Raw genomic sequence first — 57,671 nt, 5'->3', positions numbered from 1 at the left:
GTTTTACTACGCATGCGGTGATCTGCGATGAATCCTATATCACCACGATAAGGACGGAAGCTGCCACCGGTACCTTCACCCGAAATTGAAAACACATCATACGTATAAGACGGTACAGCGATATGCGGAATAGCCGGTTTCTCGCGGTAAACCATTTCTTTCTCCCGGTTAAAGTCTGTTACGGCATCCCGGTTACCGACCATGTTCTGGTAATTGAGGTAACCAAAAACAGGGATCGAAACAGACGTATCAGCAGGCGCTATGTATTCCTGTCCCCAATACCCGCTTATATATGCAGAAGGATGAATTCCTTTTTCTTCAAAACCCACCTTTACCGTTACACTGGTATTGGAATTGGTCATGGGCATGGTGATACTGGGCGAATAGGTGGGCCAGGCAAAGGTGAGCCCCCCATCAAAACGCCCGCCTATCCCCATAATCTTTGGCGTTACATTGGCGCCTAACTGAATAGCCTGAAGTCCGGTGCGGGAATTATACGTAGCAGACAGCGAAACCCCGGCTCCGGCAGTGATGTATTCATTCTTGGTATGCAAAGAATATTGATACGACAAACTGGGTCTTATAGAAATCCCCTCCTGTGTATTATTTGTCAAAGAGAGGCCGCCGCTCAGATTGCCGAAAGATTTTGATCCGGCATTTATAGAGGCATTCAATGAACGTTCAAAACCCCAGCCTTTATAGGTGTTGTGAAATATGCCATAGCTGGCGCCAATAGATACACCGACTGAACCAGCTACTGTAGAATCCCCACCGCCAGTACTCTGTAATGTGGAACCATCGGAGCCTTTTACTGCTGACAACCCGAACAATTCTACATCCGCGCCCAATGTTACCCCCCAGTTCTTATTGGGTTTTATAGAGGATACTTTCTTCATGGTATCGGTACCGCCATTAAAATCATCGGGCACCCCACGCATATTACGGGTGATGGATCCCGGATTGATATTCCACCCCAGCCCTACCCAGCTGGCTTCCTCATCCATAGTGATACCGCTGTGGTAAGCAATATTCACCGGATAACCGCCCACATCGAGCAAAGGAATGTTGTAACTGAAGTCGCCGCTGAACAGGTCAACCATGTTGTTGGCATTAACCGAAGAAAACGACTGGCTCTCCGGTTGCGAAGGCCCCCCAATGAATGGGCGGTTAGCCTCCCCAACTTTGTCCAATCTGATTTCGGGGCGGTAACTATTATCGCCGCGTTGCGATTGCCGGGAAGGCAACCAGGCATTATTGTGGCCCGCTCCAAACAACAACGATGGGTAATGAGTATCCCGTTTATACGGATAATACCTTCGGCCTATCCGTTCTGCAATAGTTAACTGAACAAACGAAATGCTCAACAGGAACAAGGCTATTTGTTTCTGATACCTTAAAGCTAAACTCAATATCATAGTACTGGGGGTATATTAAGTGGTGGTACTGTTTTTATTCAAATCCTTTATATCAACATGCACGTTCCGTGCAATTATTTCGTCATGGTGAACTTTACGCTCCAGCTTTCATTACGGCTGCTGGTGAACCGGAACAGGTATACTTTATTCTCCACTATTTTTTTATTCTTCTTCAGTGGTACCTGCAACTGGTTTTGCCCGTATTTCACCGCCAGCTCACCTTCCTGCACCACGGGGTTGCCCGCTTCCTCTATGCTGGTAATGGTATATTTCACGGTTGAATCGGCAGCTGCATTATCGTAAGTGATGCGCAGCACGCTTCCAGCCGTGGCAATAACGGCATCCTGCGTACGCTTCACTTCTACATACGGCACTTCTTTTACCGGTTCGAAGCCAGGTTTAACTTTTGACACTTTAAATGTCCAGATATCGCTCAGCGCCACCGCTTTTCCACTGTTCATGGCCACTACCCGCCAGGCGTACACTTTGCCGGTATCGAGCGACCGGGTTGAAGCCGGATAATTCCAGAAAAGGTCTTTCGTATATACGGTTGCGTTCAGGGGTATATTCTGTTGAATGGCATCGGCTTTACCCTGGCCGGGCAATACCTCAACCACTACAATTGCATAACCCAGGTCATTGAATAAACCTAAGGGAGTTGGTGGCAGCCAGGTGAACTGCGGATAAGGCGTTAGCAGTTTATCTTCATTGGCGGGCGTATTCAACAATGGCGGGCTTAAGGGATCTACATTAACGGGAATGCAATTTTCCACGAACGTAACTCCTTTTTCAGCGCTCACTACCGAATAACAGGCCTGGTACCGGCCTGCGGGTAACATGCCGTTCGGGTCCATATCAACGCGCGCTGCCGGAATGCTATAGGTGTATTGAACAGGCGAAACATCGCGGGCCTGTAATTGCCGGGCGCCCTTGCTCAAGGAAAGCGGGGCCGACACGGCAGTGATCACCGGCTGGTTGGTTTGCACATCGAGCAACACCAGATTTACTTTTACCAGTGCATTGGAGTTACTGGCGTTTACCAGCACCAGGTTCCATAACTGATTTTTTAGCAATACGCCAGCGGGTGGCACTTGCAGCGTCATGCTAACCTGTGCATGAGCCGTGAGCACACCAGACAGCAGTAAACAAAACAGCATCCATTTCCTGTTCATAATATCCTGTTCAAAAAGTTTTAAAATAAGTTGCCCTGCCCGTATTGTTTGGCACGAGCTGTTTATTCATTCCAGGGATAAATCCCTTTTCGGCTGAAAATTGTATTTGTCCAAACTTCGGGATCTGCACCATTGTTTCCGCAGAATACCCCAGTTGCTCTATATTGAAAACCGTTTGCCGGTTGTATTTAAGCCCACCCCCTATCATCAGGTATTTGTTGAGGTTGTACAACGCCTTTCCTTCAAGTGTGTACAGCTTGTAATCCTGGTTGAAAGCCCCGGATGCATTGCCCTGCAGCGTAAACTGTTGCCAGAATACGGTATGGCTCAGCAACAGGTTCTTTGTATTGAAATAAACAAAACCCGAATCGGTTGACCGGTTGTAAAACTGGGTATACACCAGTGCTGAATTCATCATCAGGTTACTCACCCTGTACGAATGGGTAACGTTACCAGTCAGGGTATAAAAGAGGTTTTCCTGATATTGCCCATCGCCCAGTTTGGTGATCTGGCTGCTGGGAAAATATCCCACCGAAATAACCGGCCATCTATTGCGGCGCCAGGTGGCCTGCACACTTTTAAAAACGGTAGTGCTTTTATATTGGCTGCCAATAAGCGGATTACTGAAATCGTTGGTATTGGCGCCCAACGCCAGGGTCAGCTGCCGTTTAAAGAACAATTGCTGTATGTTGGCGCTCCAGGCGGTTTGGGCCGAGCCATCGGTAAACGTGCTGAACGATTGAAAATTAGCACCCAGCCGTTTCAACGTACCACGCACAGTGGTTTGTGTTTTTGGGAAGAACCCATCCGCTTTCAACGAGTACGCCTCATTATGGCGATTGCTCATTTCGAGCATCTGGGAAGGCAGACTGCTTTTGCCCGTTGAATCCTTCGCATAGGCCGGGTATGATGATTTGGCCACCTCAGCCGTCAGTATAATGTTTTTGGTAAGCCGGTATGTTCCTTCAATGGTAAAACCCATTAGGCCCGAAGACGGCGTTTGTGTTTGCACCTGTTGTGTGTCGACCGTAGCGGCATTGTATAGTTGCCGGCGGCCGCCGAACCAGGTGAATATAATATTGTTCCCGTCTTTCAATCCCCTTCCATAGCGCAATACAGTAAGATACTGCCCCGATTGCTTTGGCCCTTTTACAATAAAATCGCGGAAGCGGTAATCTACACTGCCCGTAGCGGCTGCATAATACGCGTCGGGATTGTATTCGGCCTGGAACCCGTTCACCGAAATATTTTTGGCCGACAGCTCGGAATAATTCACCACCGTTCTGCCAATACCGAATGAACGGATGGCCATTAAGGTTTTATACCCTTTTGGCAAGATGGAATCACCAATATGGTTTTCTTCCATGATCTGCTTCAGCCGGGCCGGGCTCTTTGCGCTTTCTATATCATTGCACACTTTGTCAACGGACTGTCTTGACCGCTGATTGGCAGTTTTCACCATTTGTTGCAATACAACTATCCGGTTACGCAGCGAATCGGCCTGCGCTTTCTTCTCTGTATATTGTTTATAGATGGAACTGGAATCCAGGTTCAGGCGGGCGATCAATGAATCTTTTATTTCACTTTTCTGCGGGGCCTGCATTCTGAAACTGGTGTCCAGACCTGCCTTTATAGAATCACGCATGGCCCGTTCTCTTTCTTCCACCATCTTTTGTATCAGTGCGGGATTTTTGATCCAGCCATCCAGCAACTTTAATTTCTTTATAGTCAGGCCCAGTTCATTCTTCAAACTATCGGGGGCAGTGGGTGAAGGCAATGAAGCCAGGAATTTCTCCCGCACCTGCGTTTTGATCTTTTGGGTGAACTGGGTATTATTATAGTTCATGTTGAGATCAGAAAAATTGCGGAACAGCTTTGAATTGCTGAACCGGTTGGTCAGGTACAGGCGCATGGGATATTTTCCCTTTACAGTAATATCCAGATAGGTTTGCACCGTATGCTGATAAACATTCTGCTCATTATAGGGCGTATCGATATTCGAATAATAATTTACGTTGTACATAATGTTGCCATGCACCTGTAGGAAGGGTATGCGCTTTGGCATCTCCGGCTCTTTTGGATTCACCGGTTCCTTTACAACCGGAACATAGATGTACGCATAGATGGGAATCCGTACCGTGCTTTTACAACCACGATGTTCGATGAACCAGGTAGTTGGCTCATCATCTTCCGGCTCAGTGACGGCATCCGTTGTCGGGGCCATTTTAGGCGCCGCCGTATCAACCGCAGAAGCCACTTCACCTGTTTTTGACTTAAGAGGTGAATTTTGTAATAACCTGTTGGTTGATGTACTAACGGAGTCTTTCACCTCGTTTAATTTATTCTTCGCAGATGACAAAAGTGATCTGGTAAACCTGCTGCCATCAGGTTTATTGATCTGGCAATAAGTTGTTACCCAATTGCCAAGTAATAGCAATATGATCCCTATCCACTTTTGCAAACGAAAAGTTTATTTAGTTTTACGATGTAATACAATATGTCATTGTTGCCGTCAGCAAAAAGGCATCACTTATTTAATCACCCGCACTTTATAAGTATCAGATGCAATTGTTACGGCGCTATTGCTGGCATTGTATGCCCGCAAGGTTACCGTGTTGGCTGTTGCCGCATATCCTGTAATAACTATAGAAGGGGGGTTTACTGATCCTGAATTTGCGCTTACGTTTACTACATCACCTGACTGAACTCCTGTAACCGTTAAAGTGACGGTTACAGCACTAAAGGCGCTTAATGATATTCCGCCGAAATCGGTAGTGATCTGTCCTTTCAATGTTTTTGACAATGCATACCGGCTTGAACCTGTAGTGAGGTATAGTTCGCTGCCATCATATTCAACAGTGCCATCTTCGGGTGTGGCCAGTACTGCACCGGCAGTTAATTTAACCGGGGCTGATCCGGCGCTTCCATCACTGGCAGCAATGTGCATTTTAGCCGACATAGCAGTAATACCGCCAACCCCCAAATTACCAGCAGTTGTTTGTGAGCCGTTCACCTGCAACCGGGCGCCATTATCTGTAGATGAATTGGTAACGCCAACAACTGTATTTTGGTCGGCTCTTCCTAAAATAACCAGGTTGCTAAGATCACAAGTTATTCCCTGCCCGATAACCGTAGCATTGGATGTGTTAGAAGTATACGAACCAGTGCCCAACAAAATATTATTTGAACCTCCGTAAATATTCGAATTAGCTCCAATTCCGATATTGTTATCACCAGCGGGGGCATCAAGATTTGCAAAAAATCCCATAAAAATATTATTAACACCGAATGTCCGGTTATTCGCACAACCATAACCAATCGCAACGTTCTGACTGCTACTTGTTTTACTTATACGGGACGCCAATGCAGAAGCGCCAATAGCAACATTATAATTTCCGGTTGTGTTATATAGCATAGGATTATCCCCAATAGCAACATTATAATTGCCAGTAACATTAAATTTTAAAGGATTAACGCCAATGCCGACGTTTCTATTTCCAATAGTATTCATGGCTAATGCATCTGTTCCTAATGCTATATTCCCAATACCTGTTGTATTGGATAACATCGCAGGACCGCCACCGCCCACGGCCATGTTATAACTGCCGGTTGTATTTGAGTAAAGGGTTCTTATTCCAGCTGCGAAATTGTATGCGCCAGTTGTATTATTTGCCAATGCTTCTTTTCCTATGGCAATGTTGGCATTTGAAGGGCTCGTACTATTGGCTCCGGCGCCTTTACCGAAAAATATACTGGTTGTATCAACCCGTACATCCATTAAAGAAGCACCTGTATTGTCCTGGACCTGAACAATAGGAGTGGTAATAGCCGGGGATGCAGGCAATTTAATGGCAAGCTGGGTAACGTCCTGAGTGCCATAAATTGTTTCCCTTCCGGTTACCTGCAATTTTGCGCCATTATCATTTACATCGCCAATTAAAAAATTTCCTGTACTACCTAACACTCTTGCCCGCTCTGTATTATTTGTTTTAAAAACAAGGCTTGCTCCATTTGTTGTACCAAGGAAATTTACGCCGTCATTTATATTGGAGTTCCCATTGGTTAACCAGGCCACTCCGGGTGGCAGCGCCTTGATTGTATCACAACCTACTAAATAGGTAGTATCATTTATTTTCACTGCAGCACGTCTAAACTCCGTGCGCCCTTTCCCTTTGTTAAATAAAAAACCACAAACGTCCTGTGTATGATTCTCTATAATCAATTCAGCAGTATCACAATTATTAGTGATCTTCACACTATCGGCCTTGATGGTATATACGTATTGGGCAGAGATTGACTGGCCTGTACCGATAAGTACAAGCAAAAAAAGGAACCTATTCATAAAACAATATGTTTTACAATTAATTAATTCCCCCAAATAAGAGGGCAAAGCAATAAATAGCCAAATAGCGATGATGCTAAGTCAGCACAGCAGATTGCTTCAATAAATAATAATGGTAATTAGATTGACCGGGAAAAAGGGGTAATAGATTACGTTTCCATGTTACAAATCATAAACAGGGTTTTGGTTGGGTTTCAAAAATTTCAATCGTGTCGTTGCTATCGGAGAGGTGCTATATGATGCAAATATACTATCCCAAATCTTTGATGAACAAATTCCCTGTTAGTTTTTAGTTACCAAGTTAGACACAATTGCACACAGGTAATTAACATTCATCCTGAGATAAAGATAATCACCAACCTTTACAATCGCCTAATAAATAAATAGACGTGTAGTTTTGAGGAATAATCGTGCAGTTTTTGCCGATAAACGTGTAAAACAAAAACTTAAGACATACTATAAAACCAACCGCCGGCGGCAAGGCACAATGTAAAACCTGCCGCCTGCAACCAGAAAAAATAAAAGGCCCCGTCGCCGGCTACGCCGTGACGGGGCTTCCCGTTTAGCCGTCCCGGTTAAACCGCGACTTCAATGCATTCATGGCTATTTTATGTAATAAAGGATACAGGTTGTAATGGCAGGGTTGCATAAAACCCTAACGCCCTCTGGTTATTAATATTTTTATTTGATCAATGTGCGAACAGACTGATATTCCAGCCTGCTAATGAAATACAGATAAAACCAATCGTTAAAAGCAACAACACGCAGGCTATTACAATTAAAGAGACAACCCGCGTCAATGTTCGCTCATTAATCGGTTGCTTATCTGTGTTATTGCCGAACATATCCCTGATCATTGCTGATGGTTTATTTAACAATTGCCCCATCATTCCAAGAACTATACCAGTGATGATTATGTGAATAAATATCGAGTAGTAAGTCGTGAATGGTGAATGGGTTAGTTACCAGTTTCAGGTTGCCAGGCTCTTATTGCGAAACGCCTGCCTATAATCAGCCTGCCATTAATTTAAGCCCTGGTAACTGGCATCTGGTAACCGGTAACCAGAATTACTTAAATTGCAGGTGTTATGCGACAACTTGCAGCTATTTTATTTGCCGATATGACGGGGTATACCGCCCTGATGCAGGAAAATGAGCAACTGGCCCGTACCAAGCGCCAGCGGCTCAAAGATGTGCTGGAAGAAACAATCGCCCGGTTCCATGGTAAAATTTTGCAATATTATGGCGACGGGTCGTTGAGCATTTTCAACAGCGCAATCGATAGCGTTCACGCTGCTATAGAAATTCAGCAACAATTATTGCAACACCCCCGGGTCGATCTGCGCATCGGCATCCACACCGGTGATGTAACCATCGAAGAAGCATCTATTTACGGCGATGGGGTCAATTTGGCTTCACGTATTGAATCGCTGGCTGTGCCGGGCGGCGTTTTTGTTTCTGAAAAAGTATACGACGAGATCCGCAACCAGCAACATATTCAAACCCGCGAAATGGGTTATTTCGAGCTAAAAAACATTAAACAACCCATCAGGGTGTTTGCCATTGCCAACAACGGTATTGTGGTGCCCGGCCGTCATGAAGTGCGGGGCAAAACCGCAGCGCCGGTAAACCGCCTGGCCGTGCTGCCATTTGTGAATATGAGCGCCGATCCTGAGAATGAATATTTCAGCGATGGCATTACCGAAGAGCTGCTGAATACACTCACCCGCGTAGATGGGCTGCAGGTAACTTCGCGCACTTCGGCCTTTGCCTTTAAAGGAAAGAACGACGACATTCGCGACATTGCCATTCAATTGAACGTTGACAAAATCCTGGAAGGCAGCGTACGCAAGGCGGGCAACCGCGTTCGCATCACCGCCCAGCTCATCAATGCCGCCGATGGCTTTCATATCTGGAGCGAGACCTACGATCGCAAGCTCGATGATATTTTTGAAGTACAGGATGAGATCAGTGGCATCATCGCCAATAAATTAAAAGAGAACCTTTCTGCGCCGCAAAAAACGGTTCCAGCCATAAAATCAAGCGTAAAAAATATTACGGCCTATACCCATTATCTGAAGGGCTTGCATTTCAGGAATAAATTAACACCGGCCGATCTGCGTAAAGCCATCGAATGCTTCAAAGAGGCCATTTCCCTTGAACCCGGCTATGCACAGGCTTACGCCATGGTGGCCATGGTATACTCCTATCTTGGATCCATGGGGCAAATGATACCCCACACGGCGTTTGAGATCGCGCACCAGTACGCTGATAAAGCCCTGGAGCTCGACAACACGGTTTCAGAAGCGCTTATTGCCAAGGCAATGCCCTGCATATTATATGACTGGAAATGGCAGGAAGCGCACGATATGCTGCAAAAAGCCATTCAACTGAACCCAACCAGTGCCGAAGGGTATGACCTGCTTGGTTTTTATTATATCGCCACCAATCAGAAAGCGCAAGCGGTGAAAACGCTGGAAGATGCGGAGCAAATAGACCCGCTTTCTACCACCATCATCAAATCGCTGGGCATGATGTATGTTTTTTCAGAACGGTTCGATGATGCCATTCGCCAGGCAGAAAAGCTGCTGGAGATGAATCCGGAGATGCGGAGTGGTATTGAACTGAAGGCCTGGGCCACGGGTATGAAAGGCGACTGGCAATCGGCGCTGACGCTGTTTGAAGAAGTGCAACGGCTCACCAATCACCCATTGAAAGGTTTGATGGGCTTAGGCCACGCTTATGGCCGGCTGGGTATGATCGATAAAGCCATGGATTGCATTCACCGGCTGGAACAACGCCAGCAGGAAGAACCCGATGTGGTCATCGATGGCGACCTGGCAGCTGTGTGGCTGGGCATTGAGGACCTCGATAAAACGTTCTATTACCTGAATCAATGCGTTGATAAAAGAATGGGCCCCGTTGCCTGCTTTATGGAATATCCCCCGTACAAAAAAATAAAACAAGACCCGAGGTTTGAGGCGTTGAAGACGCGGATGGGAATTTAGACAGTTTAAAGTTTGCAGTTCATTTTTCTCTGCCATTCACAATTGCCCCGTTCGAACGGATCACCGGGCCGGGCATTCACCATAGACGACTTTCCCTTGCCCATTCCCCCCCATTGATTTACTTTTGGGCCCATTATGGCGTTATTAAAGGTTTCAGCGGTCAGTAAACAGCAGGGTACCCAAACTGTTTTACAGGAAATATCGTTCACGCAAAAGAAGTTTCAAAAGCTGGCCATCGTGGGTGAATCGGGCTCGGGCAAAAGCACGCTGCTTAAAATTATTGGCGGATTGGTTCAACACGATGGCGGCGACGTTTTGTTTGAAGGTAAACACGTGGAAGGCCCCAATGAGCGATTGATCCCCGGCCATCCCCAAATGGCGTATTTGTCGCAACACTTCGAGCTGCGCAATAATTACCGGGTAGAAGAGATCCTGGAATATGCCAATACCCTGCCTGAAAGTGAAGCACAAACTCTGTACGAGATCTGCCACATAAAACATTTACTGAAACGTAAGACCGACCAGGTTTCGGGTGGTGAAAAACAACGCATCGCCATGGCGCGGTTGCTGATAGGCGCACCCAAACTTTTTTTACTGGACGAACCTTTCTCGAACCTCGATATTCTGCACCGGAATACCCTGCGCGCAGTTATAAAAGCCATGGGCGAAAAACTGGGTATTACCTGTTTGCTGGTGTCACACGACCCGGCCGATGCCCTCAGCTGGGCCGATGAAATAATTGTAATGAAGAGCGGACAAATAATTCAACAGGCCACGCCTGAAAAGATCTACCGGCAACCGGTTAACGAATATGCGGCGGGGTTATTCGGCAAATACAACGCCCTAACCAAGAAAGAAGCGGCGCAGTTTGGTGAAATACCTTCAGGGTATGGAAACGGTAAGCAACTATTCCTCAGACCTGAAGCCTTTGCTTTAACAGCCCGGAAAAGCAAGACATCCGTTACAGGAAAGGTAACAGAGATAGCATATCTGGGTAGCAGTTATGAAATAGAGGTAGCGCTGGAAGATAAAATGGTTACGGTGAGAACCGAAGGAAATTCTGTTAGCAAAGGCGATACAGTGTATGTGACGTTTAAGAAATAAACAAACAATTTTTTACGCAAAAAATCAAGTTTCATCCCCCTTCTGCTTCCAACCTCAACTATATGCCGGGCAAAAGGGCAAATATATAGTTTGCCGGTTCATCGATACATTGTCCCTATTGGTCGATTCCCGCCCATTCTACGCCCGCCGTACCAAACACTTCCCGTCAAATAGGCGTATCATGCTCAATGCAGGTGCTGAAAAGGAACCGATTCCAGCTTTCCTTCCGGCGCCAGCATGGAGTTCTTTAAAAAAATGGTATCAGTCAATGTATTCAGAAAGGCGGTCAATTGCCCTATCTCGTAATTCGACAGAGGCATCCGGCGCAGCAGCAACGTATCGGTGGTTGCAGCAACCACCATATCGCGGCGATAATGGTCAAACACATTCATGAGGGAGAAAAACCGCCCATCGTGTCCATACGGAAAGGTGACGGCCACATTACGCAATGAAGGCACTTTAAACTTCAGCGAATCTTTGTGGTCTCCTGTACTATTCATACGGCCATAATCATTGAGGGTATTATCGACCGGCAAGCCGGTATTGCGGTACGACCCATCCGTAAAAAACGGCTCTTTGTGACAGGTACTGCATTTCTGCTTAAAGATGTTGTACCCCAGTTGCTCAGGCAAGGCGAATGAATCTTCCCCGCGCATCACCCGGTCGTATTTACTGTTGCTGCTCACCAGCATCAGCATGTACTGGCTCAGGGCTTTGGTCATGCGTTGCGTATTGATGAGCGGGCTCCCAAATGCGGCGGTAAACAGTTTAGGATAGCTGGCATCCTGTTGCAGCTTGCGAATGACGCCGCCCAGCGTTTCCCCCATTTCATTGGCTGCCGTAAGCGGCATCAATGGTTGCAGATCGAGATGTGGAATGCCGCCATCCCACATAAAATTGCTTTGCCAGGCCAGGTTTTGTAAGGCCGGTGCATTGCGGGTGGTAAGGGAACTGTTGACGCCATGACTGAGATTATGCTCGTAGGTTGAAAAGGCTGCGAATTGCTGGTGACAGCTGCCGCAGGAAACGGTTGAATCGACACTCAGCCGAAGATCATAAAATAATTTCCGGCCCAGCAAAAAGCCTTCCTGCGTAAGCGGGTTCTTCGCGAAATCGTATTTGGGTTTTGGCCAGTTGCGGGGCACAATAAATTTCAACGGCGTGGGTGGTTTGTAGCCTTCGACCCAGGCAAGCGCCGCCAGCAGCAGCAACAACATGCATGATATGATCCGGACTTTCTTCATTGGGCTACGGTGAACATGGTTGAATAATTGTCGGCCAGTTGCATGGCCAGTTTACCGGGCTGATGACAAAGTGGTGATTGGGCAATGGTAATAGTATGCTTTGCATTGAACCATTTCAACAGATCGGCATCGATGACTATAACAGGATCAGCAGCCTTTATTATATCAGTGGGTATAGTGAGCTGAATTTTGCGACTGGCATTGTACGGTGATCTGAAACCACCAACATCCCAGTTAACGGAATGAGCGGGTGCATGTGACGAATCGCTTTTGCCTTCCATCCTGGCAAAAATGTAACCGCTGTTCCAGGTCCAGAAGAGTCCGTTGAGCGGGTCCAACGCGCCGGTTTGCACACCGCTTACATTCAGCAGGCTGTCGACCCCGATCACAAACGAAAGGGTTTGAGGCGAAGTAATACCGGTTGTGAACACCAGTGTTTTTGATGAACTATCGGCTTCATTGATCAGAAATGTTTTTGAGGATAGCTCTTTTTCATTAATGCTTAGATGTGAGATATAATATTTGAACCGGGTAATGGTGATCGGTTCTCCAAACGGGTTAGTATATGTTTCATTGAACAGTTGCATTTCGCGGGCACCTATTTTATGGCGGAACCGGATAGTTACCCTGCGTGTCGGATGCATAATAAAACCAGCCACAGGCAATAAAGCCAGGCTCATCAATAACCAGAAAAGGAATAAATTTTTGTTGATCGTATCCATTGTTTTTTCAGCATGATCAATAACCAAAAGATAATTACAACGCAATATTATACCAAAAAGTGAATGCATAGATTTTTTATGAGAATCAAATCGGTACAAACCCTTAGAAAACCCTTACAGCTACTGCTTTTGTCGTTAATTGTATTATTGTGTGCGCAACCCGTTGTGGCCATGCACGTAAAAGGCGGTTATATTGAATACAAATACAATGGCGTGGGTGCTACGTCCGGCACTTCCAATTATACCATTACCGTTACTGTGTTTTTTAGTTGCACCACAAATGGTCCAAAGAACTCTGTGTACCTCGGTATTTATAATGCAGGCACCAATGCGTTGGTCACCAGTAAATCGATCAGTTATTCTACAATAAATACCATCAGCAAAACAACCTATAGTCCATGCATGAGCAATCCGCCCAGCATTTGCTATGAATTGCGCACGTTTGTTTATACAGTTGACCTTCCTGATATTTCAGCAGGCTATATTCTTGCGGTGCAGGATGCCTTGCGGGTGAGCGGCATCATCAACATCAGCAACTCGGGCAGCTCGGGCATTACGATCACCGGCATGATCCCCGGCACCATCAACAGCGTGGATTATCACAAAAACAGCAGCCCTAATTTCCTGTTCCTCGATACGGCCATCGTTTGCTATAATGGCACGTTCAGTTATCCTTTCAAAGCAACGGATGCTGATGGCGATTCGCTCTCGTACAGTTTTGGTCCCGGATTAAACGTTACCAACCCGAGTGGACAAACCTCTTCCAGTGCTCCGGGTAGTCCACCGTATCCTGAGTTAACTTATAACGCTGGTTACAGCGGCACCTCGCCATTGGGCAGTTCGGTCACCATTGATGCGGCAACCGGTTTATTATCGGGTACAGCGCCTTCCACTACAGGAGAATATGTGGTGGCCGTGTATGTGAAAGAATGGCGGAATGGCGTGCTGATGGATTCCATAAAAAAAGAATTACAGATCTACGTATACAACTGTACGTTGTCGGCCGCCAGTTTAAAAACAAGCTATATCAATTGTAACGATTATACATTTACTTTTCAGAACGAATCCACCGCCTCCAATATCACTTCGTACTCCTGGGATTTTGGTGTACCGGGTATCACCACGGATGTTTCTACGTCTGCTACACCTACCTACACCTACCCTGCCGCCGGCACTTACACTGTTAAGCTGAAAGTAAGCAATGCCGGGGGCTGTATAGATTCAGCCACCTCCACTGTGAAAGTGTATCCCGGCTTTACGCCCGCGTTCAACTTCTCGGGCAGCTGTTATCAATCGCCCTTTCAGTTCACCGATGCTACCAGCGCCTCTTATGGCAGTGTAAACAGCTGGAGCTGGAGTTTTGGCGACAATAGTACAGCTGCCACGCAAAATCCGTCGTATACGTATTCCAGCCCCGGTACGTACACTGTTTCCCTCACTGTAAGCAGCAGTGTTGGTTGCAGTGGAAGCATCAGCAAACCGGTTACCGCCAACGACAAACCCAACCTGGTGTTGCCATTTACCGATACGCTGATCTGCACCATCGATACCTTACCGCTTATAGCCAACGTAACAGGCAGCGGCATTACGTATAGCTGGTCGCCCAATTACAATATCCTATACGACAAAACCGCCAATCCGCTGGTATGGCCAAAGGACACGACCGTATACACTGTTACAGTTACACAAAATGCCTGCGTAACCTCCCGTTCCATAACCGTGAACACCCTTGATTTTATTACGGTAAGCTTACCCGCCGATACAACAGTTTGTAAAACCGACAGCTTTACACTAAACCCGGTGAGCTACGCCCTGCAATATGTTTGGTCACCTGCTACCGGGCTCAGCAGCACAACGGTGAAAAACCCGAATGCCTATGCCGATAACGATATTACCTATCATGTGACGGCCAATTTGGGCAAATGCCAGGACCAGGCTTCCATGAAAGTGAAAGTGGTACCCTATCCGCAGGTATATGCCGGATCCGATACTACCATTTGTTATGGCAGTCAGGCCTCGCTCAATGCCACTATGGTTGCCGCCTATTTCACCTGGTCGCCGGTAAGTACGCTCACCGGTTCCAACACGTTGACGCCGGTTGCACACCCCACTACCAGCACCTCGTATACCATTACGGTGACCGACACCCTCGGTTGTCCCAAACCGGTTACTGATACGGTCGTTGTTTTTGTTACGCCAAAGATCGTTGTGTATGCAGGCAATGATACGGCTGTAGTTGTTGGGCAGCCATTGCAAATAAATGCCACAGCCAATGACAGCATTACTTTTACCTACAACTGGAGCCCCACTAACTGGCTGAGCGACCCAACTATCAACAACCCGGTAGCGACATTTCCGTCGAGCGTTGATTCCATAACCTATACCCTTACTGCCACCACCGCAGCAGGTTGCTATGGTACAGATGCCTTTACCGTAAAAGTGTATAAAACCAATGCAGATATCTTTATGCCGAACGCTTTCTCGCCCAATGGCGATGGAAAGAATGATGTGTTTAAACCGGTACTGGTTGGTATTTCAAAACTGAGCATATTTTCCATCTACAACCGCTGGGGCCAGCTGGTGTACACCACGTCGCAAAATAATAAAGGCTGGGATGGAACCATTCATGGAACCAGGCAGGACACCGGCACCTATGTGTATATGGTATCGGGCATAGATTACCAGGGGAAAGTAATAACAAAGAAGGGAGCTTTTACTTTAGTTCGTTAGTTTTTGAGTTTGTAAGTTTTGAGTTAGCTAGCTATTAAGTTAAAACTTACAAACTTATTCTTTAATGTATAAGTAAAAACTCACGCACGTTTTCAACAATAAAGCTGGGATACACGCCTAAATATCCCAACAAAACCATCAGCACTACCAGCGAGGCGGTGGTGGCAAAGTAAAAGAATGGATGCAGTGTTCTTTCTTTTAATGGGGTTATTGGCGGCGCTGCAAACAGCGTACTGATTATACGCAGGTAATAAAACAGGCCCATCACACTGGTAAGCACCAGCACAACGGCCAGCAACCACATATGCTGTTGCACCCCGGCAGTGAGAATAAAGAATTTGGCAGGAAAGCCAGCCGTTAAGGGAATGCCGGCCAGTGAAAATAAAGCCACGGTAAAGATGGCAGCCATTAATGGACTGCGCCAGAATAATCCGCGATAGCCACTTAGCTCATCGGCATCGCGGCGGCGGGTCGATAACAGGGTTATAATGCCAAATGCCGCTAACAGGGTAATGGAATAGGCCAGCAGGTAAAAAACACCGGCGCCTACACCGGCATTGCCCGACAAAAACGCCACCAGCAAATAGCCAAAATGTGCAATGGAGGAATACGCCAGCAGGCGTTTGACATTCTGTTGCATCAGGGCCAGTACATTACCAACGATCATACAGGCAATGGCAATAACAGTAAAGATGGTAACAGCCAGGGTATTTTGCTGCAGGTGAATGGCCAGCGCAAAACGTACCAGCACGGCAAACACCCCGATCTTTGAAACGGTGGCTATAAATGCCGTTACGGGAGCCGGCGCGCCCTGGTAAACATCTGCTGCCCATAAATGGAAAGGCACCAGCGCCAGCTTGAACCCGATCGCCACTACTATTAAACCCAGCCCCATAATAAACAATACAGAGGCGCCGCCAGCATCAAGCGCCTTTGCAATGGCCGTGAATTCCATACTGCCCGTTTCCATATATATCAATGCCATGCCGAACAACAGGAAGGCAGACGACAAAGCCGCCAGCACCAGGTATTTTACGCCGGCTTCCACCGCATTGTTGCGGTTGCGCAGGTAAGCGATCAATGCATACAGGCTTACGCTCAGCAATTCCAACCCAATGAAAAACGAAACAAAATGCCGGCTGATCGTCAGGATAGCAGAACCCAATGTGGCCAGGAACAGCAGGATATAATATTCTTTGGGGTTCTCTTCCCGTTCTTCAAAATAAATATAGGAAAGCAGTCCAACCACGAGTACTGAAAATATTATGAGCCCGGTGAACAGGGCGGCCATACCATCAACCACGAGCAAAGGCGGTATTTCGCGTGGCAGGGTATCGCGCACAAACCACATGGCCAGCACCACCCCACACATCATAACGAAGCCGGTTACCTGTATTACGGTATGACTTGCCCGGAATGCAATGAGCAGGATCACCACGACCGCAGCCATGGCGAGTACCATGAATGGAAGGAGCGCGAGAAATTGTAAATAAGTCATAAGATGAATGATATATGGTGAATGTTACCGGCGCCGGTTTCCGGTTTCCAGGCCATTAATTTGAAACCCCGGCAACTGGCAACTGGTAACCGGTAACAAAAAATGCTCCTTTAACCAAATCAAATACAGGCTGCGGATAAAGGCCCAAGCATATAATGGCGGCTGTCAGGCAGGCCATAATGATCCATTCGCGGGCACTGAGATCAGCCGGCCGTTCGCTTACTACCTGCAACTGTCCCATAAATACTTTCTGCGCAATACGCAACGAGTACAATGCCGCCAGCACCAACCCCACACTGGCAATAACGGTCAATACCGGGTTCACCGGGAAGCTGCCCATCAGGATCAGGAACTCTGCAATAAAATTACCCAGCAGGGGCAAACCGAGTGAAGCCATTACAAACACCAGCGCCAGGCCGCCCATCTGCGGCATGGCCGTCCACAACCCGCCCATTTGATTGATATCGCGGGTATGCAATCTTTCTTTCAACATGCCGGCCATTACGAACAAGGCGCCGGTACTAACACCGTGCGTCAGCAACTGCATCACCACGCCCTGTAAAGCGATCTCATTAAAGGCAAAAGCCCCAAGCAACACAAAGCCCATATGGCTCACCGAGGTATAGGCAATAAGCCGTTTAAGATCGGTTTGTGCAAAGGCCAGCAAGGCGCCGTATACAATGCCCACCACGCCTAATAACATGGCCCACCAGGCAATAGCAGCCGAAGCCTGGGGGAACAGAGGCAACACAAACCGCAAAATGCCATAAGCGCCGGTCTTTAATAATAACCCGGCCAGTATTAAACTACCCGCTGTTGGCGCTTCGCTGTGCGCATCGGGCAGCCAGTTGTGCAGGGGCACCATGGGCAGTTTGATCACAAAAGCAATTAAAAACCCCAGCATGATCCACCGGCCGGTGGCGCCACCCAGCGTGGTATTCAACAAAGCGAAATAATCGAATGTATAATTACCCGTTTGCTGGCCATGAATAAAGTACAGGGCCAGAATAGCCAGGAGCATCAGCAGTCCGCCGGTTTGGGTAAAAATGAAAAATTTATACGCGGCATAGCGGCGGTTGAAATCGCCCCAGATGGCAATTAAAAAATACATGGGCACCAGCATCACTTCCCAGAAGAAATAAAAGAGGAACAGGTCCATGGCGACAAAAACGCCCGCAATACCGGCCAGGGTCCACAACAAATTGAAGAAATAAAAACCCGACCGCTCCCTGATCTCATTCCACGAACATAAAACAGCCAATACTCCCAGCAGGAAGGTTAGCTGTATCAAAAGAAAGCTGAGCCCATCCATGGCCAGGTGAAAACTGATACCGAATGCGGGGATCCAGTTCGCCTGATACTGCACCAACCATTTGTTGGCGCCAGTGATAGCTGGCTTATTCTGAATAAACCAGCCCAGCGGAATAACAAATGCCATGATCACAGCGATCAGCGCAACGTACCGCGCCGCCATTGCACTGCGTTGGGCCACCAGCCAGCAGGCGATACCGCCCAGCAATAAGATCCCTATCATTAAAACCAGTATCATAACAATAGTTGAAGTGTTATAATAAAGAGGATGCCGGCCAGCACGCCTACTATATACAGGCGCAACGAGCCGTTCTGCGAAACCGAGAACCAGTTGCTCAGCCGCAACGAGCCCTGGGCAATGCCATTATACATGCGATCGATGACATCACTCTTGTTGATGCGGGTAAGGAACAAAAAAGGTTTTACGAAAATGAAATTATACAACTGATCGAACTTCCAGCCGCTGAACAAAAATTCGCGGGTAGATGCCAGTCCGGGCGATTGTTGCCAGCGCACCCCGGCCTTACCATAATACATAGTATAACCCAGATAAATACCTGCCCCTGTTACCAATGCCGCAATAGCCTGGAAGAACCATTCTGATGGCAGGTAGGCTTTCATTATTGTTTCGGGCAACACCTTCTGCACATGATCAGAAAAAAGCGTCAGATGCATCATATTATGCGGCCATTCAATAAAACCGGCAGTAACAGAAAAGAAAGCCAGCACGATCAACGGAATGATCATGCCCTGCGCAGGTGCTTCATGCACAGGCGTTTTCGGTTCTCCCCAGAATACGACCAGCATTAACCGCGTGCTGTATAAAGCGGTAATAAACGCCCCGGCCAGGGCCATCAACCACAGGAAGACATTACCATTGGCAGCGCTCCAGCTGTACCAAAGGATCGCATCTTTACTAAAAAAACCGGCGCTCACCAATGGCAGGGCGCTAAGCGCCGCAGCACCGGCCAAAAATGTCACGAATACAATGGGCATTCTTTTTCGCAGGCCGCCCATCATAAAAATATTATGCTCATGATGCAGGGCTTCAATCACTACGCCGGCAGCAAGGAATAACAGGGCTTTAAAAAACGCGTGGGTGAAGAAATGGAAGATGGCGGCACTCCAGGCGCCCACGCCCAATGCCAGGAACATATACCCGATCTGGCTGATGGTTGAATAAGCCAGTATTCTTTTTATATCTGTTTGCGCCAGGGCGCTGCAACCGGCTACCAGTAAAGTGCAGGCGCCAATGATAGCAACGATGGTCATGGTCACCGGCGATAGCTGGAACAACCCATGCATGCGCGCAATGAGGTACACGCCGGCAGTTACCATAGTAGCCGCATGTATCAATGCGCTCACCGGGGATGGACCGGCCATAGCATCGGGCAGCCAGGTTTGCAACGGCATCTGAGCCGATTTACCCATACCGCCTATCATCAACAGGATGGTGATGAGCACGATATTGGCGCTTCCCGTTGTGAAATGAGCAGGCGCCTGTTGCAGAATACCCTGTATATTCAGCGTACCAAGTTCCCTGAATAACAGGAATAAGCCAATGAGCAACGCTGTATCGCCAATACGGGTGATCAGGAATGCTTTATTGGCCGCCCGGCAATTGGAAGGCACTTCGTACCAGAAACCAATGAGTAAATAACTACACAAGCCAACGCCCTCCCAGCCCAGGTATAACAGCACCAGGTTATCGGCCATCACCAGTAACAACATGGCGCAAACGAACAGGTTCATGGATGCAAAAAAGCGGGCATAGTCCCCGTCGTGCCACATGAAGAAGGTGGAATAAATATGAATGAGGGCCCCCACAAAGGTGATGATAAAAATAAAGACGAGTGTTAAGGCATCTACCTGCAGACTGATATCTATTGACAGTTTTCCTACTTTAAACCACGACCATAACAATTGATGGAAGGCTCCACCGGCAGGCGGTGTTTGCAAAAATGAAACGCCCAACACAATAGTAATGATCGCCGCAATACATACCGTACCCGCACCAATTGTTGCAATCACTGGTTTTGGTAATTTTCTACCAAACAGGGATAGAATCAGGAAGCCAATTAGTGGAAAAGCGGGTATATAGGCTAACAATTGATTCATTGTATATAAGTTGACTCAGTTACAGGTTTCAGGTTACAGGGCCTTGAAACTTGCAACCTGCAACGTGAAACAATATCATTAATCACAGTATTACCAATTCAGTACAAAAAAATAATAATAAACTAATCTCTCAATTCCTTCAAATCCTCCACGTCCATTGTTTTATGCTGATGATAAATTTGCAGCACCAGCGCCAACCCCACCGATACTTCAGCGGCAGCCATGGCCAAAATGAACAGGAACATGACCTGTCCATCGGGTTGTTGCCATTTTGATCCGGCAGCTACAAAGGCCAGCCCCGCCGCGTTCAACATGATCTCCACCGAGATCAACATAAAGACCACATTCTTGCGGGTAAGCACGCCAATGAGCCCGAGGCCAAACAGGACGGTGGCCACCATCAATACCATATGTGCGCTATCAGTCATGTAATACAGTTTGTTCGTTTGAAACCTGTTCGGGTGGCACTCCCGTATGGGCTTTCCCATTCCCGTTCTCTCCATTTTGCAGGAACCGGTGCAACGACGACCGTTTGTGTTTGCCGATATGCGCAGCGCCCACAATACCGGCCATCAGCAAAAAACCGGTAAGCTCAACGGCAATAATATATTCGCCATATAATGAAAGCGCCACTTTGCGTGGGTCTACCACGGATATCCGCATGATGTCTTTGTTATCAGAAAACAGCAAAATGATCATTTCGACCAGCAATATCAGCACCAGGATCGATGGCACCACCCATACTTTTGGTTGTAACCATTCTTTTTCCTGCTGCGCAGTTTCGCGGCCCAGGTTCAGCATCATGACCACGAAGATGAACAGCACAATGATGGCGCCGGCATACACGATGATCTCCAACGCCGCCACGAACGGAGCCCCCAGCGACAAAAAGATCATACCCACTGACAGAAATGATACAGCGAGGTACAACAACGCATGCACGGGGTGGTATCGCGTAATGACCATGACCGTTGATGCAACGGCCACGATAGACGATATATAGAATAGTGTTGACATTTGGATTCGTTAATGATCAGTTACAGGTTACAAGTTTCAGGTTGCAGGGAATCCGTGGAACTTGTAACCTGAAACCTGCAACTTGTTTTTATAAGCACATAAGCATATTAACCAATTAGCATATTATGCTACGGAAGCAGACTATGCACATCTACCGGCGGTTCTTCATTCACACCTTCGCCTTTTTTCTTTACACCGGCATCCATACCAGCCTCCCGGTAAAAATTATAACCGGGATATTTTCCCTGGCTATCGATGAGCAGGTCTTCCTTTTCAAACACCAGGTTCTGCCGGTTGTATTCTGCCATTTCAAAATCAGGGATCAACTGTATGGCATAGGTTGGACAGGCATCTTCGCAATACCCGCAAAAAATACAACGTGAGAAATTGATGCGGAAGAAATCGGGATACCGGCGTCCATTTTCATCTTCGGTTGCCTGCAGCGCAATGCAATCGACCGGGCAGGCCACTGCACACAAATAGCAACCTACACAGCGTTCGCCGCCATCGGGATCTTTAGTGAGCACGATGCGGCCGCGATAACGCGGATGCAGGACCACTTTCTCCTCAGGATACTCGATCGTTGCTTTTTTACGGAACAGGTGTATAAACACCAACCACATTGTTCGAAGATGACTTAGCATGATCCTACTTTTTATTATTCAGGAAATTAAATTCTACCTACCTCTCAGCCACAACGCAACCGCTCCGGTGATCAGCACATTCGCCAGCACCAGGGGCAATAATACTTTCCACCCCGTACTTATCAACTGATCGTATCGCGGGCGGGGCAGCGACGCGCGTAACAGAATAAACATTCCAATAAAGAAAAACAGCTTGATCACAAACCATACCAGCGGCGGCAGAAATGCCGGCCCCAGCCAGCCACCAAAGAACAGGGTCACGATCATGGCCGAGATCAGGGTAATACCCAGGTATTCGCCAATAAAGAACATTCCGAATTTCATACCCGAGTATTCGGCATGGTACCCTGCAATTAACTCGCTCTCCGCTTCGGGAATATCAAAAGGCAACCGGTGCGTTTCGGCAATACCGGCAATAAAGAAGATAATAAACCCAACCGGCTGCGTTACCACAAACCATAAATGCTTTTGAGCAGCTACTATATCACCGAGATTGAATGAACCGGTCAACATGACCACGCCCATCAATGACAACCCCATGAACACTTCATAAGCGATCATTTGCGAAGCGCCGCGCAGGGCGCCCAGCAGGGCATATTTATTATTGGAGGCCCAACCACCTAACACAATGCTGTACACGCCCAGCGACGACATGGCCAAAAAGAAGAGAATGCCGATGTTGAGATCGGCCACCACAATACCGGGCGCAAAAGGAATGATCACAAAACTCATGAGCACACTGCCAACCACAATAGCCGGAGCCCCCACAAACACCCATTTATCGGCAAAAGGCGGTATCCAGTCTTCCTTGAAGAATAATTTGAGCGTATCTGCCAGCACGATCAAAATACCCAGCGGGCCGGCACGGTTGGGACCCAGCCTGTCCTGCCACAAGGCCAGCAGGCGCCGTTCAACCCATATCAGGCCGGCCGCAATATTCAGCAGCACGAATAAAACGCCAGCTACGATTACTATTTGATTTGTTGTTAACATGCGTCAAAAACTTATAACTTAATACTTACAATTTGTACCCACGAGTTCCAACTCATCATAGTCATTCCTTGCAACCCCGCCGGCATCAGCATGACACCATTAGGCAGGGTGGCCATCGTTCGCACCGGTAATTCATAGAGGGTCTCCGCAGCTTTTATAGAAAGCAGTGATCCATCCACTACACCCAGCTGGCTGGCATCTTCTACCGACAGGGCGATGTATGCATCGGGCGACAATTCCTGAACACCATGGCCATACGCACTTAATTCGTCTGACCCAAATACATGGTATTGCGGCAACAACAACCACTTTTCCCTGCGCACGCCAAATGCTTCGGGTATATCTTTAAAATAAGCTGGTACAGCGTCCGGCCTGTAATTGAACAACAATTTGCCGGGCTGTTCATTTTTCAATTCCCCACCGGGCTCCACCTGGTATTTGTTCACAGCCTGTATGGAGTTCCAGCCCGGCGACCAGAAGAAGGGGATCAACAACGATGGCTGCATACCGGAATAACCTTCCATTGTAAAAGTGAAAGGCGAATCATCATCCTGTTTTGGTTTGGGCTCGCTTACTGAAAGGTTGGCCAGCATAGCCGTACGGCCGCTGTACCGGTGTGGTTCGCGCGGAAGCGCCTGTCCATGCACACGAAAATCGCGCCGCGGGGCTGAACCGGAAATACCCGAAAACTGCGGCAACAGTTGTTCGCAGCTGGCCAGCATTTCTTCAGGATGATAAATTGTTTCATTAGTTATTCCGGTTTGTGTGGCCTGCATTTTCAGCAACCATTTCCAGCTTTCCTGTATGGTTCGCTGGGCGGGCATATATACCTGGTAGAACCGTTGGGCGCGGCCTTCATTGTTCACCAGGGTTCCATCGCCTTCGGCAAAAGTGGCGGCGGGGATCAGCACATCCGCTTTTTGCGTGGTGGCATTGTTCAGCGAATCGAGCACGATCACATGCCGGCAACTGTTAAAGAATACATCGGCAATATTCGACGGAACATTCCGGTACAGGTCATTCTCCAGTACAATGGCAGTTACCTGTTGCGCACGGCTTGCCCGTAAAACAGCATTCTCAAAACTGGAGGCATTCATCATGGCCAGCCCCATGCTGTTGCATTCAGGCACCACATACGCAAGCCGTACTTCAGCCGCCGTTGTTTTACAAGCTGCTGCAATATCAAACGCCGCCCTTATCAGGGCTTCATTGTAACAACCCGTACCACTGATGATAACCGGATGCTTTGCCTGCTGCAGGGCCGATGCTATCACAGCAACCTTTGAAGAAGTATCATTATCAAGCTGCACAGCCGGCAGGGAGGTGTTCAGGCGGTTGGCGATCGCAAAACCAATACGCGCCAGATCATCAGGCGCTTTATGTAAAATAGCAGCACTTATTTCATCTAATGGAGAACCCGCAAGCGTGCAGTTGGCCAGAAAACCTCTTTCCTGCTGAACCAGTTCCCGCACCGCCGCATCGTGCCAGGCCGGCAATTGCCTGTTTTCCAAAGCATGTTCGGCAGCCGTTTTGAGTACGCCCTGGCGAACTGCCAGCGCCATTACCGGCGCGGTGTTCCAGCAATCTTCACCCAATATCAAAATGGCATCGGCCTGTTGTATATCATGAAGCGACGCAGGTTTCACTACACCCGACTGCATCACCTGCACCACCCGCTTTTGAATAAACCCGAGGTTATCACTTATACCCTGGTAGAAGTTCTGGCTGCCTACCAACTGCATCAACGCGGTATTGCTTTCCACACTTGCCCGTGGCGATCCAATACCGATCAATGTATGATTGGTGAGTATTTCACGCAAATGGTCCATCAACACAAATTCATCCACCGCTTCCACCGGGCGGTTACGGATAAGCGGTTGCGTAATGCGGTTCTCACTGTTCACAAATTCATAGCCGAACCGGCCCCGGTCGCACAGGAAATAACCATTCACCTGGCTATTGTAGCGGTTGGTTATGCAACGCAGGCTCCCATAGCGCTCACCGGCAATGGTATTACATCCCACACTGCAATGATGACAAACAGAAGGCGCCGTAGTGAGGTCCCATTTGCGCGTATAATGTTCGCGCAGGGTTTTGTCGGTGAATACGCCGGTTGGACAAACCTCTACCAGGTTGCCACTGAACGGACTTTCCAGCACGCCATCTTTCTCGCGGCCGAAATAAACATGGTTATGGGCTGCAAATACATTCAGGTCGTTACCGCCGGCATAATCATGATAATAGCGCACACAGCGGTAACACTGTATGCAGCGGTTCATTTCATGATGAACAAAGGGCCCCAGGTATTGATTGGTATACGTTCTTTTTTTATAATGGAAACGGCGGTAATCGTGCCCCGTCATCACGGTCATATCCTGCAAATGGCAACTGCCGCCTTCATCACAAACCGGACAATCGTGCGGATGGTTGGTCATTAACCATTCTATTACCTGGCTGCGAAAAGCGCTGGCGGTTTTGTCGGTCACCGACAGGTGCAGGCCATCCTTTATGCTTTCCATGCAACTCATTACCAGCCTGCCGCGGTTATCGTTCTCATCTTTGAAAACCTTTACGGCACATTGGCGGCAGGCGCCCACACTGCCCAGCGCCGGATGCCAGCAGAAATAAGGCAGATCGATGCCAAGGCCCAAACAGGCCTCCAGCAGGTTCTTACCTGCTTTTACTTCGTATTTTTTGTTATCGATGTATATAGTTGACATGGTTGGTCAATATGCTTATTGCTAATGGTGGCCATTTTCATAAGGACATCGATGTAATTGAATATGCCGGTCGAAATCTTCCCTGAAGTATTTCAACGCGCTTTGCAGGGGTTCCATGGCGCCAGGCGCCAGCGCGCAAAATGTATTGCCCGGCCCCAATAATTGCGTGTGCATTTGCAACAGCTCCACATCTTCTGCCGTTCCACTCCCCTCTTCAAGGCTCATCAACATTTTCTCAACCCAGGGCAATCCTTCGCGGCAGGGCGTACACCAGCCGCAACTTTCCTGTGCAAAAAAATGTTGCAGGTTGTGCACAAAACCAACGGGGCAGGTTGCATCGTCCATTACCACCATGGTGCCGGTACCCAGCCGGCTGCCGGCTGCCTGAACACCCCCAAAATCCATTTTTACATCCAGGTGTTCGGCGGTAAGGAAATCGGTAGAAGCGCCACCAGGCAACACCCCTTTTAATTGATAGCCGTTCTGCATGCCGCCGGCATGTTCTTCAATCAACTCCCGCACTGTAACCCCCATGGGTAACTCCCAGCAACCCGGCGTATTTACCTTACCACTTACGCCGTATAATTTAGTGCCGCTGTCTTCACTATTGCTCAGCCCTTTGAACCAGGCGGCCCCATTATTCACGATGTGCGGAATATTACAAAGCGTTTCTACATTATTAACGATGGTGGGTTTGCCGTATAAGCCGCTTACCTGCGGAAATGGCGGTTTTGCCCGCGGCGTGGCGCGTTTTCCCTCCAGCGCATTTAGCAGCGCGGTTTCTTCCCCGCACATATACCGGCCCACTCCGGTGTGCAAATGCATTTCCAGGCTGAACCCGCTGCCCAGAATATTCTTACCTAATAAGCCGGCCGTATATGCTTCATGTATGCTCTTGCGTAACAGCTGCGCCGCTTTTTTATAGGCCCAGCGTAAAAAGATGTACGAAACACCGGCTTGAATAGCGTAGGCCGACAGTATCATGCCTTCTATCAGCTGATGTGGGTTGCCTTCGAGCAATAAGCGGTCTTTGAACGTGCCGGGCTCCATTTCATCGGCGTTCGCAATCAAATATTTGGGATGCGGGGCAGCATCGCCCATGGGCACAAAGCTCCATTTCATACCGGTATTGAAGCCGGCGCCGCCACGGCCTTTCAACCCACTATCCTGCACCAGCTTTTGTACTTCGAGCGGCGTCATGCCGGCCAGTGCTTTTTTTAACGCAGAATAACCACCCGTCATCTCATACTCTCTGAGATCGAACGGCGGGCAACCCGGATGAATAAATTGTGTCAATGGTCGTTCCATGGTACTTCAGGTATATTTTTGTAAGATGCGGTCGAGCATTCCAACGGTCACATCTTTGTACAGATCATTATCGATCATTATTGCCGGTGCATGATCGCAACAACCGAGGCAGGCGTTCGGCAATAGCGTAAAACACTGGTCGCCGGTGGTTTCACCAAATTTTATTTTCAGCTTTTCCTGCAACGCTTTGTAGATGTCGCCATATTTCATCACGTAACAGGAAATGCTGTCGCACACCAGGATCACATGCCGGCCAACCGGTTTACGGAAAATAAGGTTATAAAAAGTGGCCACACTGTCTACTTCAGCGGCCCCCATTTGCAGGTAGGCGGCAATGGCGGTAACACTTTCATCGCTTATCCACCCGCGGTGGTGCTGCACAATCTTCAGCGCTTCAATAACGGCAGCGCTTTTATGCGGCACCATACTTACTTCATGATCTATTTCACTACGCTCCTGATCACTCAGGTAATCGGCCCCAAAGACTCCCTCCGTGTATTTTGCGGTATCCCCGGATCTTGTTGTTTGTTTTTTATTTATTTCTTGCATTATCATTGAAAAGCTAATTAGCACTTTATCTGTCAATATCCGCGAGCACAAAATCAATACTTCCCAATATGCTCAACAGATCGCTCACCGTATACCCCTTACTGATATACGGCACCATTTGCATATGGGGGAATGACGGAGTCCTGATACGCACCCGATAGGCCGCCGTATTGCCATCACTGATGCAGTAATAACTATTGGCACCCTTCGTGGCCTCAATACAGCTCATGGCCTCCCCTGCCGGTATCACCGGCCCCCAGCTCACATTCAAAAAATGCGTGATGAGGGTTTCAATATCCTGCATGGTGTATTTCTTCATGGGCGGCGTAGTAAGCGGATGGCTCGATTTATAATCACCTACCGGCATATTTTCCAGGCACTGCTGCACTATGCGCAGGCTTTGCCGCATTTCTTCTACCCGCACCAACGCGCGATCGAAACAATCGCCGTTCTGTGCCGTGGGAATATCAAATTCAAACCGCTCGTACCCGGCGTATGGACGTTTTTTGCGGAAATCCCATTCAAAGCCGCAGGCGCGTAAACCCGGCCCCGTAACGCCCCACTCAATGGCTTCTTCCAATGTATAGATCCCAATGCCCTTGGTGCGCGCCTTGAACAAACTATTGCGGATGACCATTTTTTCGTACTCTTTGATCTTGCCCGGGAAGTCTTCGACAAAATGCTGCACCAGGCGTTGCCAGCCATTGGGCAGGTCCTGCGCCACGCCACCAATGCGGAACCAGTTGGGATGCATGCGGCCGCCACAGATGGCTTCTATGATATCGAAGATCTTTTCGCGGTCGGTGAACATATAAAACACGGGCGATAATTGTCCCAGGTCCTGGGCAAAAGTGCCGAACCACACGAGGTGGCTGGCAATGCGGAACAGTTCGCACAACATAACGCGGATGACGATGGCGCGATCGGGCAGTTCAATACCGGCCAGTTTTTCAACCGACAGCAGATACGCGAGGTTATTCATAACACCGCCGAGGTAATCAACGCGATCGGTATAGGGAATGTAGGTGTGCCAGCTCTGGCGTTCGGCCATCTTTTCGGCCCCGCGGTGATGAAAACCTATTTCGGGCACTGCGTCAACTATATCTTCGCCATTCAATTGCAGAATGATGCGCAGCACGCCATGCGTACCGGGGTGTTGCGGACCAATATTCAGGAACATATAATCGGCATCATCGCCGTGTTCCGCCATACCCCAATCTTCGGGTTTGAACCGGAGCGCTTCCATTTCGCGGTCTTGTTTTTCATCAAACAGTTGAAATGGCCCCATTTCGGTTGCCCGTGCCGGATGTTCCTTGCGCAGAGGATGACCCTGCCAGGTCAGCGGCATCAGAATGCGGGTCAAATGCGGATGCCCGTTGAACCGGATGCCGAACATATCGTACACCTCGCGTTCGTACCAGTTCGCGTTCTTAAATAAGGAAGTGATGGAATCAACAGAAGGGAATTCACCCCGCAGGGCTACTTTTATTTTAATAAATTCATTGCGGTCGAAAGAGAACAGGATATATACAACCGTAAAATCAGCAATGGGCAATCCATTGTAGCGGTTCCTGTTGCGTTCGTCGATGCCGAATAGGTCGTACAGCATTTTATAAGGCTGGGGAACTTCTGACTTAAGGAACCTGATGACTGATACGAGGTTTTCCTTTGATACCCACACCGTGGGTATTTCATCAACCGTTTTTTGCTGATGCAATGCTTCAGCGCCTATTCGTTGCTGGAGATGCTGTAATATGGTATCTGCATCGTCCATGACAATTCACTATTAAATGAAAACGCACTATCCCTTTACACTTCATCAATTCCTTTAAAATTCACCATATGCATTCTTTCTTCCCGTTTCTTTTCTTTCATGGAAGAAAGCGTTGGTTTTATTACTCCCTGTTCACCGATGACCCAGCTCAGGGGGCGCTTTTCTTTTCCCACAGAATCGGCCAGCAACATCAGTCCCTGCATAAATGCATCGGGCCGGGGCGGACAGCCGGGCACATACACATCAACCGGCAGAAATTTATCGACGCCCTGCACCACACTGTAGATATCGTACATGCCACCGCTGTTGGCGCAACTGCCCATCGAGATCACCCAGCGGGGTTCCATCATTTGTTCGTGTAACCGTTTTATAATGGGCACCATTTTAATGAATACCGTTCCGGCGATCACCATTACATCGGCTTCGCGTGGCGTACCGCGTATCACTTCGGCCCCAAACCGCGCCACATCATATTTACTGGTAATGCTGGTGGCCATTTCTACAAAGCAACAGCTGAGTCCAAAATGGAACGGCCACATGGAGTTCTTTCGGCCCCAGGCCAACAGGCTTTGTGCAGAGGTTAGCATAATACTCTGACGAACGGCCTCTTCCATGCTGCCATTACCGGAAAAATTACCGGTAGTATCATTTGCTTTGCTTAACCACCATTTCATATTAAGTTCAAAGTTTACAATTCAAAGTTTTCAGTTAACGGAATGACTCGTCAACTCTTTGTACTTCTTCAGGATCTTCTTTGCATCGATCCCTATATCGAGCGCTCCTATTCCCCATTCGTAGATCAATACCACTACCAGCTGGCCTATAAAGATGGCCACACCTGCATACCCATACCAGCCCAATTCGTAAAAGCCCAATGCCCATAAAATGATGAACACAGCTTCTACATCAAATATCACAAACAGCATGGCTACGAGGTAAAACTGGGCAGAAAAGCGAAGCCGGGCAGAACCTGTTTGTTCAATGCCTCCTTCGTATGGTTTATCGGTTGCACGGTCGTGATGATGTTGACCTAAGATGTAAGACAGGAATAGAATGGCAACGAGTAATATCACTACCACAATTGCGTAGAGCAGCAAAGGCCCCAATGGATTACTATGGATTTCATTTCCTGGCATAACATAATTCCTCCATGAGGGGCGTTCATGCACATGCACGTACGTCCTTCATTAACGTAATTAATCAAAGGCACCATGCCAATTACCCACAATGTACGATCAATTGGTAGCTTTAACTGGTAATATAATGTTCGAGGTTTTGAATAATGAAGTCTTTCTGATCGATGATGTGCTTGACGAGGTCACCGATAGAAATGAGTCCAATTAATTCATTGTCTTCGAGCACAGGTAAATGACGGATATGTTTATCGGTCATTAATTGCATGCAGTATTCAATCTTGGTATCAGGAGAAACAAAAATTGGGCTTTCAGTCATAATGTCCTTTACCCTGGTCTCTTTCGAGGATCTACCTTTTAATATTACTTTGCGGGCGTAGTCACGTTCTGTAAAAATACCATCCAATGTACCACATTCTTCCAAAACTACCAGGGAACCGAGATTCTTCGATTCCAGTGTTTCCAATGCTTCGTATACCGAGCTCTCCGGATTTACCGTGTATACTACATGTCCTTTGATTTGCAGTATATCTCTTACCGTATCCATGGTAATAATTTTAAGAGCTATTCTACTGTTAAGTTAAATTTTTTTTATTAAATAAAAAATTTATCCCGAAATCGGGTTCTTTATACCTAATTCTGAGTAAGTAGCTTATTAGTTCTTTAACAGATTGGTTACCGAATGGCTGGTTTACAGTTTATAGTTCAAAGTTTCCAGTTCCCGGTTGCCGGGTAAAAAATTCGGAGCGCCCAAATACAGTTAGCATGCTCCCCATTAAGACCCTGGTAACAGGTACCCGGTAACCGGCATATCCTACTCACCGCTTCAGGATCTTCCGCACCGTATTTGTCCGGCCATTGGTTCCCACAAACGCCAGGTAGTAACTGCCGGGGCGGTAATCCTGCAAAGGTATCTTTACCTGGCTGGCTGTTGCCTTTAATGAAATGGTTTGCAGCAGTTGTTCGGCACTGTTATATAATTTGATCTCCCGCCAGTCGCCCCGGGTAAAATCTGCTTCCACAAATTGTATGGCGGGGTTGGGCCCTACACGCAAGGCGATGGCCTGTACCTGAATACTTTTTATACCCAATATTTTCACCCGGCCATCCCGGTCGGTTTGACTTAACCGGTAATAATTATTGCCGGCCTCAGGCGAATGATCAATAAAAGAATAATCAACCGGCTGGTCATGATCGCCCTTGCCGGGCACCGTGGTGAGCAGGCTGTAATGCACGCCATCATCACTTCGTTCAAGAGTAAAATGATCGTTGTTGCTTTCAATGGCCGTACCCCAGGTAAGCTGCACGGTTTCGCCGGCCTGTGATTGCACATTAAAATACAATAAGATTACGGGTAGAATTGTGAAGGCAGAAGGGAAAACACCGCTGCTGGCAATATTATAAGTACTTCCATCACTGCCCACCCAATTGGCAGGGTTCGATATGGCTGCGAGCAGCGCAGCTCTGGTACCGGTTGTGGTACCAGCATAATACATATTATCGAACCCAAAATTGCCAGAACCAGTGGCATGAGAAGTATTGAGCTGACTCGAGGTTAAAGTGGCAGTGGTAGTGCTGCTTAAACCCGGCGGCAGGTAAGATAAATAATCAGCTAAAGTACTACCTGTCGTTTGCCAACTCCCATCGGTGGTATATGAGGCGCTTTGGCCAGTATTTAAGGCATAAATAAAGGTGGCGCCCGTGGCAGTACCCAGGGTGCCCTGGTAAACAATGATCTGATCGCCGCCCTGGCTTAAATAAGCTGCTGTACCACCCAATTGCCCGCTAACGTTGGTAGTAGCCCCGTTTATCTTAGTGTTGGTGCCATAAATAATGGTCCCTTTTGAAACCGGCCCGGGTGCAGTCCATTGCATATGTCCCTCATTGGTCGTGGCCACCCTGAAGGCGGTGCCATCGTACCCCGCATCGGTAAAATTGATTTTTGTGTTGGCCGCTAAATTTACCAGGGTCATAAAAGCCCATCGTTGATCAGGATATACGTCATCTGTATTCATACCTAAAACAACAATATCCCCGGCTGTCAACGTGGTTTGAGCCAGCGTGGTTGCGCGCGTTACAAACAATAGGATCCATACACATACTATGTATGTACAGTGTAGTTTTTTTATCATAACTCCCGACGTTTTATTTAAATGACTGGCCCTTTATAAAGCCAAAGTTCGCTGCAAACCGACCGGGTAGTAGTATTCCGTTAAGGGTGAGGGAATGAATGTGTAAAGCTTCTTTATTGATACATGAAACCAGGAAAGAACCGGAAGTATCGAGAATGGTTCCCGGGGAATAAGTGGTGTTTCCGTTGAACGAACTACATTCAGCATCGCTGATCCGGATCTCAAAACCATTATAAATGGTGATGGCGCCATTGTTCCAGGGATTGCAGGCCTTTATAAGATCACAGATTGCTGCTGCACGCATCGCATTCCAGTCAATGCAAACCAACTGTGCATTGGGCCTGCCGAAATAAGCCGCCTTTTGTTCGTCCTGTGGTGTAAGTGTGATAGATCGTCCCTGCTTTTTTAATTGCAATACGTAATGTATGCCTTCTACAAGGTAATTGCTCATCAGCTGGTGAACATAACCATAGCTGAAGAAGGGTTCATTGGGATATTCTTTTTTCCAGGCTATGCCGCCGGCATCCAGTTTTTCGGTAACGCAATGAATGGTGATTGCCAGTGAGGGCGCGCCATTTTTTAATTGCCAGAATACAGGGTTGGGTCCCCTGTACTCTGGCAAATGGCCAAAATGCACATTATACAGATCGGGCATAACGGTAGTAAACCGGTTAATGCGAATGATCTCGTTATAACCAATTACGAAAATGATAGCAGGTTGTTGTTTGTTCACCCAATCGTACAACGACTGGCCGCTGCTCTTTTCATGCCCGTCCGACCGGTCATCCCCGCCTGAATGAATCATTCGGGCAGGCGGGCGGGACGTACAGGAAATACCGGCCCCTGTACAAAAAGATGCAATGGCACCTTTATCATTAACCGCCTGCTCTGCGGAAAAGACAATAACATCTTCCCCCGCAGCATGCAGGTAATTCAAAAGCGGTAAACAAAGTATAGAATTAGAGACAATGCCCGTTCTCATACTACGTACAGGCCCAAATCAGGAGATCCTTAATTGCGGGATGGATAAATACCCTGCGTACAAATAATGTAATTCAAACATAAGGAAGGTTGACGGTTTTCATGTGGCTGGCTGCCGCCTGCAACCCCAATAGAGTTAACAGCCAATGTAGCACCCGTTCCTCCATTATAGGTATTTACGGGTATTTGGTCGGCGCCGAATTGAGCATTTGCATTTGCCAAAAAATTGTTACTGGCAGTGCCAGTATCTGCGTCACCAGCGCTTACCTGAACAAGGTGGTTGTGAGCTGGCATTTCAGTCGAGATCAATGTAACGTTTTCAACACCTTGCGCCTCACCCAGTACCCAGTCACTTAAACCAGGCCCCTGCCCGTTCCCAACAGCTACACGACCACGAAGATCGGGTAAAGCAAAAGTAGTTTGACCGTTACCCCCATACGTTGTACCAAGAATAGAGAACAAAGCAGTATTCTGTGCAATGGGTAAAATCTGGCCCTGACATAAGAGCCAGCCACGGGGAGCGAAATTTCCGGCAAATAAAACAACCTGACCAATAAATGGAGTGTCCATGAGTGGTAGTTTAATGGTGAGAAAATGGTACTTTAAAATTAGGACAATTTAATATTCGAAGTACAGTCAGAAAATTGACAATGATCATGTTTTCACGTATCTGTTAGTGTTTGAACTACAAAAACAACAGGCAATGTTGATTAAAATCAAGATCATAATAACGAACAACTTTTGGCATCAAAAGCATCTACCTTAGTATAAAACCATCAACATGAAAAAGTATGTTTCCTTATTATTGATAACAGGAGCCACCCTGTTCTTTATGTCGTGTCAGCAGGCTGCCACCGAAAAGAAGGAAGCCAGCACCAGCGATACTACTGCCGCAGCGCCTCCTTTTGATCTCGCCAAAGCAAGGTCCTGGATTGAAGCCGATAATGCAAAATTTGTGGAAGAAGCAAAAAAGGGCGATTCCAATGCGCTGGCAGCCCATTATGCATCCGACGCCTGGCTTATGTTCGATAACAGCGAACCATTTAAGGGTACCAACGCCATCGCATCAGGCTGGGGTGGCGCCATAAGAATGGGAATGAAAGATGTAAAAGTTACCACTGTTGAGGTAGTTGGCAATGCTGACCTGCTGGCTGAAACCGGTATGTATGAAATGTATGGTACAGGCAATAAATTAATGGATAAAGGCAAATACGTGGTGGTATGGAAACCGGAGGGCGGCGGCTGGAAGATCTATCGTGATATCGGGAATAGTAACATGGCGATGAAGAAGTAAAAGAAAGAAGATTGCTGATTTTGAGATCTGGAGATTTTGAGATTTCATTTTGGCTCTGCCTTCTGATAAATCTCAAAATCTCTATATCCCGCAATCTAAAAATATCTTTCTTCCTGCATCCTCCTACGCCCACCACTTCTCAATTAATTTTAGCAAAATCGGTTTTTTTATGGCAAAAAACCCATACTTTCAAAGTAAAATAGCTCAAAACCCTTTCCTTTCCATGTATGCTTGCCAGCGCCGGGTCACATAAAGAAAATGATCTCTCCCTTCAACGGGATGGCATGGCTGCATTTGAAGCGTTGTATAAAAAATATTGGTACCAATTATATTGTGTTGCCTTTAAATATACCACCAGTGCCCCCGATGCCGAGGAACTGGTGCAGAACCTCTTCGAAAAAATATGGCGGAACCGCGCCAGCCTGCAGGTAAAGAACTGGGGCGCCTTTCTCACGGTTTCCTTACGAAATATGGTCATCGATTTTCTGCGGCAACAGGCCGTTAAAGATAAATTCCTGCAAAACTATAAACCGGCCGCCGCCATCAATGCACTCGAAGATGAGCTGAACCAGGAGCAACTGCTGGTGCTTATCGAAAATCACCTGCACGAGCTGCCCGAAAAAACCCAGACCATTTTTAAATTAAGCCGCTATGAACACAAATCGGTAAAAGAGATCGCCGGTCATATGCAGCTCACCGAAAAAGCGGTTGAATACCACATTACAAAATCACTCAAGCTGCTTCGCCAGCATTTGCGCAATTACCTGAACACTTATTTTACCTTATTATAGCCTAACTGCGAACCAGCTACGCAACCGTTTGTCTAAAATAATCCTGCTCTCTTTTTTAGGGACCGGCAACCAAATTCCGTCATATAATAAAGACCATCCTTGAGCCAGTCGAATTTTGATCGCTTATTGCAGAAGTATGTTGCCGGCGAATGCACCGACGAAGAAGAAAAGCTTGTACTGGAATGGTATGAATCAATGATCAGGAACAGTGACCTGCATTTATCCGATGCAGATAAATCACTGATTGAAGAAAGGCTCTGGCATACCATTCAAATGAATGTACAGGTTGAAACAACAGCTGCGCAACCGGCCATTATAAAGCCAATCACGGCCCGCACGTGGATCCGCATAGCCGCAGTGGCGGCAGCGGTAACAGTGGTTGCCACCGCCATTATATTGTTGCGGTATGCCCCCCGCCACACGCATCCGTTGGCCATTGTTGAAATACAACCCGGATATGATAGTGCTGTTAACGAAACGAATGGCGAAAAAAGCGTGCAACTGGCCGACAGTACCCTCATAACCCTGCAACCGGGCGCCACCGTGTATTATCCGCCGGTGTTTACCGGCGCCACCCGCGAAGTGCATTTGCATGGAAGCGCATTTTTTAAAGTGTACCATAATCCGGATAAACACTTCAAAGTGCACCTGAACGATGGCTTAACAACCGAAGTACTGGGCACCAGCTTTCAGATAAAACAACACAAAACAGATCGTAATATAGAAGTGGCGGTTGTTACCGGCAGCGTGCTGGTATACCAGCAACAGGGTCAGGAGGTAAATGCCGATACCAAAACAGGCGTGGTGCTCACCCGCAATAAGAAAGTAACGTATAATGCCGCCTCGAACCAGTTGATAACCGGTATTGTGGATGATCCGCAACCGCTGTCGAAAACAAAAGCGCCATCCGGTTCAGGCAACCGGCAAACCGGCGAACCCTTCAATTTTGAAGAAGCCCCGCTTGGGAATGTTTTGCAAATGCTCAGCGATGCGTATGGCATTCTTATTACAGTTGAGAACGAGGAATTAGCCGGCCGCCATTTTACGGGCAACCTTTCAACGTATAGCTTATTTACCCAGCTGGAATACATCTGTAAATCAACACAAACTATATACGAGATAAACGGCTCACAAATAATCATAAAAGAAACCAGAACAGGAGACAATCCATAAACTGTATTTCATCATTTAAAAACTGTTAAACCGGTAATACCGGGCCTCCGCGGTATGTGTTGGCTGTATTATGCGGCGGGGCCTGCTATTGCCTGTACAAAACCCGGCTACTGCGAACCAATTTATTGATTTGAAAAATTCTTCACAATGAGAAAAGAACGATTGCATTTTTTGATCGTTGCCCGCCTCCTTTTGTGGCAACTGGCGTTCATCATTACCTGCAGCAATACTGTGCAGGCCAATGCCCAGAACGTGCTCGACAAAAAGATCAACATCAGCATGGACCAGGTGGAAGTTAAAAAAGTGTTGCGCGAAATTCAGCGCCAAACCGGCGTTTCATTTATTTACAGCAGCGACATCATTAACCTGAACAAAAAAGTTTCGTTCAGGCTGGTGAACAAAAAGCTCGCCGAACTTTTCAACAATGTGCTTTCACCCATTGGCATTTTATTCAGCGTTATCGACGAAAAACAGATCCTGCTTTTCAACGCGCCATCTGTTCAAAAAAAAACAATTGAACAGGCCGCAGCCTGGGAGGCCACACCGCCGCCGTTAACCGTGAACGGCCAGGTACTGAACGATAAAGGATCGCCCCTGCCCGGTGTATCGGTAATGGTACGGGGCGCTGCCACCGGCACTACCACCGATCGCGAAGGCCGGTTTTCACTGAACGTTCCTTATGCCGAAGCAACCCTCGTATTTTCATTTATCGGTTACCAGTCGCAGGAAATAGCCCTGCAGGGCCGCAGCACCATGGCCATCACACTAAAAGAAGATGCGCAGAATTTGAAAGATGTGGTGGTAGTAGGGTACGGCACGCAAAAAAAGGTAACGGTGACCGGCGCTGTAGCAGCCATCTCCTCACGCGAATTACAACAAAGCCCAACTGCTAATTTAACCAATGCACTGGCTGGCCGGTTACCCGGGTTGAACGTGAACCAGTTTTCGGGGGGTGAACCGGGTGTCGACATCAGCGATCTCTACATCCGTGGCATTGGCACCTATGGCAATGCCAAACCCATCGTTATTGTAGATGGGGTAGAACGCTCGCTAAACTATTTAAGCGCCGATGAAATTGAAAGCTTCACCATACTCAAAGACGCATCGGCCACTGCCGTATTTGGCGTACGCGGCGCCAATGGCGTTATCGTCATTACTACCAAACGGGGAAAAGCCTCAGAAAAAGCCACGCTGAATTTCAAGATCTCCGATGGTATCAATACACCCATTCACTTTCCTGAATACCTGGGTTCGGCCGATTATGCCATGCTGTTCAACGAAGCCAAGATCAACGATAACCCCGGCGTATCGCCCGGCACCCTGAACCTGTTCACCAGCGAGCAGATCGATAATTACCGCAAAGCCAAAGGCGACAATTCAGACGGCCTTGGTTATAACCAAAATTATTTCGACTACGCCTTTAAACCCGGTTTTCAACAGGATTACAGTTTAACCATACAGGGTGGCAGCAATAAAGCCCGGTATTTTATCATGGGCAATTATTTTCAGCAGAACGGGAATTACAAACATACCATTAACGATGCCTATAAAACACAGGCCATATTCAAACGGTATAATTTCAGATCGAATATCGATGTGGATATCACGGGTTCCCTGTATGCCACCCTTATACTCGGCGCCCGCATTACCGACCGCAATGCGCCGGGCACTACCGCCAACCGGGTCATTGAAATTGCCAACACCCAGCCGCCTATTTACCCCATTGTGCTGGAAAGCAACGACAACCCCGGCAACCGCACCTACAATGTAAATTTTCCCAATGGCATGCTGTTCGGCACGCAAACCTACCGGTTCAATATGCTGGGTGAATTATCAAAAACCGGTTACCTCGATCAGCGCGATAATTACCTCGATGGGTCGTTTATCATGGGGTACAAACTCGACGCCCTTACCAAAGGCTTAAAGCTCGAAGGCATGTTTTCATACGACCGCCAGGGCGGCTACTGGATCACGCGTTCGGTGCCTACCGAATCACAAGGCTATCGCGTATATCCCGGCTATGCTACATTTTACCCCACTGATGGCGTGGATGTATATATGAAACCCGGCCATTACACCGGCCTGTACAGCAGTCCGCGCCGCACTACCGATAACACGCTCGGCAATAGTTATTCGCGCGACGATGATGTTGGCCGCACTTATTATCAGCTCAAACTCGATTATATACGCTCGTTCGGCAAACACAATGTAACGGGTTTGATCCTTGCCAACCGTTCTATCCGCATAAAAAATAATGAAGTACCATTCTGTTACCAGGGAATTTCGGGCCGTGTAACCTATAACTACGACCAACGTTACCTGGTTGAATTCAATATGGGCTTTAATGGTTCTGAAAACTTTGCCCCCGGCCGCCGCTATGGAAAATTCCCTGCCGCTTCATTAGGCTGGGTGGTCAGTAATGAAAAATTCATGCAATCGACGCAGGGCTGGCTCGATATGTTCAAGCTGAGAGGCTCCTATGGTTTGGTGGGCAACGACCAGGCCGGCAGCGACCCCAGTGCTAACCGTTTCGGTTATCTGCAATTTTACAACAACTCAGGCGATGCCTATAATTTCGGTACCCAAAATAACCAGAACCCCGGCGGTATTCGTCCGGGCCGGCTGGCCAATCCCCAGCTTACCTGGGAAAAAGCGCGCAAGATCAATGTGGGCATTGATATGGAATTCCTGCATAGAAGACTGGCCATTACCGTTGATCTATTCCATGAGCACCGGTACGATATCATTACCGACCTCAGCGGGGCCGACAAACAGGGCTTTCCTTCACTCGTAGGCACCAGTGCGCCTTTATTGAACGTGGGTATTGTAAATAACCAGGGACTTGATTTCGAAATTTCGTGGAGCGATAAAATAGGCAGCAACTTTACGTATTCCATCCGCCCCAACTTCTCGTACGCCCGCAACAAGATCAAATACCAGCGGGAAGTGCTGCGAACCTATGCCTGGCAATATCGCACAGGCCTGCCTGTGGGGCAGCCATTTGTATATATTTTCGATGGGCTCATCAACAGCCAGAAAGAAGCGGATGACCTGAATAAAATGAACAACGGTACCGGTTTTCAAAAATGGGGAACCGTAATGCCCGGTGATGCAAAGTATGTTGATATTGATGGCGACGGACAGATCACCGACCTCAACGACCGGATCTCTAAAGGATATCCGCGGGTGCCTGAAATTCAATATGGCATTCCCATCAGCTGCCGGTACAAATCGTTCGATCTCAGCATCCTGTTCCAGGGCGCAACACATACGTCCCTATTGCTGGGCGGCCCCGCCACCTATGATTTTCCTATTTATCAAAATGATGAAGTAGGAAAAGTAAAACCCATGCACCTGCAACGCTGGACGCCGCAAACCGCCGCCACCGCTACCTACCCCGCCCTGCATTACGGCAAATACGACAACAACAAACAATATTACAGCAGCCTGTTCCTGTACAATGCCCAATACCTGCGGCTTAAAAATTTTGAAGTGGGTTATTACTTACCTAATAAGTGGATGAAGCTGGCCGGCCTGCAACGCACGCGCGTATACATACAGGGGATGAATATGATAACCTTCGACAGGTTGAAAACGGTAGATGTAGACCCCGAAACCAATGATGCCAATGGCAACTGGTACCCGATCATGAAAGTAGTGAATTTCGGCATTGATATTACGCTGTAAAACAGTTACCAGTTACCGGTTTCCAGTTCCCGGGTAACCGGTAACCGGCAACCGGTAACCAAACACAAAGTTTCATTTATGAAAAAATCAACCTTACTAATATATATACTGATAATAACAGCCTTGCTCTCCTGCAAGAAAGATTTTCTCAACCGCAAACCCGATGACCAAATGACCGAACAGCAGGTGTTCAGTGATTATGAAAAAGTGAATAAGCTGATCACCGACCTGTATGGCGATCTGCATTCCCGTTCGCGCGGACTGGCCTTTCTACAACACTTTTCATTAAGCGCCATTACCGATGAATGCCGCGGATCAACCGTTGAGAACGGACAGTCGCGCGCTTTCAATACCGGTGGGTGGAACACCAGCGACCAACCCGGCAGCGGCTACAAATGGGCCGATATTTATTCCACCCTTCGCATCGCCAACCAGATACTTACCGGGGTGAGAATATACAAAACACCCGACAACCCGCTTAATAAAGGCGATCTGGATATACGCATGGGTGAAACGTATTTTATGCGGGCCTATTATCATTACCTGGCGGCCCGGTTGTATGGCGAAATACCATATATCGATTACCTGATAGACCCCAATGGCGATATGGCCATAAAACAGGAAACCTTTCATACCATAGTAGAAAAGATCAGCGCCGATTGCGACTCGGCCATCGCGCTGTTGCCCGTTAACCAAACCGATCCGCAATTTGCCCGGGCCGAAAAAGGAACGGCCCTCGCCTTAAAAGCCATTGTACGCTGGATGGCCGCTACCCCACTCTACAATGGCGGTGCATTGCCCAATGATACACGTATAGGAAAAGCCAGTTACAGCACCCGCGATAACAAACGCTGGGAAGCAGCCCGTGATGCCGCCAAAGCGGTGCTTGACCTGAAATCGGAAAACGGCCAGCCCCGCTACAGCCTGTATACCGGTTACGGAAGCAACGATTTTGTATCGGGCAGTAACAACAAGGTGTACTCGCGTTTGTACCAGTTGTTCTATGATTTCAATGCGTTTAAAACGGAAGGCATATTCATGAACATGAACGACAAATACGAAGCCTGGCAGGGCGACAACTATCCACCCTCAGAAGGCGGGGGCAGCCGCCAGCAACCGGTACAGGAACAGGTTGATGAATACGAATATATTGCGCCAGACGGCTTTGGCTATCCCGTATACGATGCCCGTGCGGTGGCAGATGGCTACGATGATGCTAACCCCTACGAGAGCGTAAAACGCGATCCGCGCTTTTACCGCGATATCATTTACAACGGCGCCACCTTTCGCAATTCGGTAAAGAATACCGCCACCGGTTCCGACAAAATAGGCGCTACCAACTCAACCACCACCGGTTATTTTCTACGCAAGTTTTACCGGGAAGATTACCGGCCGGGTAATGGTGTTAGCTTCCAGATCCATTACCCGCTCATTCGATTGCCCGAGATCATGCTTATTTATGCAGAAGCGCTCAATGAGACCGGCGGCTCTGCCGATGCAATCATGACCATACTAAACACCATCAGGCAGCGCTCATTTATGGTACCGGTTCCCCCCTCGGTAAAAGGCGATAAAACAAAAACGAACGAATATATTCAGCGGGAGCGCCGGGTTGAATTCTTTTATGAGAACAAGCGCTGGTTCACTTCCCGTTTATATCTGGAACCCAGTAGCGCCACCGAACTGGCAAGGGAGCAAAGCTGGCAATCGGCCGGCGGCGATAACGATACCCGTTCCCAAAAATTCTGGCCCTATCCCAAATGCCAGCGCATGGTGAATGGGATGAAACCCGTTGAAGATGCCAATGGAAAAATAACTATCGGTGGCAAAAAGTACAACATGCAACGGTTCTTTGTGGCCACCTGGGTATTTGTATCGCCCACGCATTTTTTCTTTCCCGTTAATCAGGATGAACTCATCAAAGACCCGGCCTTACAACAGGCGCCGGGTTGGTAATAAGCAATGAAAAATAAATGTCAGAAACACTTAAGCGGGCCTTAGTGTTTCTGACTTTATTATACAGGCCAGCAACACCAGTATCAGCGCAATGGCATTGGCCAGGGTTCGAATGGTGTGCAACGCATTCCAGGGCTTTTCGAACAATTCACGTTGCTGATGCAGCGTTTCGGGTGATACCGATTGAATTTGAAATGCATCCAGCGCATTGTTCAATGGAACATTACCCATAATGGTTACTCCAAACGTTCCCACTGCATAAATCAGCGTGGCAGCCAGTAAAAGATAAAAACGAACCGAGGAACCCTGGCCATATTGCAACCAGGTGCTCAGCGGCAACAATAGCAGGGTGCCCATGAAGCTCATAAAGAACAGGGGATTCAGTATTTCCCTGTTTATCGATTGCATGGCAGCGAGATAGCCGGCATCGGGTAAACGGCCCAGTCCCCAGTTTACAGAACAGGAATAAGAATAAAATAATCCGGCAATAAGTGCTGTAGTGAAAGCGGCTGCAAGTAATGCGATGTTGGCGAAAGTCATAAGTGGTAGTTTTATTTTGATTGTAAATATTTTTTGATCAGGGCGAGGGCTTCTTCATCAACGATGGTGGTGCCAATGCGCGGCATCCGCCCTTTTTCCATCATATTGATGACCTGTTTTTTTCTGGCTTCTATGCGTGTACCGGCCAGCGGTATTTCCCAGGCAAAGCGCAGGGTTGAACGGGCGCAGGAACCGGCATCACTGTGGCAATGCGCACAATTTACATCGAGGTAGGCCCGTACTCTTTCCTGTATAGGGATGTTTTCATTTTGCCAGCCGGGCAGGTGGGTAAACCGGTCAATAGTAACCGCATTCATGATACCCACATTTTGTAAGTATTGTAATTGATTTATGGTGGTATTGTTCCGTACAACCTCCCGGTTCAGGTTCCTGATCTTTATGCCAATTGGCATAAGGGAATTACTGGCATTGTGGCAACTGGCGCAATCTTTTGTTGCCGGTACCTGGTAAGCAATCGTTCTGTTGTTTGCCTGTTCATCGATCCAGCTTACTGCCGTTTTTAACCCGCCTGTTGTAAGCCCGGCATCGGTTTGTTCCTTATTCCATACATAGGTGCCGGCCATCCACTGGCCGTTGTTTTTGATCAGCAGCCGGGTTTCAATAAGGCGTTTGCCTGCTGCTGCATTTCGTTTATCATTAAAATAATAAAAGGTCTTTACCAGCATGGTACCATCAGGGAATTGCGGCAATCCATCATGCATAGCGGTGATGGCAGTACCGGCCGGCACTTTAATGAGCCGTTGTTTTTCGGCATAATCGGTAAAGAGGCCGGTGGCCAGTTCATACAGTTGGAAACCATTGCCGGGTGTAAGCGCTACCGGGTCGCCGGTGAAAATATTATAATCTGAAATTTTTGGAAGCAACAGGCCGGCATAGCGGTTTGTTGAATGGCCATAAGCAGCGCGAGTCAGGTGGGTAGCCGCTACCAGGGCAACCATGAATAAGGAAACAACAGTGATGATCCGGTTCATAATAAAGGCGATTATTTATGAACCCAAAATTATTCAGGCAGAAAGGGGAAAAATAGAAGAAAACCGACACAGTATGTATGATCATTCTATGATCACAAAGCCGGTGCGTTCGGGATGCCCCCACCATAAATGCCTACTCCTTCACCCGGAAGATAAACCCTACGCCATACACATTTTCGATGCTCACACAGTCGGAGTGGTGAAGGTGTTTTCGAAGGCGGGAAATAAAAACGTCGAGGCTGCGGCCGAGAAAATAATCGTTCTTTCCCCATAGTTGTATGAGAATGTCTTCGCGCCGCAGGATCCTGTTCTCCTGCCCAAAGAGATACAACAGCAGCTCCGCTTCCCGGGGCGTAAGCACGATCTCATTACCATTTTTGATAAACAGCCCCAGTGAATCTTTGTTAAATTCCACGTCGCCGCGAACGATCACCGGCCGCTGCGGCATTTCGGCGCCGGCACAGCGCCGGATGATATTCTTTATTCGAAGCACCAGCTCATCTACATCGAAAGGTTTTGAAATATAATCGTCTGCGCCAATTTTCAGGCCGTAGAGGCGGTCAGCCTTTTCATTGCGGGCCGTTAGAAAAAGAAAAGGAATACGAAGCCCTGATACAACGATGCGGTTGGCCAACTCAAAACCATCCATCACGGGCATAGAAACGTCGATAACGGCTAATTGATAAGCGCTCCGTTCATTTTGCAACTGGTCGAGCGCCACCTTGCCATTCTGCGCCCAGCTTACCTCGAAGCCAACGATCTCGAGGTACTGCTTAACCACATTTCCCAGATCGATCTCGTCTTCAACCAACAGTATCTTAGCCTTCATAGGAAGTATTTTTATTCTGATAAGGTATACTGATAGTAAACACGCTCCCCTCGCCTTCCACGCTCCTGATGTCAATCTTCCATCGATGCGAATTGATCGCCTTGTTAACGTAAAACAACCCCAATCCCAATCCCTTCACCCGGCTGCGGGTCTCGCTCATACCGCGGTAAAACTTGTCGAAAATATGCTTGCGCATTTCTTTTGTCATCCCAATGCCATTGTCTGCTATCGCAATATGCAGGGCCCTGCGGTCGCTGAACGTGGTAACCACGATCTCCTTATTTTCCCTGGCGTTGTATTTGACGGCATTGTCAAAAATATTCAAAATTATGGTTGTAAACCAGAACGGGTCAAGAAGAACTACATCCCGTGTGGCATTTTTTTGCAGGGTGAGGGTAACGTTCGATTCGGTTGCATTGAGCCGGTAATCGAGCAGCAGTTCGTCGAGCAGGTGGTGCACCGGTCTCTTTTCCAACTGCAGCGAAAGTTTGTTCATCGTTGTTATCTCCAACGTTTGGCCAATCAACGTTTTCAACCGTTCAGCCTGACGCTTCACCACTTCGGTAAGGGGCAGCAGGCTTTCCCTGTTTGTTATGATCGTTTCATTCTGCATAGTCCTGTTGGCTACAATAATGGCCGATAACGGTGTATGGAATTCGTGCGTAATGCTGTTGATGAAGTCAGATTTCATCTCAGACAGTTTTTTTTGCTTTATCCAGTTGCGGAAGGTAACAAAATACAGGAGCACCACGCCGCCAACCGACAAAAGCGATAACAGGAAGGTAGGCATCATTTGCCCCAGGATCGTTTGTTTGCGGTTGTAAGTATCTATGTACAGGCTGAACGAGATGCGGTAGGTGTGATCCATGCTGCTGCTGACCATTAGATTTTGTGCCATGGTATTCGCTTCCAGGTTTTCCAGCGTGCCACCTATCCGTATCCCCGCTTTCGTTTGTATTTGCGGATCAATAAAAGGATAGCTGCCATTCTGCTGGTAAAGCGGGATATACCGGTCGCGCTGAAAAGCTATTTCCACCGATTCAATGGTAGAAGCATAGCGGATCTTTCTGTCGAGCCCGTTGCGTTTCATAATAGCCAGCAGCAGGCTGTCGAGATTATTTGCTTTGCGCAGATCGCGAAACGCGCTGTCACAAACCTGTTGACCAAGCCGGCTGAACGCCGCCCGGTCGTGGTTGTATAACTCCTCCAGTTGTTGCATATGCCCTATCAGGTATTTGTCTAATATCGCTCCGCCGCCGGGAAAAACCTTGTCGTTCCTGATGGCAGCCAGGTATTCCTTCGTGATGGTGCTCTTTTCTGCAAAGAAATAATGATCGTTTTTCAATTCATAGGTATTGTAGAGCAGGAAGAATTGTACATACGAGAGTATTAGCAGGCTGGCAACGGCTATGATCGTATGAAGGGTAGTCGAATATTTCAAGCTGCTATGTTTTGGTTATGATTTAATTTCCGTTAACACTTCGTTTAATGTTCGTTGACAACATCCCGGAAGAGTGGTAAATACCTTCACGGGATCATATAACTTTTATCAATGAAAGCAATTTTAATAGTTCTGTTGGCTGCCGCACTGGCGGTTGGGTTCACACAGCCGGCACGCATTTCGGGCCTGCTAGTGACCAGCTACGGGGCACCGGGCGCAGACACCATTACCCGTGAAGGCTACACGCTCCTGTTCTATAACCTGCATCCCGGCTTCGATACCAGTACCCGCCGCCGGCTGATCGACGCTTTCTTCCAGGTTTACCCCATTGAGGTTCGCCGCTTCAATGCAAAGGCAGCCCGGAAAGTGATATTCACCATCGATCCTAACTACGACGGGGTTGCCGAAACCAGCGGCAACAGGGTACGCATAAGCCCCCTGTGGCTAAAAGCGCACCCCGAAGACATCGATGTAGTGACCCATGAAGCCATGCACATTGTTCAAAACTATACGCACCCTGTGCCCGGATGGCTCACAGAAGGCATTGCCGACTATGCCCGCTACACATATGGCATCAACAATCACAATGGCAACTGGTGGCTTCCCGACTTCAGTGCCGGCCAGCATTACACCAATGCCTATCGCGTAACGGCACGCTTCTTTGTTTGGCTCGAAAAGAACCAACACTCCGGCATCATAGACAGTCTGGATAAGGCAGCCCGCGCGGGAGAATATACCCCTCAAATATGGACCAAACTAACTGGTAAAACGGTTGACGGCTTGTGGCAGGATTATAGTGCGCATCCGCAACTTGAACTCACTTACCGCTAATCAACTGTTTCAGCATACATTCAAGAGGGCTGGTTCTACCGGCCCTTGTACGTATGTGCATCGATACCAGGTAAGCAACATGCTGCCACAACGGAAAGTAAACCCGGGTTTACACGTTCAATGCGGGCATAATTCTTTGTGTGATTTGTATAGCTAAACTAAATTAGCCCGTTGGGGTTTTGCAACCTGTCAATAAAGATCAAATGGATTGTTAATGAAAATTAAACCGGCGCCTGCCGGTACCTTTTGAGGGTCGATAGAATTTTTTACCAGCTTACGCTGATTATGTACTTCATAAAATCCTGATAGTATATCGCCGAACTTCTTCCCTACAGCAATCGCTGTGCCTGTAAAAAAGATACCTGCGCATACCACAATCCCTACTATAAGTATCAAAGTTGATCTTCTCATTGCAGTGCATTTAGTATTTCGTATAGCCAACTGGTTTTGCTAAAAACTTCCGGCACTAGATTACTGAAATTTCATGAAATATCATAGTGAATGTTAATATATAAAATACGAAGCACGCTCAGCTATAGGGCATCCCGTTTAATTTCCGTTAACATTCCGTTTCAGTTCCATTAACTATTTCACCACTGCTAACTCTCTAATATTGTTATCTAACCAAAACTTAAAACGAAAGCTATGCCCAGAAACTTTCTGCTTAGAGTTCTGTCTGCGTTCTTATTGACAATTCTCATTTCAAACGGTGCTTTTTCACAATCACTCATTACCGTTACAGGAGTTGTAAAAGACAAGATGGACAAACCCATTCCTGGCGTATCTGTTGTAATACAGAATAAAAGCACAACGGGAACTACCACCAATAACGAGGGCGAATTTAAACTACAGGTAAGCGGCACAGATGTACTTGTTTTTACGCATACTGGTTATATTGAAATGATACGGCCGGTTAACAATACGCTGGTATTGGAAGTGATCATGGATGCCAAAGCTGGCAGTCTTGAAGATGTGATTGTTTCCAGTTACGGCGGTAAACAAAAAAAGATCAGTGTTGTAGGGGCGCAGTCAACCATCAGCGCAAAAGAACTGGAACACCCGGTAGCCAATCTTAGCACCATGCTGGCCGGGCGGGTGGCAGGTGTAGTGGGCGTACAGCGCTCTGGATTACCCGGCAGTAACTCCGCCGATATATGGATAAGAGGAATTCAAACATTTGGCGGAAGCCCCAGCGGTGCACTGGTCATCATCGATGGTGTACAGGGCAGGGACTTAAACAGCGTTGACCCCGAAGACATCGAGTCTTTCACCATTTTAAAAGACGCGTCTTCCACCGCTGTATATGGTTCCCTGGGCGCCAATGGGGTAATTCTCATCAACACAAAAAAAGGCAAAGCGGGTAAGGTAAAACTGATGATGAATTATAACCACGGAACCACCTCTTTTACCAAAGTGCCTGAAATGGCCGACGCCAAAACGTATATGGAACTGAAAAATGAGGCACTGGTTGCTTCAGGCCAGGCCCCGCAGTTTACCCAGGAATATATAGACAGTACACTTTCCGGAAAAGCTAATCCTTACAGGTTTCCGAATGTAAACTGGATGGACTTATTGTTCAAAAAATACTCGTTCAACAAACGCCTCAACGTAAGCGCCACCGGTGGTAATGAAAATACAAAATACTATACCTCTGTGGCCTATTATGATGAAACGTCGCTGTTGAAAACCGATCCTAATGTTGATTACGACGCCACTACCCTCTTCAGAAGGTTTAACTATACGTCGAATATCGATATGAACCTGACCAAAACAACCAAATTCAGCTTATATCTAAACGGTTATATTACCAATTTCGTTGAGCCTGGCTGGGGCGCCACACAGGCCTTTGCCCAGGCGCAGAATGCCAGTCCTGTTTTTTACCCACCTATGTACCCCGGTAACCTTGTTTCGGGTATAGGTTATGGTTCCACTCCTTCGCCCAATCCCTGGGCGGCCGTAACACAAACGGGTTATATTAAAAGATTTACCTCAAAAATTAACAGCAGCATTTTTCTCACCCAGGATTTGAGTTTTATCACCAAAGGCCTTAATGCAAGAGGTATGTATTCTTATGATCTGTATAATGAATCCTATGAACGCAGAATAAGGAGCAGAAGTATTTACTATTTAAACCAGGCAAATCCTTACAAACCCGATGGCAGCCTGAACCTTGAACAAATGATCGCAGGATCCGACGAGTTAGGCTTCGCCACTGCCAATGGTGGAACCCGTCAGTTTACAATGGAGGGACAGGTTTCATACGACCGCTACTTTGGAGATCATCATATTTACTCTACAGTCGTTTACAACCAGTTGAGCCAGTTATATCCTTTTAACGGTACCTTAAGCACTTACATCCCGTTTCGCCAGCAAAACGTAGCAGGCAAGATCACTTATTCATACAATGACAAATACTTTACAGAAATAACCGCCGGTTATAACGGTTCCGAAAACTATGCGCCCGCTAACCGGTTTGGCTTCTTTCCCTCCATTGGGGTGGGTTGGATTGTTTCAAAAGAAAAGTTTTTTGAACCACTGTCAAACATTTTCCAATATTTTAAGATCCGCTACTCCAATGGTATAGCAGGTGCGCCGGGAACCGGTTTACGTTTCGGTTTTTTAACACTTGTTACAAACGGCGCCCGTGGAATTACATTCGGCCGGCCAGGTGCCAGCAATGGTATTTCAGGCGTGAACATTTCACAATACGGCGCCGACGTAAAATGGGCTACTGCCCATACGCAAGATCTGGGCATCGAGTTTAATGTATTGAAAAATAAACTATCATTTGTGCTCGATTACTTCCGGTCACATCGCACGGGGGTATTTTTAACCAGGGCCGACTTTCCCGACTACGCCGGGTTACAGTATAATCCCGTTGGCAACTACGGCATCCTTGATGCAGCCGGGTTCGATGGAACGGTAGAGTTACAGCCCATTTCATTATCAAAAAAAGTAAGCATTTCTTTCAGGGGAAACTTCACTTACAACACAGATATATTGCGCGAGAACAGGCAGGCTCCTTTTGCCGATCCCTACCAGGAAAGAAGGGGGCATAACCTGCTGGCCAGTTACGGTTATATAGCTGAAAAGATCTTCCAAAGCCAGAAAGAAATTGATAACAGCCCTTCACAGATTGCATTGGGTAATCCCAGGGTTGGTGATCTGAAATATAAGGACCTCAACGGTGATGGTGTTATTGATATTTATGACCAAACAAAGATCAGCCGTTGGGATGTGCCCAATTTCGTTTATGGTTTTGGCACCAACATTAACGTTGGCAGGTTTTACCTCAGTGTGTTTTTCCAGGGAATATCAGGTGCGTCGAGGTTAATGTCGGGTAATGCGGCAATGCCTTTCAGTGGTGGCGGTAATGACGGTAACATTTTTATGATCTCAACCAACAGGTGGACAGAAGAAAATAAAGCGGAGCATCCTTATTTCCCCCGCCTCGGCTGGGGCACCACAGCCACATCGAATAATACCGTGGCCAGTACCTGGTGGGTAAAGGACATTGGCTTCATTCGTTTAAAAACGGTTGATCTCGGCTATAACATTCCAAAAGAACCTTTCAAAAAAATTGGCTTAACAAGCGCCAGGGTATATTTCTCAGGGGTGAATTTACTCTACTGGAGCAAGTTTAAATTATGGGATCCTGAACTGAATACGGCAAATGGCGATACCTACCCCAACACCCGTAATATGTCTATAGGGTTGCAGGCTAATTTTTAATCCTTAATTATCGATACAATGACAAACAATATATCCAAAATAATAGTTGTGTTCTTCGCCCTGGTGACGATGGCCTCCTGTAAAAAATTTCTTAACCAGATACCCGATAACCTTTTAAAAGAAGAAGACATCTTTAAAACTTATAACAATACCAACGGCTATCTGGCACAGGTATATGCCAATATTCCTGATGAATTCAGCAGTCGTTTTGCCCCCGGGGGTAGTTATGCAGGGCCGTGGACCGGCGCTTCAGATGAAGCTAACTACTGGTCGCTAAACTGGGTAATGTCCAATGCACTTAATCAAAGCACCTGGGATAATAATATAGGCGGTACTTATTGGACAAATTTTTATAAACCGGTAAGAACGGCTACTGATTTTATTTCAAAGATCGATGCAGCAACGGCTCCCGATTTAACCGACCTGCAGAAAATGCGCTTCAAAGCGGAGGCACGTGCATTGAGAGCTATTTTTTATTACTGGATGATGCGGCTGTACGGGCCGGTGATCATAACAGAAAATGTAGTGCCCGTTGAAGGTACCGGCGATGCCATATTTTTCCCCCGTACTTCTTTCGACAGTTGTGTAGCGTACGTTACGCGTGAGCTGGACCAGGCTTATACTGAGTTGAAAACTTCTGAAACATTGGGGCAAAACCAACCTGCCAACCTGCCTTTGAATAATGAATGGGGCCGCATAACCACCGGTGTTTGTAAAGCATATAAAGCGCAGGTATTATTAATGTCGGCCAGCCCATTATTCAATGGCAATAAAGATTACGCTTCTTTAAAGAACAAGGACGGGTTGCAATTGATCAGCCAAACGTATGATGCCAATAAATGGAAACTGGCCACAGCAGCTTACAGGGAATTCCTGAATGAATTTGTGCCGGGTACATACAAGCTTTATACCGAAAATGATACCGACCCGTTTATAGCCGCCTACAAAAGCTGTAAAAACGTGATGTTGAACGACTGGAACCCGGAGTGGATATGGGGGAAAGCCATGTGTGGAGGCGCCGGCGACTACTGGTACGACATTACACCAAAACTGGTAGGTTATAATAACACGGTAGGAAAAGGCGCAGGTTTTCTTTCAGTGAACCAAAGCATGGTAGATGCTTATGAAATGAATAACGGATTAGCGATATCGGACGCCCTTTCGGGTTACCAGTCATCAGGATTCTCCAATTTCAGGGCGCCTTATGATGTCAAAGACCGGTCTACATTTAATCAATGGGTTAACCGCGAAGCAAGATTTTATGTGGGTGTAAGCTATAACCGTTGTTACTGGCAAAACCAGGGTAGCAGCCCCAATGAAGTGGTGCCGGTTTTTGAGCTGAGCGGCAATTCGGGCCGAACCCAAAGCACATGGGATGTTTCATCGACCGGGTATATCGTAAGAAAGCAGCTTGCCAACAGCAACCAGTCGAGAGGCTGGGTATATATTAGGCTGGCTCAAATGTACCTCGACTATGCAGAGGCATTAAATGAATCAAGCCCCGGTGATCCCGACATTCTAAAAGCGGTAAACGGGATAAGAGAACGTGCCGGGCTTCCGCAATATGGCGCCGGTACAAATCCATTGCCCGTTCCCATTGGCCAGGATGCAGTACGCAATATTATCTGGCACGAACGCCAGGTGGAACTGGCATTTGAAAATGTTCGCTACTTTGACCTGCGCCGCTGGAAGATCGCTGCCGAAACAATGGGCGCTGATGTATATGGTATGAACATTTTTGCCGATGGAGCAGGCTTTTATGAAAAAACGCTGGTGCAAAAAAGAAGGTTCTTACCCAGAGATTATTTGTGGCCTATCCCCAACAACGAAATATTAAAAGACAAATACCTGGTTCAAAACCCTGGCTGGTAATAAACAGCTAACACCCCTTTAAAAACAAAAAACAGCTTATATGTTCATCCGATTCAATATAAATAAACAGCCACAGCCAGTTTCAGCACTGCTACTTTTGTTATCTGTGGTAATTCTATTTACTGCCTGCCTCAAAGAAGCAGATCTGTACACCATCAAAGAAGGTGTATGCTATATGCCGCAGGCATACCAGGATAAAAATAAAGTACGGCCGCTGGTTAAAGTCGATTCTGTTCAGGAAACGGTATTCGGATTTTATTATACTTCCTATAATGGAGCGCCTTCAGACATTACCGGCAATTTTGCCGTTGATACTTCACTCGTAAAAAAATACAATGAGGATAATGCCTTTACGGGCAACGTTTACCAGGTGCTGCCGAAAAGCGCCTATACCCTTTCGGGCACTACGACCACAGTAAAAGGCGGGGGCTCCTCGTCAGAGCCGCTTACATTGGCCATTAATCCCAAAAATCTGACGTTGGGGGTAAGATATATGTTGCCAATAAAACTGGTGAGTGTGTCATCGGGAAGAATTGACAGTAATCTTTCAGTTACTTATTTCAGAATTGATGAAATCAATGTAAGGTCAAGAGATGTTACAAAAGGCGGAACGATTACAGGAAATTATACCAATTCTCCCGGTGCTGAGCAACTACCCAATTTGGTTGACAGTAATTTCTCATCAAAATACCTGGCGTTTAATTACAACACTGATCTTTATGTGCAGTTGGCATATCCATCCTCAAGGAAAATAGATGCGTATACCATTACTTCAGGTAATGACGCGCCGGATCGCGATCCGAAAGAGTTTAACCTGCAAGGCTCCAATGATGGAACAACGTGGACAACCATTGACAGCAGAAGCAATGAAACTTTCCCCGGCAGAAATTTAACCCGTACGTTCAATTTGGCTACAGAAGCCAATTATTCTTATTACAGACTGAATATTACTTCCATAAGCGGCGCCAGCCTTATACAGGTTTCAGAGTGGCGGTTATTGGATTATTATTGAGCGTATAGAATCTATTTAATATGGCCCTGCCTTAAAAATAAGCAGGGCTATATTTTTGGTTACTGCTTTTAAAATACAGGAGAGTGTAATGAAAATAATATATGCTCGCACGATTAAATAATTGCATTTAGGAGTAAGTGGGTGAAAATAATGCACCGGGTTTCCTGCCTGCTATCAATTTTTCCTGAAAACCATAATTGGTCTGTCGGGAAGAAATAGTTTCAGGTATTGTTTGTCGAGGTCTGCGATGTACCCTTCCAGGCCATTTATTTTTAAATAAGTGTCATTTTCAGAGAGTAAGAAAGTGCCTGAAGCTACCACCTGCCGTTTATTATTTTGAAGCGCAGTAACCTTATACTTTCCATCATCCGTAAAGATCAGCAACATTCCTGCGTTCATGCTGGCGGCCTTGGCAGACTCTTTTTTTTCTTTCGCCGACATGTCTTTCGGATATTCCAGATTGTAATACATCCAGCTACCCACCAGTTTTTTCCTGACGTTTGTTTCCTGGGCAGATAAGGTGTTTATTAAAAAGACAAAGAAAAATAAGAGGAGGCATATTCTAATAACGCAATGGAATCCTTTTCTATGCATGGTGCTGAATTTATGCCCGAAATTAAATGAATTTGCATTCCTGTTTGAGGTGCAAAACAAAATAAAATCCACCATTACTGATGGATCTTTCGTTGTGGGGGTTAACGGGCCCGAACCGCCGACCCACCCGAATGTAAGCCGGGATGCGCTGAGCCAACCAAGCCAAACTCCCGGGAATAAAAAAAGGCATCCGAACATCAGGGACCTTTTCCCTGGTGGGAAACTGCCAACGAATTGTAGCACCATATGAAGATTTTCTTCCAACGAGCATATCATCTTAAGCCATTGACTGGCAATAATTTGTTTAGAACCAGGCAGGCGGGTCAATTTTAAAAACATGATAGTCTTGGATGTATGACGGGCGGAACAGGCATTCATTTGTATACAATCCTGGGATTAAGGAATATTGGGAGTTAGAATCCAGTCCGCCCGACTAAAAAATGAACCCCTTCAGATCGTTGGAAATGAAGGGGTTTTAATTTGAATAATTTTGAATCCATCCGTAATAAATCAGTCATTGATCTCAATTTGAATACGTTAGAGAAAGTTCGAATCCAATTGAAGTCAATCCCGCTTCTATCCAACCGTATCTTTTATACTGTTATTAGAAATGCAGAAGTATTTACTCTGTTTCCCACTTTATACAAATTGCCAAAGGGCGGTTCACTTCTGCTGCTACCACTTTACCACCACACATACCGGGTACCCATTTGGGCATTTTTTTAATGAATTCCAAGGCATCTTTTTCTAGGGCATTGAGCTGTGTTGTATCATTTTTACCATCAATACAAGGGGCTATTATCTGTCCATAAGTTTCAACAATAAATTTCATCTTGGGCATTGGCAACGAGGTTACATCAACAAGTGTATCTACGGAAATCCTTAGGTTTTTATTTAAAAAACGAACATAAGCTGCAGATCCGCCCGGAAATTCCGGCTCAATTTCCAAAGTTGTATAAATGTTCTTTTTTAGCAACTTGCTGTAATAGTATTGGCAACCTGCTTCATTACCATTAGCCGGTGATCGATTGCCAGCCATCAAGCACAATATAAATAATAACAAATTCGTAAACATATTTACTCCTTATTCAAAAATGTTGTTACCCGATTGCCAACTTTTACTAATAGATATCTTCTTTGAGCTATTTATCATTTTTGCTTCTACCATGATGTTATTGTTATTTCAAATAAACGAATGCCGTTATCGTTGATGAAACATTTTGCTTTTTTATTGTGGCCGGTATCCACTTTGTTCCTTTGATAATTGGTTCATAAATATTTTTAAAATGCTTTTGAAATTGAAGATTTTTGTCGTTATCAAACACAAATGAAAATTGTTGAATTTCTGCATTGCCTTGCTTGTCAATTAATAGATTAAGATTTACAAAACCAAGTTTGTCGTTTGGTGTTTTTCTTATGTACCCTTCAGGATATGTCACTTTACTGTCGAAGGCTATTTGTAGACCGGGGTTAAAGTTTCTGTTATCATCACTACTGTCACCCGGAAACACTGGATCGGTATCACAGTCATGGTAGTTGAAGACTTTATTGGGATTTTTTGAAACAAAGATACTATCAGCTTTATACATGATAGAATCAATAAAATGATTTCCAAACCTCCTTAAAATTACTTCGTTCATGTAGTCGCCATAGCATCCCTGTGTTTGTCCTTCATAAACCACATCAGACGTCATAACATTTCTGTATCCGATTCCCAATAATGTCAAAATAGAATCGATTTCTTCTTCGCATCTCACGGGCTCGTATAAAAGACTTCCTGTGTGATAACAAAATGAAAGTTCACCTTTGCTTATATCTTCTTTGGCTCTTTTTACTGCTTTTATACAAGTGGTATCGGTTGAGGAAATATTATCAAACTTGCTTTTTTTGTCAGAATTCGTGCAACTCCCAAATGCTAAAATGCAGAATCCAGCAAAGAATATCTGTCGCATTTAAAATTTATAATAGGATGCAAATTCGGCAAGAGTCCATAAAATAGAAGCCCACGTCCGACGAAAATTCCTTGAGCACTACAAGTAAAATCGAACTTAACAATACAAAGAAGTATGCTTTTCAGTTTGTTTGTTCCGGTTTTGTCATCCCCAATTCAGGTTGTTTAAAGATTAATCATAATATCCTGCTGGCCATGAAAAACTGCGGATGCTGGCAGGATTTTTAAAAATAAAAGCACCGGTATCAATACTGACAGGCGTCATGTATTCTATTTTGAATTTCCCCACATATATTTTTCTTTAAACAGTTTCCAACTGCTGTTTTCTTTTTTATAGATTTTAAGCGCCCCCGTACTCTCTGAACGGTTACTTGTATATTCCACAAAGAGAACACAGGACATTTTGTCTTTGCTAAACACCGGCCAGGAAATTAAAGTGTAACCCAATCCATATTTCTTATGGAACACATCCCACGCGTTCACTGCGTCTACCGCCCGGACACTGAAAATTCTGTTAAAATCCTTTTCATCCATAAAATTCGCTGCTGCTATATAAGATGAATTAAAAGTGCAGGATTGAAAGTGCTGTAGTTGAAATTTAAAAAATGAAATGTCCAGTTCAGTAAAGACGGAATCTATTATTTCAAACTGAGGTAGGTCAGTAATCCATGTAGGGCGTTGTGCAACGTTTATAAATCTAAGTTTTTTTATAAAGGAATCGCTCTGATAAAAACTGTTCAGGAAGTTTGCCATTTCCTGTTTAGTTATGGTCGGGAAACGTTCGTTCTGTGCAAACATCTCTTTAGAAAGTAACACAAACATCAGCAGTGTTAAATTGCGGACAAAATGACGCATAACCATATATTTTAGACTCGTGCAAGGTATAATTCCGCTTTGACAATAGCAAGCTGATTCGTCATGGTTCTCCGGAAATTTGTAAGGGCTAATAAGGTTATCTTACATTAAGTCTGATTGCTGTTTTCGAGATTTAATATATACGTAAGCTGCTGAATTTCATGTAAATTCTTTATTAGCAGGTTCCGGGTAGAGCGGTTCGTTGC

Annotated in this window: 44 protein-coding genes (1 of these 44 running past the window's edge); 12 read left to right on the top strand and 32 right to left on the bottom strand. The window is 46.8% G+C overall.

All coding sequences use genetic code 11. From position 1 onward, the window contains the following. The 4 genes from A3860_RS31940 to A3860_RS31925 all read right to left on the bottom strand — a co-directional run. Window positions 1-1,415, bottom strand: the beginning of a protein-coding gene (locus tag A3860_RS31940) for a PA14 domain-containing protein (RefSeq protein WP_081154507.1). The gene continues 6,571 nt to the left of window position 1, outside the view; 1,415 of the gene's 7,986 nt are visible here — the first part of the coding sequence; the start codon lies at window positions 1,413-1,415; the stop codon falls past the left edge of the window. Window positions 1,416-1,489: 74 nt separating this feature from the next. Beyond that, entirely contained in the window at window positions 1,490-2,587 is a 1,098-nt protein-coding gene (locus tag A3860_RS31935; protein WP_081154504.1) for a hypothetical protein, read from the bottom strand. A 10-nt stretch (window positions 2,588-2,597) separates the two neighbouring features. Further along, window positions 2,598-5,048, bottom strand: a complete 2,451-nt coding sequence (locus A3860_RS31930) for a hypothetical protein (protein WP_143774366.1) — start codon at window positions 5,046-5,048, stop codon at window positions 2,598-2,600. A gap of 69 nt (window positions 5,049-5,117) precedes the next feature. After that, complete coding sequence (locus tag A3860_RS31925; protein ID WP_081154499.1) at window positions 5,118-6,929, bottom strand: hypothetical protein; 1,812 nt, start codon at window positions 6,927-6,929, stop codon at window positions 5,118-5,120. Window positions 6,930-8,017: 1,088 nt separating this feature from the next. Here A3860_RS31925 and A3860_RS31920 point away from each other — a divergent pair. Both A3860_RS31920 and A3860_RS31915 read left to right on the top strand, forming a co-directional pair. After that, entirely contained in the window at window positions 8,018-9,937 is a 1,920-nt protein-coding gene (locus A3860_RS31920) for an adenylate/guanylate cyclase domain-containing protein (RefSeq protein WP_081154497.1), read from the top strand. Between the two features lie 135 nt (window positions 9,938-10,072). Next, complete coding sequence (locus tag A3860_RS31915; RefSeq protein WP_081154494.1) at window positions 10,073-11,041, top strand: ABC transporter ATP-binding protein; 969 nt, start codon at window positions 10,073-10,075, stop codon at window positions 11,039-11,041. Window positions 11,042-11,226: 185 nt separating this feature from the next. Here the strand turns inward: A3860_RS31915 and A3860_RS31910 are convergent, their stop codons facing one another. Both A3860_RS31910 and A3860_RS31905 read right to left on the bottom strand, forming a co-directional pair. Then, the gene (locus A3860_RS31910; RefSeq protein ID WP_081154492.1) at window positions 11,227-12,285 is read right to left on the bottom strand and encodes a cytochrome-c peroxidase; all 1,059 of its coding nucleotides are present in this window, start codon (window positions 12,283-12,285) and stop codon (window positions 11,227-11,229) included. Next, a complete protein-coding gene (locus A3860_RS31905) occupies window positions 12,282-13,007 on the bottom strand; it encodes an MbnP family protein (RefSeq protein WP_143774365.1) in 726 nt (241 codons plus the stop codon). Before A3860_RS31905 ends, A3860_RS31910 begins: the two co-directional genes overlap by 4 nt. 78 nt (window positions 13,008-13,085) lie before the next feature. On the opposite strand from A3860_RS31905, the gene A3860_RS31900 reads away from it, so the two are divergent. Next, window positions 13,086-15,737, top strand: a complete 2,652-nt coding sequence (locus A3860_RS31900; RefSeq protein ID WP_158085429.1) for a PKD domain-containing protein — start codon at window positions 13,086-13,088, stop codon at window positions 15,735-15,737. Window positions 15,738-15,798: 61 nt separating this feature from the next. Here the strand turns inward: A3860_RS31900 and A3860_RS31895 are convergent, their stop codons facing one another. From A3860_RS31895 to A3860_RS31815, 17 genes are all read right to left on the bottom strand, one after another. After that, entirely contained in the window at window positions 15,799-17,235 is a 1,437-nt protein-coding gene (locus tag A3860_RS31895; protein ID WP_081154484.1) for an NADH-quinone oxidoreductase subunit N, read from the bottom strand. 55 nt (window positions 17,236-17,290) lie between these two features. After that, on the bottom strand, window positions 17,291-18,784 hold the full coding sequence (locus tag A3860_RS31890; protein WP_081154482.1) for a complex I subunit 4 family protein: 1,494 nt from the start codon (window positions 18,782-18,784) through the stop codon (window positions 17,291-17,293). Then, the gene (gene nuoL, locus A3860_RS31885) at window positions 18,781-20,664 is read right to left on the bottom strand and encodes an NADH-quinone oxidoreductase subunit L (RefSeq protein ID WP_081154480.1); all 1,884 of its coding nucleotides are present in this window, start codon (window positions 20,662-20,664) and stop codon (window positions 18,781-18,783) included. The genes A3860_RS31890 and nuoL overlap by 4 nt, the downstream gene beginning before the upstream one ends. 122 nt (window positions 20,665-20,786) lie before the next feature. Further along, window positions 20,787-21,092, bottom strand: coding sequence for an NADH-quinone oxidoreductase subunit NuoK (gene nuoK / locus A3860_RS31880; RefSeq protein WP_081154477.1), 306 nt, complete (start codon window positions 21,090-21,092; stop codon window positions 20,787-20,789). Next, window positions 21,085-21,681, bottom strand: a complete 597-nt coding sequence (nuoJ, locus tag A3860_RS31875) for an NADH-quinone oxidoreductase subunit J (protein WP_081154475.1) — start codon at window positions 21,679-21,681, stop codon at window positions 21,085-21,087. Before nuoJ ends, nuoK begins: the two co-directional genes overlap by 8 nt. 128 nt (window positions 21,682-21,809) lie before the next feature. Then, window positions 21,810-22,325, bottom strand: coding sequence for an NADH-quinone oxidoreductase subunit NuoI (nuoI, locus tag A3860_RS31870; protein ID WP_081154472.1), 516 nt, complete (start codon window positions 22,323-22,325; stop codon window positions 21,810-21,812). A gap of 33 nt (window positions 22,326-22,358) precedes the next feature. Further along, on the bottom strand, window positions 22,359-23,318 hold the full coding sequence (nuoH, locus tag A3860_RS31865; RefSeq protein ID WP_081154469.1) for an NADH-quinone oxidoreductase subunit NuoH: 960 nt from the start codon (window positions 23,316-23,318) through the stop codon (window positions 22,359-22,361). An 11-nt stretch (window positions 23,319-23,329) separates the two neighbouring features. After that, on the bottom strand, window positions 23,330-26,038 hold the full coding sequence (nuoG, locus tag A3860_RS31860) for an NADH-quinone oxidoreductase subunit NuoG (protein ID WP_081154466.1): 2,709 nt from the start codon (window positions 26,036-26,038) through the stop codon (window positions 23,330-23,332). A gap of 21 nt (window positions 26,039-26,059) precedes the next feature. Then, complete coding sequence (nuoF, locus tag A3860_RS31855; RefSeq protein ID WP_081154463.1) at window positions 26,060-27,346, bottom strand: NADH-quinone oxidoreductase subunit NuoF; 1,287 nt, start codon at window positions 27,344-27,346, stop codon at window positions 26,060-26,062. Between the two features lie 6 nt (window positions 27,347-27,352). Continuing rightward, the gene (gene nuoE, locus A3860_RS31850; protein WP_245843674.1) at window positions 27,353-27,895 is read right to left on the bottom strand and encodes an NADH-quinone oxidoreductase subunit NuoE; all 543 of its coding nucleotides are present in this window, start codon (window positions 27,893-27,895) and stop codon (window positions 27,353-27,355) included. A gap of 25 nt (window positions 27,896-27,920) precedes the next feature. After that, a complete protein-coding gene (nuoC, locus tag A3860_RS31845) occupies window positions 27,921-29,669 on the bottom strand; it encodes an NADH-quinone oxidoreductase subunit C/D (protein WP_081154458.1) in 1,749 nt (582 codons plus the stop codon). 35 nt (window positions 29,670-29,704) lie between these two features. After that, window positions 29,705-30,343: an NADH-quinone oxidoreductase subunit NuoB gene (nuoB, locus tag A3860_RS31840; RefSeq protein WP_081154444.1), complete on the bottom strand. Its 639-nt coding sequence runs from the start codon at window positions 30,341-30,343 to the stop codon at window positions 29,705-29,707. Window positions 30,344-30,373: 30 nt separating this feature from the next. Then, complete coding sequence (locus A3860_RS31835) at window positions 30,374-30,766, bottom strand: NADH-quinone oxidoreductase subunit A (RefSeq protein ID WP_245843673.1); 393 nt, start codon at window positions 30,764-30,766, stop codon at window positions 30,374-30,376. Window positions 30,767-30,917: 151 nt separating this feature from the next. Beyond that, the gene (locus A3860_RS31830; RefSeq protein ID WP_081154438.1) at window positions 30,918-31,349 is read right to left on the bottom strand and encodes a CBS domain-containing protein; all 432 of its coding nucleotides are present in this window, start codon (window positions 31,347-31,349) and stop codon (window positions 30,918-30,920) included. Window positions 31,350-31,620: 271 nt separating this feature from the next. Next, complete coding sequence (locus A3860_RS31825; RefSeq protein ID WP_081154435.1) at window positions 31,621-32,934, bottom strand: hypothetical protein; 1,314 nt, start codon at window positions 32,932-32,934, stop codon at window positions 31,621-31,623. A gap of 13 nt (window positions 32,935-32,947) precedes the next feature. Continuing rightward, complete coding sequence (locus tag A3860_RS31820; RefSeq protein WP_158085428.1) at window positions 32,948-33,871, bottom strand: methionyl-tRNA formyltransferase; 924 nt, start codon at window positions 33,869-33,871, stop codon at window positions 32,948-32,950. A gap of 74 nt (window positions 33,872-33,945) precedes the next feature. Further along, window positions 33,946-34,485 carry a phage tail protein gene (locus A3860_RS31815; protein ID WP_081154430.1) on the bottom strand — a complete coding sequence of 180 codons (540 nt, stop codon included), beginning with the start codon at window positions 34,483-34,485 and terminating at the stop codon, window positions 33,946-33,948. A 211-nt stretch (window positions 34,486-34,696) separates the two neighbouring features. Between A3860_RS31815 and A3860_RS31810 the strand changes: the two genes are divergently transcribed. From A3860_RS31810 to A3860_RS31790, 5 genes are all read left to right on the top strand, one after another. Continuing rightward, on the top strand, window positions 34,697-35,209 hold the full coding sequence (locus tag A3860_RS31810; protein ID WP_081154428.1) for a YybH family protein: 513 nt from the start codon (window positions 34,697-34,699) through the stop codon (window positions 35,207-35,209). 227 nt (window positions 35,210-35,436) lie between these two features. Next, entirely contained in the window at window positions 35,437-36,000 is a 564-nt protein-coding gene (locus A3860_RS31805) for an RNA polymerase sigma-70 factor (protein ID WP_081154425.1), read from the top strand. A gap of 99 nt (window positions 36,001-36,099) precedes the next feature. After that, the gene (locus A3860_RS31800) at window positions 36,100-37,173 is read left to right on the top strand and encodes a FecR family protein (RefSeq protein WP_081154423.1); all 1,074 of its coding nucleotides are present in this window, start codon (window positions 36,100-36,102) and stop codon (window positions 37,171-37,173) included. 147 nt (window positions 37,174-37,320) lie between these two features. Then, complete coding sequence (locus A3860_RS31795; RefSeq protein WP_081154420.1) at window positions 37,321-40,860, top strand: SusC/RagA family TonB-linked outer membrane protein; 3,540 nt, start codon at window positions 37,321-37,323, stop codon at window positions 40,858-40,860. 78 nt (window positions 40,861-40,938) lie between these two features. After that, window positions 40,939-42,816 carry a RagB/SusD family nutrient uptake outer membrane protein gene (locus tag A3860_RS31790; protein WP_081154418.1) on the top strand — a complete coding sequence of 626 codons (1,878 nt, stop codon included), beginning with the start codon at window positions 40,939-40,941 and terminating at the stop codon, window positions 42,814-42,816. Window positions 42,817-42,846: 30 nt separating this feature from the next. Here the strand turns inward: A3860_RS31790 and A3860_RS31785 are convergent, their stop codons facing one another. The 4 genes from A3860_RS31785 to A3860_RS31770 all read right to left on the bottom strand — a co-directional run bounded on the left by A3860_RS31785 (window position 42,847) and on the right by A3860_RS31770 (window position 46,618). Next, complete coding sequence (locus tag A3860_RS31785) at window positions 42,847-43,356, bottom strand: anthrone oxygenase family protein (RefSeq protein ID WP_081154415.1); 510 nt, start codon at window positions 43,354-43,356, stop codon at window positions 42,847-42,849. An 11-nt stretch (window positions 43,357-43,367) separates the two neighbouring features. Continuing rightward, window positions 43,368-44,348, bottom strand: a complete 981-nt coding sequence (locus A3860_RS31780) for a c-type cytochrome (protein ID WP_081154412.1) — start codon at window positions 44,346-44,348, stop codon at window positions 43,368-43,370. Window positions 44,349-44,481: 133 nt separating this feature from the next. Beyond that, window positions 44,482-45,177 carry a response regulator transcription factor gene (locus A3860_RS31775; protein ID WP_081154410.1) on the bottom strand — a complete coding sequence of 232 codons (696 nt, stop codon included), beginning with the start codon at window positions 45,175-45,177 and terminating at the stop codon, window positions 44,482-44,484. Next, window positions 45,167-46,618: a sensor histidine kinase gene (locus A3860_RS31770; protein WP_081154407.1), complete on the bottom strand. Its 1,452-nt coding sequence runs from the start codon at window positions 46,616-46,618 to the stop codon at window positions 45,167-45,169. Before A3860_RS31770 ends, A3860_RS31775 begins: the two co-directional genes overlap by 11 nt. Before the next feature lie 111 nt (window positions 46,619-46,729). Between A3860_RS31770 and A3860_RS31765 the strand changes: the two genes are divergently transcribed. Then, entirely contained in the window at window positions 46,730-47,449 is a 720-nt protein-coding gene (locus A3860_RS31765; RefSeq protein WP_081154404.1) for a basic secretory protein-like protein, read from the top strand. Between the two features lie 189 nt (window positions 47,450-47,638). Here the strand turns inward: A3860_RS31765 and A3860_RS31760 are convergent, their stop codons facing one another. Further along, window positions 47,639-47,860 (bottom strand): hypothetical protein, encoded by a 222-nt coding sequence (locus tag A3860_RS31760; RefSeq protein ID WP_081154402.1) that lies wholly within the window; start codon window positions 47,858-47,860, stop codon window positions 47,639-47,641. A gap of 234 nt (window positions 47,861-48,094) precedes the next feature. Here A3860_RS31760 and A3860_RS31755 point away from each other — a divergent pair, with 234 nt between their 5' ends. The 3 genes from A3860_RS31755 to A3860_RS31745 are packed head-to-tail and all read left to right on the top strand — an operon-like array spanning window position 48,095 to window position 54,065. Continuing rightward, window positions 48,095-51,181: a SusC/RagA family TonB-linked outer membrane protein gene (locus tag A3860_RS31755; RefSeq protein ID WP_081154399.1), complete on the top strand. Its 3,087-nt coding sequence runs from the start codon at window positions 48,095-48,097 to the stop codon at window positions 51,179-51,181. 18 nt (window positions 51,182-51,199) lie between these two features. Beyond that, complete coding sequence (locus tag A3860_RS31750) at window positions 51,200-53,053, top strand: RagB/SusD family nutrient uptake outer membrane protein (protein WP_216823556.1); 1,854 nt, start codon at window positions 51,200-51,202, stop codon at window positions 53,051-53,053. A gap of 40 nt (window positions 53,054-53,093) precedes the next feature. Then, window positions 53,094-54,065, top strand: coding sequence for a BT_3987 domain-containing protein (locus tag A3860_RS31745; RefSeq protein WP_081154396.1), 972 nt, complete (start codon window positions 53,094-53,096; stop codon window positions 54,063-54,065). A 174-nt stretch (window positions 54,066-54,239) separates the two neighbouring features. On the opposite strand, the gene A3860_RS31740 is transcribed toward A3860_RS31745, so the two are convergent. The 4 genes from A3860_RS31740 to A3860_RS31720 form a co-directional block, all read right to left on the bottom strand. Continuing rightward, on the bottom strand, window positions 54,240-54,659 hold the full coding sequence (locus A3860_RS31740) for a hypothetical protein (protein ID WP_143774364.1): 420 nt from the start codon (window positions 54,657-54,659) through the stop codon (window positions 54,240-54,242). Window positions 54,660-55,281: 622 nt separating this feature from the next. Then, on the bottom strand, window positions 55,282-55,698 hold the full coding sequence (locus A3860_RS31730; protein WP_143774363.1) for a hypothetical protein: 417 nt from the start codon (window positions 55,696-55,698) through the stop codon (window positions 55,282-55,284). Between the two features lie 139 nt (window positions 55,699-55,837). Continuing rightward, entirely contained in the window at window positions 55,838-56,611 is a 774-nt protein-coding gene (locus tag A3860_RS31725) for a hypothetical protein (RefSeq protein ID WP_081154384.1), read from the bottom strand. A 269-nt stretch (window positions 56,612-56,880) separates the two neighbouring features. Further along, complete coding sequence (locus A3860_RS31720; protein ID WP_081154381.1) at window positions 56,881-57,465, bottom strand: hypothetical protein; 585 nt, start codon at window positions 57,463-57,465, stop codon at window positions 56,881-56,883. Between the last annotated feature and the right edge of the window lie 206 nt (window positions 57,466-57,671).

The sequence above is a fragment of the Niastella vici genome (genome assembly GCF_002077945.1).
GTDB classification, from domain to species: domain Bacteria; phylum Bacteroidota; class Bacteroidia; order Chitinophagales; family Chitinophagaceae; genus Niastella; species Niastella vici.
Note: the sequence above shows the minus strand (reverse complement) of the source record. Positions and strands in the feature narration are given on the sequence as shown.

What these genes read in the sequence shown, in the direction of transcription:
- A3860_RS31935 (WP_081154504.1), bottom strand. Translation starts at nt 2,587, where the DNA reads ATGAACAGGAAATGGATGCTGTTTTGTTTACTGCTGTCTGGTGTGCTC.
- A3860_RS31925 (WP_081154499.1), bottom strand. Translation starts at nt 6,929, where the DNA reads ATGAATAGGTTCCTTTTTTTGCTTGTACTTATCGGTACAGGCCAGTCA.
- A3860_RS31920 (WP_081154497.1), top strand. Translation starts at nt 8,018, where the DNA reads ATGCGACAACTTGCAGCTATTTTATTTGCCGATATGACGGGGTATACC.
- A3860_RS31915 (WP_081154494.1), top strand. Translation starts at nt 10,073, where the DNA reads ATGGCGTTATTAAAGGTTTCAGCGGTCAGTAAACAGCAGGGTACCCAA.
- A3860_RS31910 (WP_081154492.1), bottom strand. Translation starts at nt 12,285, where the DNA reads ATGAAGAAAGTCCGGATCATATCATGCATGTTGTTGCTGCTGCTGGCG.
- A3860_RS31905 (WP_143774365.1), bottom strand. Translation starts at nt 13,007, where the DNA reads ATGGATACGATCAACAAAAATTTATTCCTTTTCTGGTTATTGATGAGC.
- A3860_RS31900 (WP_158085429.1), top strand. Translation starts at nt 13,086, where the DNA reads ATGAGAATCAAATCGGTACAAACCCTTAGAAAACCCTTACAGCTACTG.
- A3860_RS31895 (WP_081154484.1), bottom strand. Translation starts at nt 17,235, where the DNA reads ATGACTTATTTACAATTTCTCGCGCTCCTTCCATTCATGGTACTCGCC.
- A3860_RS31890 (WP_081154482.1), bottom strand. Translation starts at nt 18,784, where the DNA reads ATGATACTGGTTTTAATGATAGGGATCTTATTGCTGGGCGGTATCGCC.
- nuoL (WP_081154480.1), bottom strand. Translation starts at nt 20,664, where the DNA reads ATGAATCAATTGTTAGCCTATATACCCGCTTTTCCACTAATTGGCTTC.
- nuoK (WP_081154477.1), bottom strand. Translation starts at nt 21,092, where the DNA reads ATGACTGATAGCGCACATATGGTATTGATGGTGGCCACCGTCCTGTTT.
- nuoJ (WP_081154475.1), bottom strand. Translation starts at nt 21,681, where the DNA reads ATGTCAACACTATTCTATATATCGTCTATCGTGGCCGTTGCATCAACG.
- nuoI (WP_081154472.1), bottom strand. Translation starts at nt 22,325, where the DNA reads ATGCTAAGTCATCTTCGAACAATGTGGTTGGTGTTTATACACCTGTTC.
- nuoH (WP_081154469.1), bottom strand. Translation starts at nt 23,318, where the DNA reads ATGTTAACAACAAATCAAATAGTAATCGTAGCTGGCGTTTTATTCGTG.
- nuoG (WP_081154466.1), bottom strand. Translation starts at nt 26,038, where the DNA reads ATGTCAACTATATACATCGATAACAAAAAATACGAAGTAAAAGCAGGT.
- nuoF (WP_081154463.1), bottom strand. Translation starts at nt 27,346, where the DNA reads ATGGAACGACCATTGACACAATTTATTCATCCGGGTTGCCCGCCGTTC.
- nuoE (WP_245843674.1), bottom strand. Translation starts at nt 27,895, where the DNA reads ATGCAAGAAATAAATAAAAAACAAACAACAAGATCCGGGGATACCGCA.
- nuoC (WP_081154458.1), bottom strand. Translation starts at nt 29,669, where the DNA reads ATGGACGATGCAGATACCATATTACAGCATCTCCAGCAACGAATAGGC.
- nuoB (WP_081154444.1), bottom strand. Translation starts at nt 30,343, where the DNA reads ATGAAATGGTGGTTAAGCAAAGCAAATGATACTACCGGTAATTTTTCC.
- A3860_RS31830 (WP_081154438.1), bottom strand. Translation starts at nt 31,349, where the DNA reads ATGGATACGGTAAGAGATATACTGCAAATCAAAGGACATGTAGTATAC.
- A3860_RS31825 (WP_081154435.1), bottom strand. Translation starts at nt 32,934, where the DNA reads ATGATAAAAAAACTACACTGTACATACATAGTATGTGTATGGATCCTA.
- A3860_RS31815 (WP_081154430.1), bottom strand. Translation starts at nt 34,485, where the DNA reads ATGGACACTCCATTTATTGGTCAGGTTGTTTTATTTGCCGGAAATTTC.
- A3860_RS31810 (WP_081154428.1), top strand. Translation starts at nt 34,697, where the DNA reads ATGAAAAAGTATGTTTCCTTATTATTGATAACAGGAGCCACCCTGTTC.
- A3860_RS31805 (WP_081154425.1), top strand. Translation starts at nt 35,437, where the DNA reads ATGCTTGCCAGCGCCGGGTCACATAAAGAAAATGATCTCTCCCTTCAA.
- A3860_RS31795 (WP_081154420.1), top strand. Translation starts at nt 37,321, where the DNA reads ATGAGAAAAGAACGATTGCATTTTTTGATCGTTGCCCGCCTCCTTTTG.
- A3860_RS31790 (WP_081154418.1), top strand. Translation starts at nt 40,939, where the DNA reads ATGAAAAAATCAACCTTACTAATATATATACTGATAATAACAGCCTTG.
- A3860_RS31785 (WP_081154415.1), bottom strand. Translation starts at nt 43,356, where the DNA reads ATGACTTTCGCCAACATCGCATTACTTGCAGCCGCTTTCACTACAGCA.
- A3860_RS31780 (WP_081154412.1), bottom strand. Translation starts at nt 44,348, where the DNA reads ATGAACCGGATCATCACTGTTGTTTCCTTATTCATGGTTGCCCTGGTA.
- A3860_RS31775 (WP_081154410.1), bottom strand. Translation starts at nt 45,177, where the DNA reads ATGAAGGCTAAGATACTGTTGGTTGAAGACGAGATCGATCTGGGAAAT.
- A3860_RS31765 (WP_081154404.1), top strand. Translation starts at nt 46,730, where the DNA reads ATGAAAGCAATTTTAATAGTTCTGTTGGCTGCCGCACTGGCGGTTGGG.
- A3860_RS31760 (WP_081154402.1), bottom strand. Translation starts at nt 47,860, where the DNA reads ATGAGAAGATCAACTTTGATACTTATAGTAGGGATTGTGGTATGCGCA.
- A3860_RS31755 (WP_081154399.1), top strand. Translation starts at nt 48,095, where the DNA reads ATGCCCAGAAACTTTCTGCTTAGAGTTCTGTCTGCGTTCTTATTGACA.
- A3860_RS31750 (WP_216823556.1), top strand. Translation starts at nt 51,200, where the DNA reads ATGACAAACAATATATCCAAAATAATAGTTGTGTTCTTCGCCCTGGTG.
- A3860_RS31745 (WP_081154396.1), top strand. Translation starts at nt 53,094, where the DNA reads ATGTTCATCCGATTCAATATAAATAAACAGCCACAGCCAGTTTCAGCA.
- A3860_RS31740 (WP_143774364.1), bottom strand. Translation starts at nt 54,659, where the DNA reads ATGCATAGAAAAGGATTCCATTGCGTTATTAGAATATGCCTCCTCTTA.
- A3860_RS31730 (WP_143774363.1), bottom strand. Translation starts at nt 55,698, where the DNA reads ATGGCTGGCAATCGATCACCGGCTAATGGTAATGAAGCAGGTTGCCAA.
- A3860_RS31725 (WP_081154384.1), bottom strand. Translation starts at nt 56,611, where the DNA reads ATGCGACAGATATTCTTTGCTGGATTCTGCATTTTAGCATTTGGGAGT.
- A3860_RS31720 (WP_081154381.1), bottom strand. Translation starts at nt 57,465, where the DNA reads ATGCGTCATTTTGTCCGCAATTTAACACTGCTGATGTTTGTGTTACTT.